Here is a 56,183-nt window from a genome sequence, read left to right as displayed (position 1 = left end):
GCCCGGCAGGCCGTCGTCGCCCTCACGATCCTCGAATAGTCGACTTCTCAAGCCCTTCCTCCTGCGTGGAGTCGTTCGCCAGCGCGACGCCGGCAATGAGCCCGGCAGCCACGAACGCCGCTCTAACCCGGAGCATTGTATCAGGCATACTGAACTCCGAAATGCTCGAAGGCGATGTGCGCGTCGGCTATGGCGAAGGCCGACGCCGCATTGTCAGCGCCACCTTCACGGCATCGAGCATGGCCCTGGGCACCGGCAACTGAGCCTCGAGGCTTCGCGAAGGCTGCACCGCCGGGGCCAACGTGCCCTGGCTTCCGAAGGAGGTCCTCCCTCTCTTCCCCTCGCGGTGAGGTTGACGTCCACCCGAGAGAAATTCAGCATCAGCACTGCATCATTTCGCTATATACAGTACTACATAACGAAATGCTTTACTGATATCCTCCGGCCGTGGACCACCTGCCCTCCCGCTCTGAAGCGAGAGCAATCAGGTCGGTCGGCAATTCACCAAGCGGTTCAACTGGCTGTCATCCAATCAAGGAATTCCGCCATGAAAAAGACACTCGTCCTTCTATCGATGGCGTGCTCGATACCCGTCTCAGCACTCGCCGATGAACTGCGCGTTGCCGTCGCCGCCAACTTTCTGGGCAGCATGGAGCAGTTGGCCGCCGAGTTCGAAGAACGAACCGGTGCCAACGTCGTCATCAGCTCGGGGGCCTCCGGCGCCTTCTATGCCCAGATCGTCAACGGTGCGCCTTTCGACGTCTTCTTCTCGGCTGACAGCCAGCGTCCGGAAAGGCTCGTCGAAGAGGATCTGGCGCTAGCCGAATCGCGCTTCACCTACGCCATCGGCGTCCCCGTACTGTGGTCGGCGGACGAAGGGCTAGTGGACGATCAGGGCGAGGTGCTATCCTCCGGCAGCTACCGTTACCTGTCCGTGGCCGATCCGCAGAATGCCCCCTACGGCCTGGCGGCACAGCAGGTACTGACCGAGATGGGGCTATGGAGTGAGCTGGCGGAGGAGCAGCGTATCGTCCAGGGTCAGACCATTGGTCAGGCGCACAGCCAGGTGGCATCGGGGGCGGCAGAGCTGGGCTTCGTCGCCCTGGCGCAAGTCATCGGGGAGGATGGCGACATCAACGGCTCCTACTGGATTCCCCCCGCCGAGTATCATGACCCCATCGTACAGCAGGCCGTCATCCTGAATACCGTTCAGGATGTGGAGCTGGCCGAGGCCTTCATGGAGTGGATCAAGAGCCCACGCTCCATTGAAGTCATCGAGGCGGCGGGCTACAGCGTACCCGAGTAAGTGCAACGAAGATTACTGAGCGCATGTTCGAACTCAGCGACGCCGCGCTGACGGCGCTATGGATCACCCTGAAGCTCGCGACTGTCAGCACGCTGGCCCTGTTGGTGCTCGCCACCCCCCTGGCCTGGTGGCTGGCGCACACACGCTGGAGGGGTAAGGTGGTGATCGAGGCGCTCGTCGCCTTGCCCCTGGTGATGCCCCCCACCGTCATCGGCTTCTATCTGTTGGTGCTGCTTGGCCCCAGGGGCTGGGTCGGCGGCTTTCTCGAATCCATCGGCGTGGGGCACCTGGCATTCAGCTTCACCGGCATCGTGATCGGCTCCATGCTGTTCTCGGTGCCGTTCGTGGTGCAGCCGTTGCAGAATGCCTTTGCCGGAGCCAGTGGTCGGGTACTGGAAGTGGCCGCCACCTTGCGGGCATCTCCACTGGATCGCTTCTTCAGCGTGACCCTGCCTTTGTCACGGCGCGGCTTTCTGACCGCAGGTGTACTGTCGTTCGCCCACAGCCTCGGCGAATTCGGCATGATCCTGATGATCGGTGGCAATATCCCTGGGCGCACCCAGGTCGCTTCCATTTCCATCTACAACTACGTGGAAACCATGAACTACAGCGCCGCTCACTCCCTGTCACTGGTGCTGGTGCTGTCTTCTTTCACGCTATTGATGATGGTATTCGCCCTCAACCGGCGCTTCAAGGTGGTCGGCGTGGCTTGAAGACAGCTAGTCTTGAAGGAAATTAAGGCATGACCCTGCAGCTTGATTTCAACGTCGACCGCGGCAGCTTTGGCCTGGAGGCGCGATTGAGCCTGCCCAGTTCCGGAGTGACCGCCCTGTTCGGTCGCTCCGGTTCGGGCAAGACCACGCTGTTGCGCTGTATCGCGGGCCTGGAACGCCATCCCGGGCATCTGAGCTTTCAGGGAGAGGAGTGGCAGAGTTCCCGACATTGCGTACCCACCCATCGGCGCCCGCTGGGCTATGTGTTCCAGGAGGCCAGCCTGTTTCCCCACTTGAGAGTGGCGCAGAATCTGGCATACGGCTTCAAGCGCATCCCACATCAGCAGCGCAGGATCGAGTGGGATGAAGTCGTCCAACTGCTGGGGCTCGAGCATCTGCTGGCACGCTATCCGGATGAGATTTCCGGCGGCCAGCGTCAGCGCGTCTCCCTCGGAAGGGCGCTATTGACCAGCCCTCACTTGTTGCTGATGGACGAGCCGCTGGCCTCATTGGATGCCACCAGCAAGGAGGAGATACTGCCGTTCCTGGAGCGCCTTCGCGACGAACTCGAGCTGCCCATCATCTATGTCAGCCACTCGATGGAGGAGGTCATACGCCTGGCCGACCACATGGTGCTGCTTGACGCAGGCAAGGTCGTTGCCCAGGGCAGCCTGCAGGCGCTGTTGACCGCCAGGGAGCTGCCCTTCGTACGGACCGAGACGTCGTCGACGGTACTCGATGCCCGAGTAACGAACCCGGAGGCGGAGGATGGTTTGACGGAGCTCGAGGTCGCGGGGCAGCCACTGCTGGTCACGCGCCACTCCGCGCCGAGAGGCCAGCAGGTCAGGGTCAGGATCATGGCGCGTGATGTGGGATTGGCGCTGTTTCCCCCCGAAGGCATCAGTTTTCTCAATTGCCTGAGAGTCACACTGTTGGATAGTCAACCCGGGGTCGTACCCAGCCAACTGTTGCTGAGGCTGGCGCTGGGCGAGCAGGTAATGCTGTCGAGGATCTCTCGACGGTCGGCCACCCACTTGCAGCTGCAGCCGGGGCAGACACTCTATGCCCTGATCAAGGGCGCCGCCTTGAACTAAGGAACCGCTTCTCAATCTACCGCGATGATGATGTGGGATGCCTTGATCAGAGCGGTGCACTCCTGCCCCGTGGCCAGCTGTAACTCCTCCACGCTGTCGTTGGTGACGATCGCGGTCAGCGTGCGATTGGCAGAAAGCTGGAGCTTGACCTGGCTGTTCACCGCGCCCGGCTTGATATCGCTGATCGTGCCAGAAAGGCGATTGCGCGCGCTTGTCCTTGCCACGGGACCGGGAGACAGCAGCACGAAGCTGGCCTTGATCAGGGCGATAGCCGTCCTGCCCGGCGCTAGCTGCAGCTCATCGACGCTGTCGTTGGTGATGTTGGCAACGACCTTCAGCCCCTCGTCCAGATCCAGCGTTACGTTGCTGTTGACGGCTCCTTTGTCGATAGCGATGACCTCTCCCCGTAGCTGATTGCGAGCACTGGTTTTCATTGCGATGGCCCTCAGCAAGTGATCGATTTCATCGAAATTGGGCGTGCCCCGGGCGATTTCGCCAAGAAAGCGCTCATACTCCGCCTGCATACGCCGCCACGTGTATACCATCTGGCGCCCGAACTCAGTCAGCCGGGTGCCGCCACCGTGCCGGCCTCCGGTTTCCCTGACGACCAGAGGTCGTTCCGACAGGTTGTTCATCGCCTCGATGGCATTCCAGGCGCCTTTGTAGCTCAGTTGAACGGCCTTGGCGGCCCGGTTGATCGACCCGGTGACCTCGATCTGTTCCAGCAGTTCGATACGCTTTCCTCCCAGATAAGCCTTTCCATCACGCTTGAACCAGAGCTGTCCATCGATTTCCAGCGGCGCTTTTGAGCAGTCGGTGGGATGAAAGTCGGTCATGTAGGCCATCCGTAAAGAAAGGCGTTCCCGTACTACGGGACATTGAGGCTTGGACGAGAGGTGGCCATAGGCATGGACACGACACCGAACGACCGGCGTCAGTCCTGATCGGTATCGAGCAGCAGCGAATCATCGACCTCGGAGATTTCCAGCGCCGTTTCGTCGTCCAGATCGATCGCCAGGTAACTGTGCTCGACCTGCAGGAAGCGCTGGAACAGCGCCCAGTCCAAGGCCTCGGGCCACTGGCGCTCGTCTTCTTCCCAGGCGCGCAGCTCGGTCTCGAGGATCTCGAGGTAGCGTTCGCGCACGAAGGCTTCCAGCGCCTCCGGGGTGTCCATCTCGGGAATCAGGTAGACGGTGCTTTCGCGTTCGACGTCGGCCAGGGTGAGGTCGTCCTCCCCCATGGTGGGTTCCAGGGCATTTATCCAGTCCACGAAGTGCCGGGTAGGCCTGACGCTCAGGGCGGAGCGGTTGAGCAGTTTCATCACGGTCTCCTCGACGTCGAAACGGAGATCATTATGGGCGCTACCGCCGCCGCTTACCAATACTTCCGCCGGCCGGTAGACGAAGTCCGGGCTTGATCCGTCATAAGAAGTAACGCGACAGGCGAATGCCGGAGAGGAGGTCCGGCGCCATGGATGGCGCCGGTAGCTCCCAGGGATGGGCTCGGTGCGCCTCCTCGAAGGCATGTCCCCCGTCGCTTCAGCGGCTTGCCGGGTCGAAGCGCAGCCCCTTCACTCCACTTCGGGGCGCATGGCCGGGAACAGCAACACATCCCGTATCGAGGCGCTGTCGGTGAACAGCATCACCAGGCGATCGATGCCGATGCCCTCACCGGCGGTGGGCGGCATGCCGTACTCCAGCGCGCGCACGTAGTCGGCATCGTAGTACATCGCCTCGAGGTCACCGGCCTCCTTCTCCGCCGCCTGGGCGCGGAAGCGCTCGGCCTGGTCCTCGGCGTCGTTGAGTTCCGAGAAGCCGTTGGCGATCTCGCGCCCACCGACGAAGAATTCGAAGCGCTCGGTGACGAACGGGTCGCTGTCCTTGCGCCGCGCCAGCGGGCTCACCTCGGTGGGATAATCGGTGATGAAGGTCGGGTCCTTCAGGCGGTGCTCGACGGTCTTCTCGAAGATCTCGATCTGGATCTTGCCCAGGCCCCAACCATCCTTGACGTCGATGTCCAGGCGCTCGGCGATCTGCCGCGCGGCGGTCTCGTCGGCCAACGCCTCGGCGTGAATGTCCGGGTTGAACTCGAGGATCGAGTCGAACACGCTGATGCGCTTGAGCGGCTTGCCGAAGTCGTACTCATAGGTCTCGAGCACTTCACCCTCGGCGCTGCGCACGGTGTTGACCACCGTGGTGGTACCCAGCACCTTGAGCGCGACGGTGCGCAGCATCTCCTCTGTGAGATCCATCAGGTCATGGTGGTTGGCATGGGCCTGGTAGAACTCGACCATGGTGAACTCGGGGTTGTGCCGGGTCGACAGGCCTTCGTTACGGAAGTTGCGGTTGATCTCGAAGACCTTCTCGAAGCCACCCACTACCAGGCGCTTGAGGTAGAGCTCCGGCGCAATGCGCAGGTACATGTCGATGTCCAGCGCATTGTGGTGGGTGATGAAGGGCCGCGCGGTGGCGCCACCAGGGATCGGCTGCAGCATGGGGGTCTCGACCTCCATGAAGCCGCGCTCCTCGAAGAAGCGGCGCATGGCGCTGATCACCCCTGCGCGGGTCTCGAATACCCGGCGCGAGTCGGGGTTCATGATCAGGTCGACGTAGCGCTGGCGGTAGCGCGCCTCCATATCGGTCAAGCCGTGGAACTTGTCCGGCAACGGGCGCAGGCTTTTGGTCAGCAGCCTGGCTTCCTCCATCATCACGTAGAGGTCACCCTTGCCCGACTTGTGCACCGGGCCGCGGGTGGCCACGATGTCGCCGATGTCCCAGCCCTTGATGTCCTCGAGCACGTCCTCCGCCAGCCCCTTCTTGTCGACGTAGAGCTGGATCGTACCGGAGGGGTCCTGAATCACCAGGAACGGGCCACGCTTGCGCATGATGCGCCCGGCCACTGCCGCAGGACGATTCAGCGACTCCAGCTCGCCCTTGTCCTTCTCACCCAGCTCGGCCACGAGGTCAGCCGCCAGGCTGTCGCGGCGAAAATCGTTGGGAAAGGCGCTGCCGCCGGTGGCATCGGCACGCTCGCGGCGCGCCGCCAGTTTGACCCGACGCTCGGCAATCAAGCGGTTCTCGTCGGTCTGGGGGCTTTCCGGGGAAGAGCTCTGGTTGGCCATGTCGTTACCTGTTAAGAATTCGCTACGGGCGGCGAGCCACGAGCCACGAGCGCAAGCGGATTGGCTACCGCTCGCGGCTCGTGGCCCGAGGCTACAAACCTTGCTTCAAGCTGGCTTCGATGAAGGCGTCCAGATCGCCGTCCAGCACCCGGTCGCAGTTGCTGGTCTGCACGCCGGTCCGCAGGTCCTTGATGCGCTGGTCGTCGAGCACATAGGAGCGGATCTGGCTACCCCAGCCGATATCGGCCTTGGAGTCTTCCGCCTCCTGCTTGGCGGCATTGCGCTTCTCCATCTCGTGTTCCCACAGTTTCGCCTTGAGCTGCTTCATGGCGAAGTCGCGGTTGGCGTGCTGGCTGCGCTGGCTCTGACAGGCTACCACAATGCCGGTGGGCTCGTGGGTGATACGCACTGCGGAATCGGTGGTGTTGACGTGCTGACCGCCCGCGCCGCTGGAGCGGTAGGTATCGACGCGCAGATCCGCCGGGTTGATATCGACCTCGAAGCTGTCGTCGATCTCCGGCGACAGGAATACCGAGGCGAATGACGTATGGCGACGGCCGCCGGAGTCGAACGGGCTCTTGCGCACCAGGCGGTGCACGCCGGTCTCGGTCCGCAGCCAGCCGAAGGCGTGGTCGCCCTGCACGTGAATCGTGGCCGACTTGATACCCGCCACTTCACCGGCGGAAAGCTCGGTGATCTCGGTCTTGAAGCCGTGGTGCTCACACCAGCGCAGGTACATGCGCAACAGCATGTTGGCCCAGTCCTGGGCCTCGGTGCCGCCGGAACCGGCCTGGATGTCGAGATAGGCGTTGTTGGCGTCCATCTCGCCCGAGAACATGCGCCGGAACTCGAGCTTTGCCAGGCTCTCCTGGAGCCCATCGAGTTCCTTCTTCACCTCGGCGACGGTGTCCTCGTCCTCTTCCATCTCGGCCAGCTCGAGCAGGTCGCGGCTGTCCGCCAGACCCTGGTCGAGTTCGTCGATGGTCTCGACGATGGCCTCGAGGGAGGCACGTTCCTTACCCAGCTTCTGGGCGTACTCGGGGTCGTTCCAGACGTTCGGGTCTTCCAGCTCGCGGGAGACTTCCTCTAGCCGATCCTTGCGTTCGGCATAGTCAAAGATACCCCCTCAGGACGTCTGTCCGTTCGGCCAGGTCCTTGATGAGGTTGTGAATGGGGTTGGTTTCCAGCATGGGCTCGCTCGCCTGATTCGCATGGAGGACGGCTGCCGGGGCAGGCCATGGACTCGCCCCGGCAGCGCCGAAAAGGCGACTATTGTAGCCAACTCGGCGATGGGACGCACCCTTGCCGAAGAGAGGGGGCGCCTATCTCGAGATGCCTGCCCAGCAGGACGGAAAAGCACCAAGCCCGGCATATGCCGGGCTTGGAACGAACGCTTGGTCTGTACCAAACGTATGATTGCCGATCAGAAGCGATAGGTCAGCTGGGCACCGAAGCCGTGGGCTTCGTTCTTGTAGTCGGCGGAGTATGAGGCCGGCAGCGGGCCAACATCACGCGACTGATTGACCTGTGTGCCACGCTCGGTGAGATAGGAATAGGCAAAGTCCAGGGTCAGATTGTCAATAGGCGTCCAGCCGGCACCGATGGAGAAGATACGACGATCGTCAGACGGAATCCGCACACTGCGGGTCAGGTCGTTGGTGGGTGTCTTGTCGATGGTCACACCCGCACGCAGCGCCAACTGGGGGGTCAGCTGATACTCACCACCTGTGGAAAACGCCCAGGCATTGGAGTAGTTCTGCTGCTCGTTGATGATCTCACTATCAATTGAACCCTCGACCAGAATCCGATCAAAGCGGCTCCAGCGCGCCCAGGAAGCACCGGCCATCAGCTTCAGGCGGTCGGTCATCTGCTGAGTAATGGAGAAGTTGACCGTTTCGGGGGTCGTCAGGTCCAGCTTGGCATCCTGGTTCTGACGAACCGCCTCGGCGCCCCCGGATGAGCGTGAGGTGCCCTCCAGGGTATAGTCCACCTTGGAGCGATAGGTCAGGCCCAGCGTGGTCTCGGGAATCGGGCGATAGATGATACCGATGTTGTAGCCCCAGGCCTCGTCATCACCCTCCACACGGACCTCGCCGTCTCCCTCTACCGACGGTGGCACATTAGCCCCCTGCATAAGGCCGCCCAATGTGCTAACAGGAACCTTTGACGCTAGCTCACCATCAACGCGGTTATAAGTAATACCGGCCCCAACAGACCACTGTTCATTAAACTTGAACGACAGCGTCGGCTGGGCGCTCATCACCGTTACCTCGGTGTAGTTACCCATGTAGCGTCCATCGAAGCTGCTTTCGTACTCGGTCTTTGCGCCGAAGGGGGCATAGACACCGAAGCCAAAGGCAAGACGCTCATTGATCGGGTGCGCATAGAAGGCAAAGGGTACGAAGGTACCCGGCACCATATCTCCCTCGGTGCTTCCATCGACCGGATACGGCCCAAGGGACGAGCCTCTCGACTCAATATCGGAATTAACGTTCAGGTACGTCCCGCCCGCTGTCACCTGCGCCCGGTCGAGGAACGACATACCCGCCGGGTTGCCGAATACGATGGTGGCATCGTTGACGTTGGAGCTCCGCCCGGCGTGGCCATAACCCTGGCCACTGACGCTCTGCTCGTTGATCTGGTAACCGCCAGCGTTGGCCTGGCTAGCGAAGGCGGCGGCAGCGATGGCCACGGCCAAGGTAATCTTGTTGAACTTGTTCTGCATGACTCGGCGTCCTCTTCCAGATGGGCTGGAGCTGGTTGTACGTTCCGCCCTCGCTCCGGGGCGGTGCCCTACCCGACCAGTTTTCGCCAAACACTCATTCGGATCAAGGCCAAACGTTCGTTTTAATGCAATAAATGCTAATACTTTAGTTGTGTTTTGGCAGAAGCCGTTGAACTTTTCCATAGACATGGCGCGCCAGGCGCATTCAATTGCGCCCAATCATCCGCTTGACCTTTGTGTAACCCAAAGGTTTTACACTGCCATGCATGGTGTCAAACAGTTGGGAGATTTTCCCATGAAGGTCAGCGAACTGGCCCGTCATGCCGGCGTCACTGCCGAGACGGTACGCCACTACACCCGGGAGGGGCTGCTCCACCCCGAGCGAAACCCTGACAATGGCTATCAGCTATACGATCAGGCCGACCTCGAGCGACTGCGCTTCATTCAGCGCGCACGCACGCTAGGTTTCAGCGTGGCCGAGATCGGCGACATTTTGGCCCATGCCGATCAAGGCGACTCGCCCTGTCCCATGGTGCGCGATCTGCTGGCCAGCCGGTTGCCCCAGATTCGCGCTCGCATCCGCGAACTCGAGGCCCTGGCATCCCGAATGGAACAGGCCCTCGACGCCTGGGCCGAGATGCCCGACGGGACTCCCGACGGCCACAGCCTATGCCGGCTGATCGAAAGCTTTCCCGAGGAGACGAAATGAGTATGCTCCATATTGTACGCAACGTGCCGGGAATGAGCTGCCAAGGCTGCGTCAAGTGCATGCGTGAGGCGATCCAGGCGCAGGATCCCGAGGCCGAGGTCACCGGCTCTCCCGCCGAAAAGCGTCTGGTCGTGTATTCCCGGCTGGACGACGATACCCTCGATCGTCTACTGGCACAGGCCGGCTATCCAACTGGACCGGCCGAGGCTGTCGAGGCCGAGTCAGACAACGACGCGACAGGACTCGCTGAAACTACGCTTGAGCAAGGTGCCACCGAGCCGCCTTCCGGCGCCGAGGGTGGAGTCACCCATCGCCTGTCGATCTCGGGCATGACCTGCGCCAGCTGCGTCAGGAGCGTGGAGCAGGTGCTTGCACACACGCCGGGCGTGGCCACGACATCGGTCAACTTCGGCACGCGGGTGGCCCAAGTACATGGCCAAGTCGATGCCGAAACTCTAGTGAAGGCGGTGGAAGCCGTCGGCTACGGCGCCGAGCCCATCGTAGACCTGCGCCAGGCCGAGGAAGCCCGTGCCGCCAAGGATACCGAGACCTACCGTCGCCGCTTGCATGGCAGCTTCTGGTCGCTGGCGCTGGCCATGCCGCTGATGGCCAGCATGTTCGTCTATCACCCGCACCCGGTCGGCTGGGGGCGGCTCTACTGGCTGGCGATCGGGCTGCTGACGCTGGCGGTACTGGTGGGTCCGGGCCGGCACTTCTTCGCCAATGCCTGGAAGAATTTCAAGCACCATCAGGCCAACATGGACACCCTGATCGCCATGGGCACCGGCACCGCCTGGCTCTACTCCATGGGAGTGGTGGCCTTCGCCCCTTGGCTGCCGGCGGTGGCCCATGGCATCTACTTCGAGGCCTCGGCGATGGTCATCGGCCTGGTGCTGCTGGGTAACGCCCTGGAGCTTCGCGCCCGGGGCCGCACCAGCGAAGCACTCAAACGCCTGCTCGACCTGCAGAGCCGCACGGCACGAGTGATACGGGGAAGCGACGAGCAGGAGTTGCCCATCGATGAAGTACGTGAAGGCGATCATATTCGCGTGCGCCCCGGCGAGCGCTTGCCGGTGGATGGCGTGGTACTCAGTGGCGTCAGCCATATCGACGAATCGATGCTCACCGGCGAGCCGCTTCCGGCTGCCAAGGGTGAAGGCGACGAAGTCAACGCAGGCACCGTGAACGGCCGAGGCGGCCTCGTTTATCGCGCGACACGCGTCGGTGCCGATACTCGTCTGGGCCAGATCACCGAGCAAGTGGCGCTGGCGCAGAACTCACGCCCCCCCATCGGCGAACTGGCCGACAAGGTATCGAGCATCTTTGTGCCTGCGGTCATGATCATTGCGGTGATCACGGCACTGTCCTGGTACAACTTCGGTGCTGAGCCTCGGCTGATCCACATGCTGGTAACCGCTACCACGGTGCTGATCATTGCCTGTCCCTGCGCCTTGGGGCTGGCCACTCCCATCTCGACCATGATCGGCGTAGGCAAGGCCGCCGAACATGGTGTGCTGGTGAGAAGCGGCGAGGCACTGCAAACGGCAAGCCGCCTTACCACCCTGGTGGTCGACAAGACCGGCACCCTGACCGAGGGCAAGCCACGCGTCACCGATGTACACTTCCTCGCCGACGACGAAGCGATGCTTCTCGGGCTGGTAACGGCGCTGGAGCGCGGTTCGGAGCATCCGCTGGCAGCCGCCCTGCTGGCTTACTCCCAGGAAAGCGGGCTGACCGGCACCGGGGCGGTGGAAGTTCACGACTTCGACAGCGTCACTGGCGGTGGCGTCAAGGCCACGGGACCGAACGGCGAGGCGCTCCTGTTGGGTAACGCCCGGTTGTTGAAGGAAGCCGGAGTCGATCTTTCCGAGGGTGCTGAGCTCGCTGCCGGGCTCGAGAGAAACGCCCGCACCGTCGTTCACCTCGCCGTTAACGGACGGCTGGCCGCTCTATTCGGCATCAGCGATCCGCTGCGTGCCGACACCCTCGAGGCGATCCAGCGTTTGCAGGCCGACGGGCTCAGGGTGGTGATGCTCACCGGCGACAACGAGCACACCGCGGCGGCCATCGCACGCGAAGTAGGCATCGACGACTTCCGCACGGAACTCCTGCCCGAGGACAAGCACGCTGAGATCGAGCGCCTGCAGCAGGCCGGCGAGGTGGTCGGCATGGTGGGCGACGGCATCAACGATGCACCGGCTCTGGCTCGCGCCAATGTCGGCTTCGCCATCGGCCAGGGCACCGACGTAGCCATCGAGAGCGCCGGTATCACGCTGATGCGCAGCTCCTTGCACGGCATTGCCGATGCCATCGAGATCAGCCGCATGACGCTACGCAACATCAAGCAGAATCTGGTGGGTGCGTTCGGCTATAACGTGCTATGCATCCCCATTGCCGCCGGGGTGCTCTACCCCTTCACCGGTATGCTGCTCTCGCCGATGATCGCCGGTGCCGCCATGTCGCTCTCCTCGATCACGGTGGTCAGCAATGCCAACCGGCTGCGGCTACTCAAGACCCGCGGCGATATCCACGCCGAGCGCCATGCGGCGCCGGCTGAATCCCAGGAGGCCCTGTCATGAGCTGGTTCGTCAATCTCGTCGGCATGGTTCTGATCCTAGCCATCGCCTGGTGGTTCTGGTGGCGCCGCTGAACCATGCCCAACAGGCAGGATAAAAGTACCTGCTAAGCTGAAGACATATGGCAGAAAGAGAGACAGCCATGCCCAGGCTCAACGGCGTTCTCGAGACCGCGCTCTACGTTGACGACATGGATCGGGCGCGGGTCTTTTTCGAAGGTGTGATGGGGCTCGAGCCCTTCAATGCCGACCACCGCTTCACCGCCTACGATGCCGGCGCCAATACGGTACTGTTGTTGTTCCACCAGGGCGAGACGCTGGAAACCGTAGTGCTGCCCAACGACATGGGTACCATCCCGCCCCACGATGGCAAGGGGCGGGTACACCTCGCCTTCGCCATCGACGCACGCGAGCTGACCGCCTGGGAGCGACAGCTCAGCGACCACGGCGTGGCCATCGAAGGGCGCACTCATTGGCCCCGCGGCGGTGAAAGCCTCTACTTCCGCGACCCCGACGGCCACCTCATCGAGCTGGCCACGCCGGGCGTCTGGCCCAACTACTGACAAGAGCCATGCCCACCGAAAAGTCGGCGAGCACAGCCACTTTTCAGGGAAACGCTGAACAAATCGACGAGCGAGATGAAGCGCAAGGCGCACGGAGCACAGGAACCGGAGCATATGGGGTATATGTGAGGATTCCGACCGGGCTGGCGCACCAGCACCGCGCAACGCAGTGATTCGCTCGCGCAGGCATTTGTGCAGTGTTTCCCTAGCTCACACCCATATAGCGGCCGGGCTTGTGATTGAGGGCAATGATCAAATTGAGCGCCACGGCGCCGAGCACCGAGAGCCCCACCCGCTCCGGCGGCAGCACGAGAAAGGCGGCGAGCATGATCAGTCCGTCGATGCCGAGCTGCACGTAGCCGGCACGCAGGCCATAGCGACCCTGCAGATAGAGTGCGAGGATATTGATGCCCCCGAGACTGGTGCGGTGACGAAACAGCACCAGCATGCCGATGCCGATCAGGCTGCCGCCCATCAGCGAGGCATAGAGCGGGGTCAATGTATCGAAGCTGATCCATTTGCCGGTCAGCTCGGAGAACAGCGATACCAGGGCGATGGCAACGAAGGTACGCAGGGTGAACGACCAGCCCATGCGCTTAACGGCCAGGTAGTAAAATGGCAGGTTGATCAGGAAGAACCACACCCCGAAGCGCCAGCCGCTGGCATATTGCAATAGGAAAGCCATGCCGGCGGTACTGCCGGTGAGCAATAGCGCCTGGGTATAGAAGGTGACGCCTAGGGCGACGAACAGCGTGCCCACCAGCATCGCCATCACGTCCTCGTAGGGGCGATGAGGATCGGTGGGAAGATCTTGTGGATCCATTCACGATTCCTTGGGATGGCGGGACGAGTCCCGAACGGCCCGGATTCTAGCGGGTCGAGCCAGGGAAATCATTGATCTCGCTTAGGTTGCGCGGTGCTTCGCTACCAGCGGCTCGGCATGTTCGATCATGAGCTGCAGCGACTCCTGCCCCCGCCAGCGGTTGCGACTGAGCCGATAGGCGCAGCGCAGCCTGTCACCCAAGCCAAAGGCCGGCAGTTCTCCCGGCGTCAGTGCACGAAACCAGATCGCCTTGAGGCTCGTCGCACCGGCCGACAGCGTCATCGACAGATGAGTGCCGTCGGCCCCCACCGAACGCAGCGACTCCACCAGGAACTCCCCTTCGAACAGCGGCGCATCGAATTCCCTCCCGTAGGGACCCAGCGCCTCCAGCTCGAGCAGCGTAGCCAGTTGGAACTGCCCGGAAGCCAGCGTCCCGTCGGTGAACACATGGGGAAACAGCTCGAGACCGCCCAGTTGCTCCTCCACCGCTTGCAGGAAAGCGGAGCGGAAAGCCTTGAGCCGCTCCATCGGCACGCCGACCCCGGCCGCACCGCGATGCCCGCCAAAGCGCGGCAGTGCCTCGGGCGCCAGCTCATGGACGCGCTGCAGAACGTCGCGCAGGTGCAGCGCTTCGATGGAGCGCCCCGAGCCGGTGAGCATGTTGGGCGCCGCAGCCGGTGTCAGCACCAGCGCAGGACGTCCAAAAGCCTGCACCAGGCGCGAGGCGACGATGCCCTGCACGCCGGGATGGCCGCTTTCGAGGTAGACCACCAAGGCAGGCAGGTCGGCCTCGAGCTGGGGCAAGGCCAGGGCGCGCGCCTCCTCGACCATCTCCGCCTCGATCGCCTTGCGTGACTGATTATCCTCGTCCAGCGTCTGCAAATGGCGTATCGCGGTGGCGTCGTCCCCCGCCAGCATGAAGTGCAATGCCGCGTAGGGGTCGTCAAGACGAGAACGGGCGTTGATGCGCGGCCCCATCTGGAAGGCCAGCGTCTCGGCGGAGAACGGTACGCTGTCCTCGCCCAGGCGCGTTGCCATGGCACGCCAGCAGGCGGCCTCCATGCGGTTGATCAGTGCCAGCCCGTGGCTGACCACGGCGCGATTGGCCGGGCTAGCACCCAGAGAGACACAGTCGGCCACGGTGCCCAGCGCCACGTAGGAGAGCCAGGCAGAGAGCTTGGGTGTCGCATCGGGCAGCACACCCCACTCGATCAACACACTGCGCGTGAGCGACATGACCAGCCAGGCGACCATGCAGCCGGCAATGGTACGGTCAGGATACTGGCAGTCGCTGCGTGTCGGGTTCACCACGGCATGGGCCGAGGGCGGAGGCCCTTCGATCGGCAAAGCATGGTGATCGCTCACTACCACGTCGATGCCCGCCGCCTTGAGCCGGGCGATACGCGGCTCGTCGGAGCTGCCGCAGTCGGCGGTGATCACCAGGCTCGGCCGCGGCGAGAGACCTAGCGTGCGCTCCACCAGCGGCAGGCTGATGCCATAGCCGTCGTGGATGCGATGCCCAATCAGGCTATGCAGGCGCGACTCCGGCACGCCGAAGACTTCCACCAGGGTGCGCCGGATCACTACGTGAGAGGTAATGCCATCGACGTCATAGTCGGTGAGGATACCGATGTGCTCGCCCTCGGTCACGGCGGTAGCGATGCGCTCGGCGGCACGACGACCGTCGGCCAGGCGCTCCGGGTGTTCGAGGTAGCGCAGGCTGGGCTGGGTCAGCGGTGCCAACTCGCCCTCGTAGTCGGCCAGGCGACCGGCCAGCACCCGGGCCTGCAGCTCGGTCAGCCCCTCGGCGCGGGCACGAGCATAGAGTACCTCGTTGCGTGGGCGCAGCAGCAGCCGTGTCTTGAGTCGGGCGTGCAGGTCGGGCGGCGCGGTCACGTCCAAGCGTGGCTCCTGTTTCATGACGGGTTTTGCGGCCGACTCATGGGCATCGCGGCGCGGTCTCTCGGGCTGTCCCCGCTGCGAGGGGCGCAGGGCCTATCTTCGCCGCCATTGACCACCGCTCGGGCTAGCCGGCGACAGGTCTACGAGGAGGCGCTGTAAACCCATCCCTGGGCGCTACTTTTGCCATCCATGGCAAAAGACCTCCTCTTCGACCTGTCCCCTATGCCCTCGCTACCTTGGCGAGGTGCCTTGCTGACCCTACCGCCGGTTCTCGGCCACGAACGCCTGCACCTTCGCCAGCTCCGCCGGCAGCACGGCATAGCGCTCCTCGCGCTCGAGCAAGTCGTCCATGTGCGGCGGCAGCGGCACACCGGGGAAGCCCGCCTTGACCACCGCCTCGGCGAACTTGGCCGGGTGGGCCGTGGCCAGGGTGATCATCGGCGTCTCGGCATCGGCCCGGACACGCTCGGCGGCACGGTAGCCGGTAGCGGTGTGCGGGTCGAGCACTTCCTTGGTACGGTGGTGCGCCTCGCGGATCACCTCGAGGATGGTGGCATCATCGACGCTATGGCTCGAGAACAGCTCACGCAGCCGGGCCAGGGGGGCGTCCGCCAGCGCCGTGGGCTCGTTCTGGAAGCGCTCGAGCAGCGCGGCCACGGCTTCGCCGTCACGCTCGTGGGCCTCGAACAGTAGCCGCTCGAAGTTGGACGACACCACGATATCCATGGAGGGCGCCAGGGTCGCCTTGAGCTCCTGCTTGGAGAAGTCGTTGTCGGCAATGGTGCGGTGCAGGATGTCGTTGGCGTTGGTGGCGATGATGAACTGCTTGACCGGCAGCCCCATGCGATAGGCCATGTAGCCGGCGAACACGTTGCCGAAGTTGGCCGAGGGCACGCAGAAGCTGACCTGACGGTGCGGCGCGCCCAACGCCACGCCGGCAGCCACGTAGTAGACGATCTGGGCCATGATGCGCGCCCAATTGATCGAGTTCACCGCCACCAGGCGCGTGCCATTCAGGAAAGCCTGGTCGGCAAAACTCGCCTTGACCATGGCCTGGGCCTCGTCGAAGTTGCCTTCGATGGCGATGTTGAACACGTTGTCGGCCAGCACCGAAGTCATCTGGCGACGCTGTACCTCGGAGACCCGGTTGTGCGGGTGGAGGATGAAGATGTCGAGGTTGTCGCAGTGGCGGCAGCCTTCGATCGCCGCCGAGCCGGTGTCGCCCGAGGTCGCCCCCATGATCACCGCGCGCTCGCCGCGCTTGGCCAGGAAGTGATCGAGGATGCGGCCCAGCAACTGCAGGGCGACGTCTTTGAACGCCAGCGTGGGGCCATGGAACAGCTCGAGCAGGAAGTGGTTGGCGTTGAGCTGGTTGAGCGGCACCACGGCGTCGTGGCTGAAGGTGGCGTAGGCCTCGCGCACGATACCGCGGAAGGTCTCGTCGTCGATTTCTCCGTTGACGTAGGGCTTCATCACACGGAAGGCGATCTCGGCGTAGGAGAGCCCGGCCATGCCGGCGAGCTCTTCACGAGAGAGCTGCGGGATGGTCTCCGGTACGTAGAGTCCGCCGTCGCTGGCCATGCCGGTCAGCACGACTTCTTCGAAAGAAAGCGTAGGCGCCTGCCCACGAGTACTGATGTAGCGCATGGTTTATTCCTGCTCGTCGAGGCTTTCAACGCGAATACGAGTGACGGGGCCCGCGATGTCGGCCATCGACTCGATCTGGCGGATCGCTTCGTTCATGTGCTTTTCGCGGCAGCTGTGGGTCAGCAGGATGATCGGTACCAATTCGCCCTCGGTGGCCTCTTTCTGCACCAGTGCCTCGATGGAGATGCCCTGCTCGGAGAGAATGGTCGCAACCCGCGCCAGCACACCGGGACGATCCACCGCCAACAGCCTCAGGTAATAAGCGGTGACGATGTCCTCCATGGGCAGAATCGGCAGGCCGCCATCGTCCTCGCCGATGCCACTGAAGGCCAGGTAAGGCACGCGGTAATGGTGGTCGGTGGCGATGTCGCGGGCGACGTCGAGCAGGTCGGCTACCACCGCCGAGGCGGTGGGCTCCGAGCCGGCACCGGCGCCGTAGTAGAGCGTCGGCCCCACGGCGTCGCCCATGATGGCGATGGCGTTCTTGACGCCGTGCACATTGGCCAGCAGTCGCTCCTTGGGGATCAGGGTCGGATGCACGCGCAACTCGAGCCCCGCATCGGTGCGCTTGGAGATGCCCAGGTGCTTGATGGTGTAACCCAAGTTGTCGGCCTGCTCGACGTCCTCGGCGGTGACCCGGGAAATGCCCTCGGTGTAGGCCTTCTCGAACTGCAGCGGCACGCCGTAGGCGATGGAGGCCAGGATGGTCAGCTTGTGGGCGGCATCGATGCCTTCGACATCGAAAGTGGGGTCGGCTTCGGCGTAGCCCAGCGCCTGGGCTTCAGCGAGCACGTCCTCGAAGGCGCGGCCTTCGCTGCGCATGTGGGTAAGGATGTAGTTGCCGGTGCCATTGATGATGCCGGCCACCCACTCGATGCGGTTGGCGCCAAGGCCCTCGCGCAGCGACTTGATCACCGGGATGCCACCGGCAACGGCGGCTTCGAAAGCCACGATCACGCCCTGTTCGTGGGCCGCCTGGAAGATCTCGTTGCCGTGCACGGCAATCAGCGCCTTGTTGGCGGTGACCACGTGCTTGCCGTTGGCGATGGCGGTGAGCACCAGCTCGCGGGCCAGGTCATAGCCACCGACCAGCTCGACCAGAACGTCGACATCAGGGTTGTGGGCCACCTCGAACACGTCGTTGGTGGTCTTGATACCGGTGAGATCGCACTCCGGGTTGGAGCTGCGCAGCGCCACCTGCTCGATCACGATAGGGCGGCCGGCCCGCCGCGCAATTTCGTCGGCATTGCGCGTCAGTACGTTGAAGGTACCGCCGCCGACGGTACCCAGACCACAGATTCCCACTCTCACCGGTTTCAATGTCCTGCTCCCCTGATGATGTCAATGTCCAGCGTTCTGATTGCGTCCGGCAGTGCTTGAGCTGCCGCCGCTTGTGACTCTGCCTGTTGCTCGTCCTGTCGCTTGGCCGGTTACTCTGCCAGGCCGAGCATGTCGACCAGGCGCTCGGCGGGCACGTAGCCCGGCACCAGCCGACCATCGGGCAGTACGATGGCCGGCGTCCCCTGTACGCCGACGGCCATGCCCAGATGATACTGATCCTCGACTGGATTGTCGCAGTCGCTGCTGCCCGACAGCGTCTCCTGCCGCTTGCCTGCGTTCATTGCCTCGCTGCGATTGTCGGCGCACCAGATCTGTTCGAGGATACGCGCCCCCTGGGAGTTCATGCCGGCCCGGGGAAACGCCAGATAGTGTACCTCGATCCCTCTCTCGTTGAGCGCCGACACCTCCTCGTGGAATTGGCGGCAGTAAGGACAGGTGGTATCGGTGAATACGACGATTTCGGCCCGGCTGTCACCGGTGCCACGGAAGACCACGCGCTCACTCTCCGGCACCTGGGCAAGCTGTTCGGTACGCTCGACGTTGCGCGCCTGCTCGGTTAGGTTGGTGAGTCCATCGTTGCCATTCTCGTAGAGATCGCCCACCAGAAAGTATTTACCTTCGGCGTCACTGTAAAAAGCCTCGCCGGTTTCCAGGCGCACCTGGTAGAAGCCAGGCAGCGGTGTCTCGTGAACGCTGGCCACGGGCATCGGCTGGCCGTTCACCTTCAGACGCTCAGCCAGCCGCTCGGCCGCGTCGGCCTGGGCGACATTGGGCAGCAACAGCGCTGTGACAGGCAGGGTCAGCGCAAACAAGGTGCTGGCGATACGATCGGATAACGCAGTCATGTGTCAGCCTCGAGGATGATGTTCGGCATGCAGGGCTTCGAGTCGCGCCTGCGCAACATGGGTATAGATCTGGGTGGTCGACAGGTCGCTGTGACCGAGCAGCAACTGTACGACACGCAGGTTGGCACCATGATTCAAAAGGTGTGTGGCGAAAGCATGCCGCAACGTATGCGGTGACAATGGTCGGGTGATACCGGCCGTACGTGCGTGCGCCTTGATTCGGTGCCAAAAAGTCTGACGGGTCATGGCATTGTCGCCGCGCCCGGGAAACAGGGCCGGCCGTGTCGCGTCGCTCATCAACGCGCCACGGGCGCTGCGCATGTAGCGTGTCAGCCAGTGTACGGCCTCTTCCCCCAGCGGGACCAGTCGATCCTTCTCGCCCTTGCCCCTGACTCGCACCACGCCCTGGCGCAAGTTGACAGCATCGACGCTAAGCCCGACCAGCTCCGAGACTCGCAGGCCGCAGCCGTAGAGTACCTCGAGCATGGCACGATCGCGCAGGCCGAGGTCGGTGCTGAGGTCCGGCGCGGCCAGCAGACGCGCCACCTCGTCCTCTTCCAGGGTATCCGGCAGGTTGGGGCGCACCCGCGGCAGGCGCACTTCGGCCAGCGGGTCGCGCCCAATACGCCCCTCGGCCAGCGCCCAGCGGTAGAAGCCACGCAGACTGGAGAGCAGTCGGGCGTTGCTGCGCAGTTGGTAGCCGGCGCAGCGCCGCTCATCGAGCCAGGCCGGCAGCAGCGTCTCATCCGGCGTGAGCAGGTCGCCACCTGCCTCCACCAGCCGGGCCGCCCAGGCTTCAAGGTCGCGTCGATAGGCCACAAGGGTGTGCTCGCTCGCCCCACGCTCGAGCCATAGGGCGTCGAGAAAGGTCTCGATCAGGACAAGGGACCGGTTGTCGTGTGTCATGTCATGCCCGAATACGACGAAGCCCCGCCCCGCGTGAGCGGTGGCAGGGCTTTAGCCTTAACAACGAAACTACGAGCGGGATGAAGCGCAAGGCGCACGGAGCACAGCAACCGGAGCGTATGACAATACGTGAGGATTGCGAGCATCCGGGCAACACAGCGATTCGCCCGCGCAGTATTTCGTTATGACAGCTTTTCCTTGATACGCGCCGACTTGCCACTGCGCTCGCGCAGGTAGTACAGCTTGGCCTGGCGTACGTCGCCGCGACGCTTGACCTCGATGGAGTCGACCAGTGGGCTGTAGGTCTGGAAGGTACGCTCGACGCCGACGCCGTGGGAAATCTTGCGCACGGTGAAAGCGGAGTTCAGGCCGCGGTTACGCTTGCCAATCACCACGCCTTCGAAAGCCTGGAGACGCTCACGGTTGCCTTCCTTGACCTTGACCTGCACGACGACGGTGTCGCCCGGAGCGAATTCCGGCACCTGCTTGCTCATCTGCTCGGCTTCGAGCGCCTGGATCACCTTGTTCTTGCTGCTCATGACAATGACTCCTCGTATTCGGCGCCGCCGCTCCTTACAAGGTCAACGGCGGCACGTGATCCCGGCGCCCGAGCCTGGCTCGAGAGCGCGGGAAATGATGGGTGACGCAGGTCCGCAGCGCGGGGAGCCCCCAGGGGCATGGCCTCAGCGCCTCGCGTCCTGCACCTCCGTCCTGTCACCTGACAGGGCGTATTCTTCGATGAACTCCTCGAGCAGCTTCTGCTGCTCGGCGCTCAACGACCTGCCTTCCAGCAAATCGGGGCGCCTCAGCCAGGTCCGCCCCAGCGACTGCTTGAGCCGCCAGCGTCGAATCTCGCCGTGATGTCCGCTGAGCAGGACATCCGGCACCCGCCGCCCGTCGATCTCCTCGGGGCGCGTATAGTGCGGGCAGTCCAGCAGCCCCTCGTTGAAGGAGTCCTCGACCGCGGAATCTTGATGTCCCAGCACGCCGGGAACCAATCTTGCCGCGGCGTCGATCAACACCATGGCCGGCAGCTCACCGCCGCTGAGCACATAGTCGCCGATCGACCACTCTTCATCGATGTCGCTCTCCACGATACGCTCATCGATGCCTTCGTAGCGCCCGGCCACCACCACTAGCGGGGGACCGGAAGCCAGTTCGCTCACGCCCTGCTGGTCGAGCCGCCGCCCTTGGGGCGAAAGGTAGACCACTCGCGGGCTCCGCCCGGTGGCCTCGCTCGCTCGCTCACGGGCAGCGTGGATGGCAGCGCGCAGTGTGTCGACCTTCATCAACATTCCCGGGCCGCCGCCATAAGGTCGGTCGTCCACGGTGCGATGGCGGTCGCTGGCGTAATCGCGCGGGTTCCAGAACTCCAGCGCAATCCGCCCCTGGCTGACCGCCCGCCCGGTGACGCCGTGCCGGGTAATGGCATCGAACATCTCGGGAAACAGCGACACGACGCCGACCCACATGTCGGGCGTTGCGTTTGTTTCGGCCCCAGCCTCGAGGCTCAAAAGTCCGGATCCCAGTCGACGGTCATGGTGCCGCCCGCCAGATCCACCTCGACGATCACCTCGTCGGGCAGGAAAGGCAGCAGACGCTCACGATCGTCGATTGCCGACGGCTCCCCTTGCGGGTCGCCCTTAACCACAAGCACGTCGTTGGCGCCGGTTTCGAATAGATAAGCGACACACCCCAGCACCGTGCCCTCGCGAGTCACGACCGTGAGCCCTTCGAGCTGGTGCCAGTAATATTCGTCGCCTTCGAGCTGGGGCAGATCCGTCTTGGGCAGTAGGATCTCGGCACCGGCCATGCGCTCGGCGGCCTCACGCGAATCGACACCTTCCAGCAGGGCCACCAGGCCCTTGCCGTGACGCCGCCCCTGTAGCAGACGATGGCGACTCAGGGTATCACCTTGGCGCAGCACCCATTCGGAATACTCGAGGATGCCGTCCATCGGGCCGGTATGAGAGTAAACCTTGAGCCAGCCCTTGACACCGTAGGGGCTGGTCAATTTGCCCAGCACCACATGGTCGTCGCGTTCGCTGCGTGCGGCCTGCTCGCTCATGACGTCACCGAACTGCACAGACTCAGGCCTGCTTGCGGGCTTCCTTGACCAGCTCGGCCACGCGGTCGGACATTTGTGCACCCTGGTCCTGCCAGTGAGCAACGCGGTCCAGATCGACGCGCAGACGCTCTTCCTGACCGCGAGCGATCGGGTTGAAGAAGCCCAGACGCTCGATGAAACGACCGTCGCGGGAGTTGCGTGAATCGGTCACGGTCAGGTGGTAGAAGGGACGCTTCTTGGCGCCACCACGTGCCAGACGAATGGTAACCATGGCGTTGACTATCCTTCGGTTGAGGTTACGTTTAAATACCGATGCGCCGGCCCCGGCGAGCGGCCAGGGTGCTCGGCTTCTGCCAGGAAAGCGGGTCCGTGGACCCGCTTTCGCGTCATTCGGTCACTGTCTTTGCAAGTGCTTTTTACAAGCGTGCAGCCGGGCATTGCCACGGTCCTGCCATGAAGACGCAGCATTCTACGGAAATCAGCCCCGCTTTGAAACCCTTTTTCGAGTCTCGCGGACGCAGCCCATAGCATCGGCCCTCTGCACGGCCAGCCTGCGACTCAGCGCCACGGGAAGCCGCCAGGACCGCCCATGCCGCCCATCCCACCAGGGCCTCCCGGGCCTCCGCCGCCCATCATGCCGGACATGCCGCGCATCATCTTCTGCATGCCGCCCTTCTTGCCCGCCTTCTTCATCATCTTCTGCATCTGCTTGTGCTGCTTGAGCAGACGGTTGAGATCGGGCACCTGGAGGCCGGCGCCGGCGGCGATACGACGCTTGCGCGAGCCATTGATGATCTCTGGCTTGCGCCGTTCCTGAGGAGTCATCGAGTTGATCAGCGCCTCGAGCTTGCCCAGTTCCTTCTCGGGGCCGGGGCCTTGAGCCAGCTCGGCCATCTGCCCCATGCCCGGCAGCTTGCCGAGCAGGCCGCCCATGCCGCCCATCTTCTTGAGCTGCTGAAGCTGGTCGCGGAAATCCTCGAGGTCGAAGCCCTCGCCCTTCTTGACCTTCTTGGCCAGTTGCTCGGCCTTCTTCTTGTCGACGGTGCGTTCGGCCTCCTCGATCAGCGACAGCACGTCGCCCATGCCGAGAATGCGCGAGGCCACCCGGTCCGGGTGGAAGGGTTCCAGGGCGTCGACCTTTTCGCCTACCCCCATGAACTTGATCGGCTTGCCGGTGATGTGACGTACCGACAGCGCGGCACCGCCGCGGGCGTCGCCGTCGGCCTTGGTCAGAATCACGCCGGTCAGCGGCAGCGCCTCGTGGAACGCCTTGGCCGTGTTGGCGGCATCCTGGCCGGTCATGGCATCGACCACGAACAGGGTTTCCTGCGGCTGGCAGGCGCGGTGCAGCTCGGCGATCTCGGCCATCATGGCCTCATCGATGGCCAGGCGACCGGCGGTATCGACGAGGACCACGTCGTGGAACTGGATCTTGGCGTGCCTGATCGCCGCCTCGGCGATGGCCACCGGCTTCTGGTCGCTTTGCGAAGGGAAGAAGTCGACACCCACCTCACCGGCCAACGTCTCGAGCTGGTCGATGGCCGCCGGGCGATAGACGTCGGCGGAAACCACCAGCACTTTCTTCTTCTCACGCTCTTTCAGGTAACGCGCCAACTTGGCCACGGAGGTGGTCTTGCCCGCGCCCTGCAGGCCGGCCATCAGCACTACTGCGGGCGAGCCCTTGAGCGAGAGGCCCTCGTTGGCCTCGCCCATGGTCGCCTCGAGTTCCTGCTGGACGATCTTGACGAACTGCTGGCCGGGCGAGAGGCTCTTCGATACCTCCTGCCCCACGGCGCGCTCGCGCACCCGCTCGATGAAGTCCTTGACCACCGGTAGGGCGACGTCGGCCTCGAGCAGCGCGCGGCGCACTTCGCGCAGCGTGTCCTTGATGTTGTCCTCGGTCAGGCGCGCCTGGCCCTTGATGGACTTGAGCGTCTGGGAGAGCCGCTCACTGAGGTTCTGGAACATAAGCCACTCCGGCTGACAGGCTTTCGGGTTACCGCATCGAGCAAGGCCGCGACGAAGCGCCACACTCATCGCGAGGCGAGGAACAGCCTGGATAAAGCGGTTGAAGAATCTGAGCGCCATTATACGCCCTGTGGCGAGCAGTCTCCATGTATGCGACGGCTGTGCGGCGCAGCGAGGATTGGGTATAGTGGCCTCGGCAGACTCTATCCACCCGAGATGCACTAGCGCCGGCCACGGCGCAGGACGGACGACAACAGATGCAGGCGCTTCCTCTGGCCATCATGGCCTTTCTCCTCTATCTGGGCGCTGCCTCATGGCAGGGGCTCACGCTGCTTCGTCGCGTACCGCAGCGTCCCGCCCTGGTTCGCGCATTGGGCCTGGTGGGGTTGCTGTTCCATCTTCCCGTCGCCATCAAGCTGATCGACCAGAGCCCTGGCCTGATGCCCGGCCTCTCGACCAGTGCCGTGGTACTGACCGCCGTCATGGTGATCCTGCTGCTCGTCGTCAGCCTGGCCAAGCCGGTACTGAGCGTGGCCGTGGCGCTTTTTCCCGTATCGGGCCTCGCTCTGCTGCTGGCGGTGGGCCTGCCGAGCCCCGAGCGCACCGGCGGCATGACGCCGGGCATCGCCCTGCACGCCATGAGCTCGGCGCTGGCCTTCGGCATCTTGTTCATCGCCGCCTGCCAAGCGGTGCTGCTCGGCCTGCAGAATCAGGCCCTGCGCCATCATCATACCCGCGGCATGGTACAGGTGCTGCCGCCACTGACCACCATGGAGCGGGTACTGTTCGAGCTGATCTGGGCAGGTATGGCGCTACTTACTCTGTCGATCGTCAGCGGCTTCATCTTCGTCGAGAGCATGTTTGCCCAGCATTTGGCCCATAAGACCATTCTGTCACTGGCCGCCTGGGTGATCTTCGCCATCCTGCTGATTAGCCATCACAGGCTGGGCTGGCGCGGCATGCGCGCCGTGCGCTGGACGCTAGGCGGCTGCGCCGTGCTGCTACTGGCCTATTTCGGCAGCAAATTCGTGCTTGAGATCATTCTTAACCGCACCTGAACCGGAAGTCGCCTTGACACTGCCGAGCCGAATACCTACAAACGGGGCTGACATGCCAGCGAGGATCCAACGACCTTGAGCGACGACTTCCCATTGGGATTGCTGTTCGGCCTGCTTTTTCTGCTCATCTGCCTTTCTGCATTCTTCTCGAGCTCCGAGACCGGCATGATGTCGATCAACCGCTACCGGCTGAACCACGAGGCCGGCAGCGGCGACAGCCGGGCTCGTCGGGTTCTGCGGCTGCTGGCACGTCCGGACCGCCTGATCGGCGTGATCCTGATCGGCAACAACCTGGTCAACAACCTGGCGGCCGCCATCGCCACCGTGCTCGCGATTCATTTCTTCGGTGAGGTCACCGGTCCTGCGGTCGCCCCGCTGTTCCTGACCATCGTGATTCTCATCTTCGCCGAGGTCAGCCCCAAGACCTACGCGGCGATCAAGCCCGAGCGCATCGCCTATCCCTCCTCGCTGGTGCTGGAGCCGCTGCTCAAGGTGCTCTACCCGTTGGTGTGGCTGGTCAATGCACTCTCCAACGGCCTGCTCCGGTTAATCGGAATCAAGAGCATAGAAGGGGGAGGCAACAGCCTGACCAGGGACGAACTGCGCACCGTGGTGCATGAGGCGGGCACACTGATCCCCCATCGTCACCAGGCCATGCTACTGTCGATCCTCGATCTGGAGAACGTCACGGTCAACGACATCATGGTGCCGCGCCACGAGGTGGTAGGAATCGACCTCGACGACGAGCTGGATGCCATCCTGACCCAGATCCGCACCAGCCAGCACACCCGCCTGCCAGTCTTCAAGGGCGACATCAACAACATCATCGGCATGCTGCATCTACGCAACGCGGCACGCTTCCTGGCGCGCGACGAAGTCACCAAGGCTTCCATCGTGCAGGAAGCGCGCGAGCCTTACTTCATCCCCGAATCGACACCGCTGCACACCCAACTGCTCAATTTCCAGAAGCAGAAGCGGCGCATCGGCATCGTGGTGGACGAGTATGGCGACGTGGAGGGGCTGGTCACGCTGGAGGACATCCTTGAGGAGATCGTCGGCGAGTTCACCACCGACGTGGCGGACCAGGACCAGGAGATCCATCGCCAGGATGACGGCAGCCACGTGATCGACGGCACCGCCAACATCCGCGACATCAATCGGGCCCTGGGCTGGAAACTGCCCACCGACGGTCCCAAGACCCTCAACGGCTTGATCCTGGAGCATCTGGAAGCCTTTCCCGATGGTCCCGCATGCCTGCAGATCGGCAGCGTTCGTATGGAAGTCCTCGAAGTCCGTGACAACCTGATCACCTCGGCCCGCTGCTGGCAGGCCGGTCGGGCCGGGCGCCAGCGTCAAACGTGATCAGCGGGGCGCCGCGATATCGTGCGGACAGGCCCAGCCGTCGGCCTCGGCCTTGAGTGCCCTCACCCGTGTCTCGAGGCGATCGCGCCGCGCCAGCCTTGGAGGAATCGGCTCGCCGAAGTAGAGTGCAACCCGGGCGCGGAAACGGCGTGGCCGCTTGGTCAGGGCTTGCCCTCCTCGGTGCGAGGTCCACGACCCCCACAGCCCGGCCAAGCCGGCAGGGATCACCGGTACTGGATCCCGTGCCAGGATCGTCTCGAGCCCACGGCGAAAGGTATGCACCTCGCCATCCGGAGTCAGTCTTCCTTCGGGAAAAAGCATCACCACCTCACCGCTGCGCAGTGCCCGGCTGACCTCCTCCAGGGCACGCCGTACGCTGCCCGGATCGCGCCGATCGGACTCCACGGGAATCGCACCCACCAGGCGAAACAGCCAATTGAGCCAAGGCGACTCGTAGATTGGCCGATCCATCAGAAAGCGCAACGGGCGTGGACTGGCGCCGCCCATGACCAAGGCATCCATGAAGCTGACGTGATTGCACACCACCACTGCAGGCCCCTTGGCCGGAATATGGTGACGACCGCGCAACCGCAGCCGGTAACAGCAGTGCACTAGCAGAAAGATGAAAAAACGAATCAACGGGCGCGGCTTGCGAGCCACGCGCCAACTCCCCGCCAGGAAAAGGGAGCCGAGCAATCCGTAGAGAACGAACGTCACGCGATATCGGGCCTGTGCCTGAGGCCGGCAAGAATGGTGGAAAGCAGTTGGTCGAGCAGCTCGGGCACTTCGAGCTGCTGACCCTGCCAATAGCCTAGACGCTCGTTGAGCCCCAGTTGCACCAGACCATGCACGCTGCCCCACAAGGTGCGGCCAAGACGTCTGGCCTCGAGGTCGCCAAGCGCCGGCTGGTACTCCTTGAGGCTCGTCTCGACGCGCAGGAACAGTGCCTCGATCATGTCCGACTGGCGCTGATCGAGCTCACCCTCCTGGGCCAATGGATAGTCGAACAGCAGCTGCCAGCGGAACGGCTCGCGCTGAGCAAACTGCCAGTAGGCCAGCGCCAGGGCGCGCAGCTGACGCTCGGGCAAGGTGCCTTCGGTCAACGGCTCGATGACCATGCGCAAGCGTGCCAAGGTCTCGATATTCACATGCTGGAGCAGATTGCCGAAACTGCCATAGAGCTTGAGCAGAGTGCTCGGCGCACAGCCTACCTCGCGCGCCAATGAACGCAGCGAAAGCGCATGGACGGGGTTGCCCTGAAGCCAGTCATCGCATGCGGCCATGACTTGGGCATGGAGCGCTTCGGGCGCATGCTGTCGGGGACGAGCCATCGGGATCCTCGCAGGAGGTTGCACATCTCGGGGCGGCGATGCTTCGCCCGGTAGCTTAGAATAGCGCACATCGAACACTGTTTTCGACCACTGTGCGTCAACCCTTTTCAGTTTTCTTCGACTTGGCTACCCTGACGCCACCTCGCCACCCGGAGACTTCATGGCCGGCCGCCTGTACATCCCGCCACTCGACATGGCTCGACTGTTGCCCGAATTACGCCATGAGGCCCCTCCGCTGACCGCGGCCAACCTTGCCCCCAGGCACCCGGTTTCGCATGTCAGGCTGGAGGCGGGCGTGGCCTGCCTGACCCGGGTGTTCTGGGGATTGACGCCTTCCTGGCTGAAGGTGCTCGACCATGCGCCTCACTGCGCCCGGGCCGAATCCCTCGATGCTCGCCCGATGTTTCGTGATGCCTTCAGCTCTCGCCGCAGCCTGGTGCCGGTTGGAGGCGTCTATGTGTGGAAATCGCAACCACGCTTCAAGCAGCCATTTCTGGTGACTCGCGTCGATCGCGGCCCCATGCTGCTGGCGGGGATCTGGTGTCGCTACCACACCGACCTGACAGAGTATGCCGACTCGATGGCGCTGGTCACGGTGCCAACCAACGATTTCCTGGCCCCGCTCAGCGACAGGCTGCCGGCGCTGATCGACGCCGGCGATGCCATGCGCTGGCTCGATCCGGAAACTCCCCATGAGACCGCCCAGGCACTGTTGCATCCCGCCCCACGGGAACTGTTGGGCGCCTTTCCGGTATCAAGAAGGGTGAACGACCCCGCCAATCAGGATCCCGCCTGCGCCCACCCTACGGGCCCCATGTTGCGCTGGAACGAACAGGAGAAATGATGTCCAAGCCCCGCCTTCCCTTGCACTGTCTGCCCGGTCGGCACCCATTGCCCTTGCTGGCGAGCCTGCTGCTCGGCTTCCTGTTGCCGGCTCTCGCCCTGGCACAGTCGCCGAATGACCCCGACAGCTCCACCGAAGAGGCGGTCGAGGAAGTCGTGCACCCGCGCGTCAGCCCACACGACAGCCGCGATTATCGTGTGCTGCGGCTCGACAATGGCCTCACTGCACTGCTGGTCAGCGACCCCGCGGCCGACCAGGCAGCGGCCTCGATGAACGTCGGCGTGGGCAGCGCCCAGGACCCCGAGGATCTGGCCGGGCTGGCACATTTCCTCGAGCACATGCTGTTCCTCGGTACCGAGCCGTTCCCCGAGGCTGACGCCTACCAAGGCTATCTGCGCCGCCACGGCGGCAACCACAACGCCTTCACTGCGCCTCAGGACACCAACTATTTCTTCGATGTCGAGCCCGAGGCACTGCCGGGCGCCCTGGATCGCTTCAGCCAGTTCTTCCTCTCCCCGCTGTTCAACCCCGATCAGTTGGAAAGCGAGCGCAACATCGTGCACTCGGAATACATGGCACGGATACGCGACGACGGCCGGCGCGAGAACGACGTGCTCAATCAGGTGCTCAATTTCGACAATCCCACCACCGGTTTCTCGGTGGGCAGTCGCGAGACGCTGGCAGACCGCCCTGAGGACGAGCCCTCGCTGCGCGAGCGCGTGATCGAGTTCTACCAACGCTACTACGACGCCAACGTGATGCACCTGGCCCTGGTGGCACCGCAGCCGTTGGACGAGTTGGAAGAGATGGTGGCCGAACGCTTCGCCGATATCGCCGACCGCGGCCTGGAACGCCCCGTCATCGAGCAACCGCTGGTGATGGAGGGCAGCCTGCCGCGCTATGTGGAACTGCAATCGATGCGCGACAGCCGCCAGGTAAGATTCATGTTCCCGGTGCCAGATCCCATCCAGCACTATCGACACAAGCCCGCCGACCTGCTTGCTCATCTGTTGGGACACGAGGGCGAAGGCAGCCTGTTCGCGGTACTGCGCGAGGCCGGGCTTGCCGACGGACTCGCCGCCGGCGTGGGACGCGGCGATGAGCGACACGCACTGTTCACGGTCAGCGTCAGCCTGACGCCGGCCGGCGCCGAGCGTATCGACGAGATAGAGGCCACGCTGTTCGCCGCCATCGAGCAGATCCGCGAGCAGGGCCTGGAGGCGTGGCGCTACGAGGAGCAGGCTCGGCTTGCCGAACAGGAATTCCGCTTCCAGCAGCACGGCTCGACGCTGCAGAGTGCCATGCGCCTGGCCATGAACCTGGCCCGCTTCCCGATGGAGGACGTGCAATACGCCCCCTATCGCATGGATGGCTTCGAACCCGAGCTGACCGAAACCTATCTCGATGCGCTACGCCCCGAGAGGCTGCTGCGCGTCTACAGCGGCCCTGAAGTGGAAGGCGAACGCACCTCGCCCTGGTTCGACACTCCCTGGCGCGAGACCACGCCTCCGGCTAGCGATACCCAGCCCCTGGCGGGGCTTGCCCTGCCGGCTCCCAACCCCTTCATCGCCGAGGACGTAGCCCTGCTCGAGGAGCAGCACGAGCGCCCATCGCAGTTGCTGGAAGCGCCCGGCTTCGAGCTGTGGCACATGGCGGATGCCAGCTTCAACACGCCCAAGGTGGAGTGGCGCTTCAGCCTTCAGAACCCCGACGCCAGCAGCGATCCGCGCCATGCCGTACTGGCCAACCTGTTGGCCGGATGGCTCGAAGACAGCCTCAACGAGGAATTCTATGCGGCCCGCCTGGCCGGGCACGATGCCGAGGCCTATGCCCATGCCCGCGGCATCACGCTGGCCTTCTCGGGCTGGCGAGACCGCCAGGACCGGGTCATGCGGCGTACTCTCGAGCAGCTTCTCGAGGGCGACATCAATGAAGCGAGCTTCGAGCGCGTGCGCTATCGGCTGCAGCGCGAATGGCGCAACGCCCCTCAGGCAGCGCTGTTCCGCCAGGGGCACCGCACCCTGGCCGAAGCCCTGATGCGCCCTCATTGGTCGACTCAGAGCCTGCTGGACACCAGTCGCGAGCTGACGGTGGACGACCTGCGTGACTTTCGTGAGCGCTTTCTCGGCGAACTCCGCCTGCAGGCACTGGCCGTCGGCAACCTCAATGCCGAGCTGGCCCGGCACGAAGGCAGGCTCGTAGCCGAGATGCTCGCTCCCACGCTGTCGCGTGAGGCCATTCCCGACCTGACCCCACTGCGCGCCGACGACGAGCTGCCTACCCTGCATCCCCTGACTACCCGTGAGGAATCGCTGGTGCTGCGCTACCTGCAGGGCAACGACCGGTCACTCGAGACCCAGGCACGCCTCGCGGTGCTGGGACAGGTGATCGACACGCCTTTCTATCAGCGCCTGCGCACCGAGGAGCAGCTGGGCTACGTTGTCAGCGCCGGCTATTCCCCCCTTCTCGACGCGCCGGGCCTGAGCCTGCTGGTGCAGTCGCCCGATGCCACCAGCGGCGAGATCCAGGCGCACATCGACGCCTTCCTGGCTGACTTCGGCCAGCGCCTGGCAGCGATGGACGATGCCGACCTGGCCCCCTACCGTCAGGCCGTGCACGACGGTCTGCTACAGCGGGACACCAGTCTCTCGGGACTCACCAACCGGCTGTGGCGTGCGCTGTCATTCGGCGATACCGGGTTCGACCGCCGCGAGCGCCTGGCCCAGCGCGTGCTGGCGGTAACCGCCGACAACCTGCGCCAGACTTGGCCGGGGCTGCTCGAGACAGCCATCGCCACGGTAGCCTACGATCCTGGCGACGAGCCCAGCGACGTCACCGCCCTGGCCCGATATCTGGAGCCGTTGCCCGAAGCCGACGACTAGGCTGCGGCGAGCCACTCAAGCACAGCGCCCGACCAATGGCCGGGCGCTGTCACGTCAGCCCGGAAGCGGAAGCGCTGCAGGAGTAACCGGGCGATGCCTTCCTCAGCCGAAGGCCTGGGCTGGCATCATCGCTTCCACATGCATGACGAGCTCCTCGAGGATCAGCCTGTCGCGGTCGTTCAGGGCGACCTGATTGAGCCGCTCGATCTCGCGGGCAAAATCCTTCAACGTGAAACCGGCCACGGCCGCATCGTTCATGCGCTCCCAGCGGTAAGCTTCCCAGCGCGCCTGCTCCTCGCTGCTCAGCGTGTCGGGGTAGCTGCGTGCCCGATAGCGAAACAACATCTCCTCCAGGCGAGGATCTTGGAAAGCAAACCTGGCATCCACCAGGTCCCACGGTGCCGCCTCGCGCACTCGCAGCATCTGCTGACGGTCGGCTGGCGAGAAGAAGCCGCCGCTGTAGAGCATCAGGTCAGGATCGTGCGGACCGCCGGGCGGCGCCTGGGCGAACACCTCGCTCACCTTGCGCGCCACCTCGGGGTCCGTCGCGAGACGCTTCCAATTGGCACGACACGCCGCCAGGTCGAGCCCCAGGCGTTCGACAATCTCACCATATTCGCCCTTGCGCGGCCCTTCCACGTCCTTGAGCGCAGCGGCCGGTAGCACCACAGGGCTGCGATTGACGTGGATGACCTTGAGCGGGATGCGCGTCTCGCCTTCGGCCAGGTCGTCGCTGCTGACGAAGACACGCTGGCGAATCTGCTCGGCGTCCAGCTCGAGCAGGGCGCCAGGGTCCACGGAAAGATCGTAGACGATCACCCCGTTGGAATTGGTAGGATGCTCGGCCAGCGGCATCACCAGTGCGCTACATGCCCGGCTGGCCGGGTATCGGCGCGACACGTGGAGCACCGGCTTGCGCCCCGGAACATCGAGGTACTTGGCCACTTCGCGCTTGTTGCGCAGCTGCAGCAGATGGTCGAAGAGACGCGCATTGCGCTGCCTGAGCAGCCGCGCCAGCGCAATGGTGGCGCGCACGTCGGCCACCGCGTCGTGGGCGCCTTCATGGGCGATGCCATTAGCGGCAGTCAGGTCCTCGAGGCGAAAGCTGGGCGAGCCGTCCTCGCGCTTCGGCCATTCGATGCCGGCGGGACGCAGAGCGTGAAAGGCGCGCACCGCATCGATCAGGTCCCAGCGCGAATTGCCGTTCTGCCACTCCCGCGAATAGGGATCGAGAAGGTTGCGGTAGAACAGGCAGCGGCTCACTTCATCGTCGAAGCGCAGCGAGTTGTAGCCCAGCGCGCAGGTGCCGGGCTCGCTCATGAGAGCGTGGATGCGCCCAGCGAACTCGGCTTCTGGCAGCCCTCGGCGGCGCGCCTGCTGCGGCGTGATGCCGGTAATCAGGCACGCCTGGGGATGCGGCAGATAATCGTCAGCCGGCTTGCAGAAGAGTTCGATCGGCTCGCCGATCTCGTTGAAGCCGCTATCGGTGCGTATCGCAGCGAACTGCGCCGGCCGATCACGACGGGGATCGGCACCGAAGGTTTCATAGTCGTGCCACAGGAAAGTCATCGGGGCGGCATCTGGCTTCGCCATGGGCACGGGATCTCCTGGCTGCGTCGCGAAAAGGCACAGACTAACACAGCCTCGCGGATGGCTCAGCCGAGGAAGCACCGCAAGCGACCGTGCCTATTTCTAGGTGCGCGGCAAGGTCACGTTTAGCTCCAGCACCGAGCAGTTGTCCTCGCTGTCCAGGCTGATGTTGATGGCATCGTCATCCACCTGGACGTAGCGCCTAATCACCTCCAGCAGCTCCTTCTCCAGCATCGGCATGTAGTCGGGCTGGCCACGCTGGCTTCGCTGGTGCGCCACGATGATCTGCAGCCGCTCCTTGGCCACCGAGGCGGACTTCTTGCGTTCACGCTTCAGGAATTCCAGCAACTTCACCGGCGACCTCCTCCGAACATACGGCTCAACAGGCTCTTTTTCTGGAGTTCGTGGAAGCGCAGCGGCACTTCCTCTCCGAGCAGACGCGAAACGGTATCCATGTAGGCCTGCCCCGCATCGCTGTCGTCGTCATGGGTCACGGGCACGCCCTGGTTGGAGGCACGTAGCACCGCTTCGGATTCGGGGATGAGACCGATCAGATCAATGGCCAGTATCTCGCGAATATCCTCAAGGTTGAGCATATCGCCGTGATCGACACGCGACGCATTGTAGCGGGTGATCAGCAGATGCTCCTTGACCGGATCCTCGCCACGCTCGGCACGTCGCGTCTTCGAGGCAAGCAGCCCCAGGATGCGATCAGAGTCGCGAACGGAGGAGACCTCGGGATTGGTCACCACGATCGCCTCGTCGGCGTAGTACATGGCCAACTGCGCGCCACGCTCGATACCGGCGGGCGAGTCGCAGAGGATGTAATCGAAATCCTTGCCTAGTGTATCGAGGATCTTCTCGACGCCCTCGGACGTGAGGGCATCCTTGTCACGGGTCTGCGAGGCCGGCAGGATGTGCAGATTGTCGACCCGCTTGTCGCGAATCAATGCCTGGTTGAGACCGGCCTCGCCCTGGATCACATTGACCAGGTCGTACACCACGCGACGCTCGCAGCCCATGATCAGATCCAGGTTGCGCAGCCCCACGTCAAAGTCGATGACTACGGTCTTGTTGCCTCGCAGCGCCAGCCCGGTGGCGATGGCCGCTGCACTGGTCGTCTTGCCGACTCCCCCCTTGCCTGAGGTCACTACGATGATTTTGGCCAAGTTGCACGTTCCTTTGGATAGACGAAAAAAGACGAAGTAGAGTGTATACGGTTGTCTAGTCCAGGGTGGTAATCCCCAGTTGGGCATCGCGCAGGGCGACCTGGACCGAAGAGCCCAGCAGGTGCGGATCGATGTCCTCGAGACGCTTGTAATTGCCCGCTACCGAGAGCAGTTCGGCCCGTAGTTCGCGGCAGAAGATGCCGGCGTCGGTATCGCCATGGATCCCGGCCAGAGCACGCCCGCGCAGCGCGCCATATACGTGGATGCTCCCCGCCGCCAGTACCTCCGCCCCGGCATTGACCGCCCCGATGACCACCAAGTCTCCGTCGGGAGCACTCACCTGCTGCCCCGAGCGTACCGTGCCCCGATAGATGCGTCCGCCACTCGCCACCGAGGCTGCCGCCTCGGGCGCGCTGGTCGCTGGGACTTCAACGGGGGGAACCTCCTCGAGCGAGCGGGTACGTGCCCCGTCGGAGGGCGGAAACCAGCCCAGGCCCAGCGCCCAGGCCGACTGTTTCACGGGATCAGCGCCACCGCGCACCGCCACCGGCAACAGCTTATGGGTGCGACACACGGCACAGATCCGCTCCAGGGCCAGATGAGGCTCATCGAGCTTTTCGACGCTGAGAACCACGGGAGTATGCTGAAAGAAGGCAGGAGATTGGCTAAGCTTGCCCGAGAGCTGCTCACGGATCTGCTCCGGATCAGCGCTCGCCAACTCCATGACCGTCATGGGCAGCATGCCCCCCTTGAAGGTGAATGCCATGCCTGCCCTGTCTACTTTGAGGCTCATTGCCGGACTCCACTCGGGTGTTGTCGGGTCGTGGGACTAAAGCTAAGCGACTCCCATCCCCCCTGCAACTGATGATACGGCCAGCCAAGCCTCGGCTGCCATTGTCGCCACTCGCCTACACGCTCCTGTTCCGACAGGCTTTTCCACAATCGCAGCGCGTGCTTAGATAACATACCTTAGACGAAAGACGCCGACTCGACACAACAATGCGACTTGCGCAGCAACGCTGATTTGCGCCTCTTACTTCAGGATGTCTCATGCTCGGATTCCTCCGCCGCTTTCTTGCCCCGCGCTGGCAGCACCCGGATGCCCAGGTTCGACGCCTGGCCGCCAGCCGGCTTGATCCCGCGCACCCCGAACAGCACCAAGCCCTGGAAGCACTGTGCCTCGATGCGAATGCTGGCGTTCGCCAGGTAGCCCTGGAGAGAATCGATGCAATCGAGATATTGCTCACGTTGCACGGCCGTCACCCCGAGCAGGCCGAGATTCTCCAGCGCCTGGTCATCCTGCTCTCTGGCCAGAGTGGTGGCCTCGACCTGGCTCAGCGCCTGCGCATCGTCGAGGGTCTCGACGATAGAGAATTGTTGGCCCGCGTGGCACTAGAGGGCGACAACCAGCAACTGCGCCTGGCAGCCGTAGCGCGCCTGAAAGAGGAAGAAGACCTCATCGCGCAAGCCTGCGACAACGGCATCGCCGCCGTGCGACATGCTGCAGCGGTTCGGGTGACCAGCGAAGCCGGCCTGCAGCGCCTGGTCCAGCAGGCGCGCCGCGACCGCCAAGTCATGCGCCAGGCACGCGAGCGTCTGAGCCGCCTGCGCAACGACGCTGCCTCCCTGGCCGCGGCACGGGCACAGCGCGAAGAGCTGTTGGTAAAGTTGGAAACCCATGCCAGGGCCCCCTGGGAGCCGCTCTATGCCGGCCGATTCCGCCATTTAGTACGTGAGTGGGACACGCTTGCGGATCTGCCCGAGGAGGATCAGGAGCGCCGCTATCAGGATGCCTGCCTGCACTGCCGCAAGGCCATTTCCGATCATGAGGCTCGGGAGCATGCCATTGCCGAGACGGACCGACGCCGCGAACAGGCAGCCGAAGCCCGTGAGGCGCTGCTCGTGGCATTGGAAGAGAGCCTCGCCAGCCTGCCTCGCGGCGACCGGCTGACCGGGCAGGACATTGCCAGTCTACGCTCGCAGAAAGTGCTGTTGGCCAACCGCTGGCAGGCGCTCTCCGATCTCCATGTGACCGACCAGGCGCTGCGCGAACGCTACGATGCCGTGCTGGCGGATTATGATCGTGTACTGGACGCCTGGGAGCGCCTCGAGACGCATACTGACGAAATCAAGCAGGCACTTAAGGAAAAGGATCTTGAGCGGTTGCAAGCCGCTGTCGCGGCCTGTCGCTGGCCTGACACACTGCCACCGACGCCGCTCCTCGCCCGCGCATGGCAAATTCAGGTAGGGCGAGGTCAGGCGCGGGAAGAAGACATTGAGGTCCGTCTCGAGCGTTTCGCCGAGGATCTCGCCCAACTGGAGACGTTGCTCGATCGAGGCGCCTTCAAGGGCGCCAGCCGACTCCACCAGAGTCTCAAGCACCGGTCCGACTCACTGCCGACGGCCAGCCTGCGCCGCCATCAGGCCACACTCAAGCGTCTTGGCGCCCGGCTGGCGGAGCTGCGCGACTGGCGAGGTTTCGTCGCCGGCCCCAAGCGCGAGCAGTTGTGTCGGGCCATTGAGGAACTCGCCAGCGATACGGACATTACCGATGCCGAGCTCGATCGGCGCCATCGTCAGTTGGTGCGCGACTGGAAGGGGCTCGGCGATGCCGCCGCCAGTCGTGAACTCTCCGAGCAGTTTCGCAGTGCCTCTGACCGCATACATGAACGACTAGCCTCTTGGCGCGAACGTCAAGCCAGCGAGCGCACCCGCAACCTCGAGGCACGCACCGTCCTTTGCGACCAGCTCGATGCGCTGCTCGAAGCGCCTTCCAGCGAGGCCGATCCGGATGCGCTTCGACGGATCCGTGATCAGGCACGCGAAGAGTGGCGTCACCACTCTCCGGTGCCACGCGACCAAGCCCAGGCCATAGGGCGGCGCTTCGGGCGCATTCTCTCCGCCCTACAGAGCCTCATCGACCAACGTGCCCAGGAAGTCGCCGACGCCAAGCGCCAGCTCATCGACGAGGCCCAGGCCCTGCTCGAAAAATCGCTGCCCCCCGATGCACGGGCGGAACACGCCAAGACCCTGCAACAGCGCTGGCGCGAACTGGGGCGCGCCCCGCGTGGAGAAGAGCAGACCCTGTGGCGCGAGTTCCGTGCTGTCTGCGACCAGATCTTCGCCATGCGCGAGGCTCAGCGCGACGACCGTGCCCAACGGGCACGCCAGCGCCTCGAGGAGATGCAGGCTCTGATCGATCGACTGGACGCCTGGCAACCGGCTCACCACACCGACGCCCAGATGCTGGAACAAGCCATCGACCAGGCGGCAGCCCTCGAGCCGCTGCCCTCGGGGCGGCGCACGGAAGGCATGCGTCGTCGCTGGAGCGGCATCGTGCGTACCCGTCGCGAACGTCTGGCACGCTTGGCAGTAGTAGAGGAGGTGCAACGCTGGCAGGCTTGTCGTCTGCTGCTCGACTCTCACCTGGCTGCGGATGCCAGATGCCTTGAGGAGAACGTTTGCGAGGAAGTTACCCTCGACCGCGAACTCGACCTGCCCGAGGACATGCGCAGTGCCCATGAACAGCGTAACGCCGCACGACAGAACCCGCCCACGCAAGAGGAAGTCGGGGAGCGATTGGCCCGCCTGCGCGTGCACCTGTCGCTGCTCGCCATGGGCCGAGTCAGCCAGCACGATGAGCCCCTGCGGCTTGCCATCCAGGTCGAGCGGCTCAATGAGGGCCTTGGCCGCGAGCTAAGCCGTGCCGAAGAGGTTCGCATCGTACTGCGCAACCTGCTGGCCACGGGACCGGTTTCACCCGGTCAGTGGCAACGGGAAGTCGGCGAATTCGATGCGCTTCTCACCCGCCTGACCCGCCTGCCACCGCCTTGATGTCGCCCCAAACGAGAAGCGGGAGGCATGCGCCCCCACCGATCAGGTGATGCAACGAATCACCCCATGAACTGCCCGCCGTTGATATCGACATTGGCCCCGGTGATGAAGCCGGACTCCTTGTCGGCCAGGAATACCACTAGCCGCGCGATCTCTTCCGGCGTGCCATAGCGCTTTACCGGAATGGTCTCACGGATCGCCTCGCGCACGTTCTCGGGAATTTTCATGATCATGTCAGTGGCAATATAGCCAGGTGATACGGTATTGACGGTGATGCCCTTGGTAGCGGTCTCCTGGGCCAACGCCATGGTCAGGCCGTGCATGCCGGCCTTGGCGGCCGAATAGTTGACCTGACCGAACTGGCCCTTGCGTCCGTTGATCGAGGAAATGTTGATGATGCGCCCATGCTTCTGCTCGAGCATGCTCTCGATGACGCTGCGGCAGGTGTTGAAAACCGTGTTGAGGTTGGTGTCAATGACTTCGTGCCACTGCTCGGGTGTCATCTTCTTCATCGTACCGTCGCGGGTGATCCCGGCACAGTTAACCAGTACGCCGATTGGCCCGTGAGCCGCTTCGATTTCCTTCACACCAGCTTCGCATGCCTGATAGTCGGTCAGGTCGATACCTGACAGGGAGATATTGTCGAATCCCTCGGCCTTCTGAGTCTCGAGCCAGGTCTTGGCCTTTTCCGGGTTATGGTAACCCGCTATCACGTGGTAACCCGCACCGGCGAGCGCACGACAGATAGCCGAGCCGATCCCTCCGGTTCCTCCGGTTACCCATGCAACGGATGCTGTTTGGGTCATAGTCCACCTCCCTGATCATGGCACTTGCTAGTCGCATTGCTCGACCTGGCACTACAGGCCTGCTGTAACAGGATGCTGACTGAAGGGCTTGCCTTCAAGCTTCCCCTCCTGATTATGGACACAAGCGCAGCACTTGCACTAACAACGTCTCCCACCTTGACACAGCGCAGAAAAAGCGTAGAATTCGCCTCACGTTGATGCGGGGTGGAGCAGTCTGGTAGCTCGTCGGGCTCATAACCCGAAGGTCGTCGGTTCAAATCCGGCCCCCGCTACCAAATATGAAGACCGAGGCCATGAAGCCTCGGTTTTTTTGTTGTTCAAGGTCAGCGGTCCCCACTGCCCAATGCGCGAATCGAGGCCTATGCCTCGGTTTTTTATTGCCCGCTATAAAAGCTCATACGACCTGATGCTTCAGGGCAGATCACGCGCTGCCAACGCTATGCTGCGGTCGTCGCCGCTGGTGCCGCGGCAGAAGCTCTCGCTGTAGAAGCGACGAACCAGTTCGCGCTGGCGCAGCCGCCCGCGGCGCAGGTCATCAAGCCAGTGGCTGAGCTGCCCCGAAACCTGCACGCCATCGAACGAAACCAGCTTCTCGGCGGCGCCGTCGCTCATCAGGGCGATGCCGGTCAAAGCCGTCGTCGTCTCGATGCCGTACTGCACCTGCTCGAAGGCCAGGCGTTCATCGACGAACAGCGTCTGGTTGGCAAACTCCCTCTTGCCGCGCTCGCCCAACGTGCAGAGGCTCGGCATCAGCTCGGGCTCCTCCACCACAGCGTCCGGCGTCTCTTGCGCAGCGCTCACCGGCACCGCGCGCTCCAGCACGAGTTCGCCATCGCCCACCTTGAGCCACAGCAGTCTCTCGCGGCCTACCAGCGCCAGCAGCAGCGTGCAGCGCAGGTCGCGCACCGGCCGGCACTGCTCGGCCGCCCGATCGTGCAGCGTGCCCTTGGCATGGCGCACCAGCAGCCCGGCCAGCTGCTCCACGGCATCGGCCGTGGGTGCTTCGCAGCCATCGAGCAGCCAGGCCAGTTGGGCCTCCAGGGTATCGGCCAGCCGCAGCATGGCACTGACCAGGGTGCGCGCACCGAGATCCGAGGCCGGCGAGCTGCCGGCGCCATCGGCCAACACCAGCGCCGGCCGCGGCGCCGTCACGCCGCCCGCTGCGTCCTGGCAGGGCATGGGCGGTGTTCTCTCCACATGGCTCAGTCCGGCCGTGGCCACGGCCAGAGTCGACCAGCACGATGTGCTCTCATTCGGGAAGGCGAGTAACTCAGCGGGCATGCAGTACCTGCGAACGCTGAGGCCGGCCCGGCGTGGCAAGCTGCACGGCGTACTCGCCGGCCGCCATCGCCTCGCGATATTCACTCAGCGCAACATGCCATTGAGACAGCGTGGCACGCTGGACGGGCGCATCGGCCCCGGCCGTGAAAGTGGTCACGAACATGTCGCGAATGGTCTCGGGCAGCTCGCGCCAAAGTTCATACCATACGCCCTGGGGCACGTCGCGCTGACCGCGACCGTAGGCGAAATTACCACGGCGAAGATTGCGCACCGGGTCGTCGCCACCAACGATATCGTAGGGATGTCGCCCCAACATCAGGCACTTGAACAGTACGATGGCCAACGAAAAGGCTTCGCTTCGCGGCGTGCGTACGACATGGCGGAAGGAGACGCCTTGATGCTCCTTGGGCGTCATGTCCGGGCTGCCCACGGGGCAGGGATAGAAGGTGCCGCCGACCCTCAACTGGTAGCTGTCGCAATCGATCAGTGTCACCTGGTCGGACGACGGCACGCAGAAGACGTTGTTGAGGTTGTAGTCGCCGATGCAGACCCCGGCATCGTGCAGTTGCTGGACGATCTCGACGAAGCGAATCAGGTAGCCGACGACCCGGCGCCGGTCGAGACCGGGAAAATATCGTTGATAGAGTAGGGCGTGGGCCAGGAAACTCATCTTCACCCCGCGAGCCCGGTACATGGCGAAGCCGATCCAGTGCTGCTGCTGGTCAAAGACCCGGATCAACGGCCAACACACGTCGCGAGTCATGTGTGCGTCACGCAGGGCGCGCATGGCTTCTACCTTGCGATGCAGCTCCTCGCCACGCTTATCGAGCACCTCGGGGTAGTACCACTTGACGATGACATCGGGACGGTCGCGCAGCGCGTAGATCTCTCCCTCGCCCCCGCGTTCCAGGCGCTTGCCGAGCTGGCGCTCCTTGCCCTGCGAATCCATGACTACCCGTCCGCGTGTTACCACTCGACCTCCTCCAATGCCACTCCTCGCACCCATTATCATATCTCGTGCCGCAGGCTGACATCGCGTACCGCATGCGTCTGGAGCCGTCATGGTGACGCCGCCCGCTTAGATGCTGTCCCAACTATCCGTCGGCGGCAGTTTGACTTGGTCGGTAGTCGACGAGGATGCCGAGACGCGGCTCATGCTGGCCGAGAGCCAGAGGAAAAATTCCCGGAATTTCAGCCCGTCGAGACGCTTGGCCTGCCGGGTGGAAAAAGCACTCAGGGCCTCGAGATCCGCCTCCTCGACGCCCACCGGCATCACCACCAGCTTGCGCTGCTGAGCCAGGGTTCGCGCCCTCACCGAAACCGCCTGCCACTGGTCGGTCGGCACGCCATCACTGATGACCACGAGCCACGGCTGGTAATAGGCGACCCCCGCCTTGCGATAGGCCGCGGTGCGCTCCTCAAGGCGATCCAGCGCCAGCTCCATGGCGCTGCCCAGCGGGGTCAGGCCAGAGGCAGTGAACTGGCGGCACTGAGATATGTTCATGGCCGTGGTGAAGGGCAGCTGTTCAGTCACCTTGCCACCGGCGGTGATCACGCCCAGCTCGACCGAGCAGGCGGCCATATCGTCCTCCTGAATCGCCGAAATGAAAGCCTGCACGCCAGCGTTCAATTCACGGATCGGCTGCCCGAACATCGAGGCGGACGTGTCCAGCACCAGCATGCAGGCGCATCTCGGTGAAGGGTTATCGATCAGGTCGCTGTCGCGATTCAGTCGGTACGTTGCCATCCCACGGTCCTCATATCTGGACGCCCGGCCCCGTCGGGGCGAACGAACACGAGACTACCACAGCCCCCGCCCGGTTGCCGCGTTCACTGCCCCACTCCAGCCAACGCGACGCGCGGCAAGCCCCTTGCCCCTTGAATCCCGCCACCTTTACCCGCATCTTTCAAACAAACTCATCTCTTTTCCCAAGGCCTTACCCATGTCCATCGTCGACCCTCGCAGCGGTGCCCCGCTAACGGCACCCCAGGAACCCTCTTCCCCTTCACGAGACACGGCACCCAGCGACGAGCAGCTCATCGTCGACGTCGATCGCAACAACATCCAGCAGTTGTTGGAACTCTCCATGCAGGTGCCGGTGCTGCTCGACTGCTGGGCTCCTTGGTGCCAGCCATGCAAGGCACTGATGCCAATCTTGGAGAAGCTGGCGCGCGAATATCGCGGTACCTTCATCCTGGCCAAGCTCAACATCGAGGATAACCAGGAGATCGCCGCCCAGCTCGGCGTACGCTCGGTGCCAGACGTCAAGCTGATCAGCCAAGGCGGCCTGGTGGATCACTTCCAGGGGGCACTGCCGGAGAAGGAGGTTCGCGAATGGCTAGGGCGTTATTTCCCCGCCCCTGGGGATGCCCCGGCAAGTCCCGAAGAGCAGGCCGCCGAAGCCTTGGCCCAGGGTGACGCCGCTACGGCACGCGCCCTCTACGAGCAGCTCGTGCAGCAAAATCCCGATCATGCTCCCTACCAGGTAGAGCTGGCCCGGGCTCTGGTGGCGGAGAGCCGCAGCGAGGAGGCCCTGGCGCTGCTCGACAATCTGCCGCCGGAGGAGCGCGATGCCGCCCCGGCACGCGGCGTGCGCGCCAGCATCGAATTCCGCAAGGAGGCGCCTGGCAACGACGAGCTGGCTGCACTGGCCGGTCGCGATGACAGCGAGGCGCGCTACAAGCGCGCCCTGCGCCAAGTGGCTGACGGCGACTATGAGGGCGGGCTTGAAGGGCTGCTCGAGGTCATGCGCCGTGACCGCGGCTATGGCGACGATGCGGCGCGCAAGACCTTGCTGCGGGTCTTCGACGCCCTGGGCGCCGACCATCCCCTGACTGTCACCTATCGTCGCCGGCTGTTCACCCTGCTCTATTGATCCGCCTTGCCGAAGCGGCAGGTGGCCCGGCGGGACACCTGCCGCTTCGGCCTATGTCCTCAACACCGTATCCAGGCGCAGCAAGGCTTCGTCCAGCTGCGCTGCCGTGGTGCCGAAGTTGAGCCGTACGAAGCCCGGCCAGCCAAAATCGGCACCATCAGAGAGCGCGACTCCCGCCTCCTGCATCAGAATACGCTGCGGCGAGCCCTGGCGACCTGCCAGCCCCTCGGCATGGCGCAGGTCGAGCCAGGCCAGATAGGTCGATTGCGGTACGCTCATGCTCGCGCCCGGCCACGTGGCGACGCGCTCGCTGAGCGTCTGGCGGTGACCGCGGAGCGTCTCAAGCAGGGCCTGGCGCCATGTACTGCATTGGCCGTAGGCGACCTCGGCAGCCACCAATCCCAATACGTTGACATCCGGCAGCAATCCTCGCATGGCGGCGGCAAAACGCTGACGCAGCGAGGCATCGGAAATCACCGCGCAGGCCGTGGTGAGACCGGCAAGATTGAAGGTCTTGGATGGCGCCCACAGCGTGATGATACGTGCCGCCAGGGACGGAAAAGCAGCGGCCAGAGGGCGGTGCACGGCACCATTATCTAGCAGTAGGTCGCAGTGCAGCTCGTCGGATACCACCAGCAGGTCGTGCCGTTCGATCAAGGCCGCCAGTCCGGCCAGCTCCTCATGCCGCCAGACCCGGCCGGTGGGATTATGGGGATGGCACCACAGCAGCAGTCGCGTCTCGGGTGTTATCGCCGCCTCCAGCGCTTCCAGGTCGAGCCGCCACGGCTCACCGGGAGCCGCTGGCTCGCCCAGTGGAGCCTGCTGGGCCAGGCGTCCGGTACGCTCGGCCACCTTCAGGAACGGTGGGTAGATCGGTGTGCTGGTCAGCACCCCCTCGCCTGGCGAGGTCAAGGCCAGGCTGGCCAGGTGCAGGGCCGGCACCACGCCGGGCAGCCACAGCTGCCACTCCGGCTCGATCGGCCAGTCGTACTCCCGGGCACTCCACTCACAGAGGGTGCGCTCGAGGCTATCGGGCACCACGCCATAGCCGAAGACACCGTGATCGACCCGTGCCCGCAGCGCTTCGATCATCTGCGGGGGGGAGAGAAAATCCATGTCGGCCACCCATAGCGGCAGGATGCTGGCATCATAGCGGTGCCACTTCTGCGACGGCCACTCGCCCCCGGCGGGGTGGCGACGCTCGACGGGCGTGGCAAAATCGAACTCCATGTTCTCTCCTCGGGAAGCAGCAGTATGAGCAAAACCATGCCGCAAAGCGGCTTCTATGCCAAGGTACGGCGAGGCATGTCGGCGCTGATCGGCCAGTGGCGTGAGCTCGGCCAGGGCGATTCGGACCGCCTCGCGCTGATCCTTGCCGAGACGGCCCGGGTGGCCCGCCTGGGCGAACCCGAGGCCACTCCCGACGGCGCGAAGCTCGAGGCCTGGAGCCAGCCAGGATCGGAAGACGACATTCCACTGTGGGCGGCACGTACCGCCGCCTTCCTCCTAATCCAGATGCCGGCACGCCCGGTGCCGAAGAGCGACGACGAGGCCTGTGCCTGGGCCTACTGCTGGCTACGCAATCGCGATTTCGCCAGCGTCGACGCAGCGCGCACCGCGCTGCCTGCTCATCTGCAGGAGAAACTGACCCACGCGGTGGGAGCCGCCTGGGCCGACCGTCAGGGTCTGCGACTCATCTAACCGCGGCCCCATTGCACCACTGCAAGGAAAATTCATCATGGAAGTCCCCCTGAGCTGGCAGTTGGCCAAGCTCGCGGTATCGATCGGTATCGTGCTCGGTCTGTCGATCGTGGCCGAGCGTGTCAGCACCCGAGTGGCCGGCCTGCTTTCCGGCTACCCGCTGGGTACGGCCATCGCGCTGTTTTTCATCGGTCTGGAGATTTCACCCGGCTTCGCCGCCGAGAGCGCCGTGTTCAGCCTGGCTGGCTTCACCGCCACCATGGCGCTGGGCGGCGGCTACCTGCTGTGCGGTCGCCAGGACGGGCTTCGCGGTGTGCTGAGTGGCACCGCTGGCGGCCTCGCCGCCTGGTGGCTGACCAGCCTGGTGCTGACACGCTTCGATTTCGATCGCTTGAGCGGCACCCTGGTGACGCTGGCTGCTATCTTCGCCTTCACTTGGCTCTATCGGCACGTGCCGGAGACCCGGGTCAGGGTGCGTCATGACAGCTCACGCTGGAGACCGCTTGTGCTTCGCGCCGGGCTTGCCACCGCCATTGTCTTCCTGGTCACCGGCCTGGCCCACGTGCTGCCGGCTTCCTGGGCCGGCATGCTGGCGGCGTTTCCGATTTCGATGTATCCGCTATTGGTGATCCTGCACCTCACCCACGGCGCGGCGCCGGCCGCCACGGTGATCAAGCACTATCCGGCCGGCCTGGGTGCACTGCTCTGCTACGCCCTTTGCATCTCGCTCAGCTATGCCACGTTGGGCCTGCTGTGGGGCACTCTGGCGGGCTTCGCGGTCGCTACCCTGTGGCTACTGGGCTGGATGCGGCTGCAAGCATGGCATGGCGAGAGGCAGTCCGCCGGCACTTGACCTAGCGTTTGCTCGGGGCAATGCTGTTCAACTGTTACCGGCATGCCACAAGACCGCAAACAACATAGGGATTCTCACATGTTCATGCGTACCATCGAACCCGCCTTCTACGACACCGATGCCCTCGGCCATGTCAACAATACCCGGCTGCCCGCCTGGTTCGAGCTGGCACGCAACGACTTGTTCCGTCTGTTCACGCCGGACCTGGACCCACGCAAATGGCGGCTGATCATGGCGCGCATGGAGATCGACTATCGTGCCGAGTTGCACTACGGCAGCGACATCGAGATCCGCACCTACGTTTCGCGGCTGGGTAACAGCTCCTTCACCGTCACTCAGGAAGCGTGGCAGAAGGGCGAGCTGACCAACCTGGGGCATACCGTGATGGTGCATTTCGACCACGACCTGAAACGTGCCGTACCCCTCGCGGGTGAGCTACGCACCGCACTCGAGGCCCACCTGCAACCGCTCGAGGAGACAAGCGACGCATGACCCCGGCCGTCAAGGCGCTGGAGCGCGACGGCGCCACCTTCGAGCTGCTCAGCTACGAACACGATCCCCGCTCGCCAGCCTACGGCGAGGAGGCAGCACGCGCCCTGGGCCTCGATCCCAACTGCGTGTTCAAGACTCTGGTCACCCGCCTCGACGATGGGCGCCTGACGGTAGGCATCGTGCCGGTAACCGGCCAGCTCGACCTCAAGGCGCTGGCCAAGGCAGCCGGTGCCCGGCGTGCGAGCATGGCCGAGGCGGCCGAAGCCGAACGCGCCACCGGCTACGTGCTGGGCGGCATCAGTCCGCTGGGCCAGAAGAAGCGGCTGCCCACTTTTCTAGATGCCAGCGCCGAGGGCCTCGAGCGGATGCACGTCAGCGGCGGACGGCGCGGCCTCGAGATCGCCCTGGCCCCCGCCGACCTGATTCGCCTGTGCCAGGCTCGCCTGACATGCCTGGCCCGAACCTGAATCTGCATGAGCCAATCCCGGCATCATGTGGTCAAAGCTCCATGACCCGCAGCAATGCGGGCCATTCATCGCCGCCAGGAGTCCATCATGGCCATCCGCTACAACCTCTGGCTCGACCCCGACAACGTTGCCCAACACCGTGCCGTCGAAGCCGACCTGGAGCGCTATTTCATGGAGCGTTTTGCCGATTACCCCCATATCCGCTTGTTCGGAGCCGATCCCTACGATTATGATGCGCCGTTCAATCGCCTCTACGACGTGCTGATGGCACGGGCCAACGAGTATTGCGAACGCCAGTGGCGCGGCTACGTGCCCACGCCCGAGCAGCTCAACCGAACCTTCTTTCGCGCCGTGGGCCGCTCCAACAAGTTCGTACGGGACCGCAACGATGGTGATTCAGACCGACCAGACGCCTGACGCCCGCCAGCTGACCATCATCACCGAGCAGTTGGGGCGAGCCCCGCGCGGCATCGAAGCGGTCGCCGCCACCGATGGCGAAGGCACTCCCCTGGTGCTGCGCATGGCCCCCATCGTCGACGGCAAGCCCTTTCCCACGCTCTATTGGCTCTGCTCCGAGCGGCTCAAGATCGACATCTCCCGCATCGAAGCCAGCGGGGTGATCAAGCAGCTCGAAGCAAGGCTGCGTAACGATGCCGATTTTCTCGCCGCCTACCATGCCAGCCATCGCGATTATGTCGAGACCCGCTGGCGCTACATGAGCGCAGTGCAGCGTAGCGAAGTCGAGCGTCTCGGCTACGAGGCGGTGTTGCGCGAGCGCGGCATCGGCGGCATCGCCAACTGGGACCAGGTGCGCTGCTTGCATACCCAGTACGCCCACCATCTCTGCGGCTCCAATGTCATCGGTCAGTGGCTCGACGCCGAATTCGCCGTGGCCGACACGCTGCCCTAAGACCACAACCAGCCTTTCGAAGCCTCTCCCGGCCGGCTAGGATAAGGGCTTGCCAAGGAGATACGCATGTCAAGATTCTGTGTTTACCTGGGCTCCCGCGACGGTCGGGATCCCGCCTTTCTGGAAGCGACCCAGGCCCTGGGACGTGAACTGGCCGCACGTGGCCACTGCCTGGTCTATGGCGGCGCCCGCATCGGTCTGATGGGTGCGTTGGCCAACGCCGTGCTGGAAGGCGGCGGTGACGTCATCGGGGTGATGCCCGATCATCTGGTGGAGCGGGAGCAGGCGCACCAAGGGCTTCCCACGCTGATTCGCGTGAACAACATGCACGAGCGCAAGGCCAGCATGGCGGCTCACGCCGATGCATTCATCGCCTTGCCCGGTGGCATCGGTACCCTGGAAGAGCTGTTCGAGGCCTGGACCTGGCAGTACCTGGGGCTGCACGACAAGCCTATCGGCGTACTCGATACCGCCGGCTTCTATTCACCGCTGCTGACTTTCCTCGACAGCACCGTGGAGCACGGCTTCCTCAACGCCCGTACCCGATCCTGTCTGATCGATGCCGAGGAGCCCGCCACCCTGCTGGATGCCCTGGAAGCCCGCCTCGCCGAGACCGCAACCTAGGAGGCCGCCCATGCATGCCATTGCCGTCGATGAAGATCGCCTGCTCCGGCGCGAGCATGTGCAGCGGGACGCCAACATCGGCAAGGTACTGCTCGCGGTAAGCGGCGAGGACTGAAGAGGGCTATCAGTCGGCCTGCTCGAGCGTTCGCTGATAAGTGAGCTGCAGCAACCGCGCATCCTCACCGGCACGGTGCCGGCGTATCCCCAGCTCCCTGACCAGCGCTTCCCGGGTACGGTGCCACAGGGCCAGTTGATGTTCGTTGAGCAGAATACGCAGCGCTTCGAGGCGAAAGGCAGGCAGCATGCCAGCATGATGGAACAGCAACGACAGCCAGGTATTGTCATAGCCCCAGCTATCGCTGTAGGCCATGCCGATCACGCTCAGCTCATCATTGAGCCAGCGAGCCACCTGGGCCACGGGCAGCCCTTCGCGCAGCAGCCGCGTCCGGGAGATACCATGCAGCAGCTCGGCCTTGGGGTCCCAATGGGTCCACTCATCCAGGGGTTGGATGAGAAAGGCACAGCAGCTTCCATCGGCCCGTGCCAGGCCGATCTCGATAGGGTAGCTACCGCGCCCGAATCCGGACGCCTCGATATCCAGCAATGTCGGGAGCGTCACGAATGGGCGTGTCCTCGAGAGTAGGGCCGGCTGGCGGAAGCCGTTAAGGGAAAGGTTAGTGTCGGGCCTGGATGTCGTCGCTGTCCAGCTCGCCACCTTCCAGGCCCGCATGACGGTCGGAAAGAGCCTGCCAGCGAGCGGCCTGGACGCCATCCACCGGCAGCCCGAGCTCGCCCAGCCGGTAGGCCTTGGCCAGGCGTGCGGCAGCAAGTGGATGCCCGGCCTCGCCGGCACGGGCATACCAGGTCACGGCACGCTCCTCACGGCGAGGGTACTGGGCGCAGCCGTGCTCGAGAATCCTTCCGGCCTGGTATTGAGCCTTGAGGTTGCCGGCCTGCGCCGCCTCGAGAACGTAACGGGCGCCGCGCGCCTTGTCCTGGGGACTGATGCCACGATGAAAGAGCATATGCCCATAGAGCGAGAGCGCGCCAGGGTGACCGGCGTCGGCGCAACGCTCGAAGAGATGCATGGTCAAGCGCTGAGTTCGCGGCGAGCGCGGCAACCAGCTCGTATGGAACAGCTGTTCTGCAAGACGGTATTCGAGTCGGGTGAACAGTGATGATGCCTGCGTCATGTGCAAACAACCTTGCGTTCGTCTTGAAGACGCATGACGGATCCACACCACCCTGTGGTCTGCGTCATGGCCAGTCTTGGGGCTACCACGGGACTCCGCCGGGGCCGCTGAGGGTCGCCAGCATACGCTCGCCTCGGCGGTGACTCAACCCCTATGATTTGCTGCCTTGTCAGGCCTCGGCTAGCATGGCGTTGGATGCGCAATGAGAACACTACCGATCCCATCTTCTACAGGAGCGACGATGCAGACGCGACCGCTTGGTGACACGGGCATCGAGGTCAGCCGCCTGTGCCTGGGCACCATGACTTTCGGCGAGCAGAACAGCGAAGCCGAAGCACACGAGCAACTCGACCGCGCCGTAGCCTTCGGCATCAACTTCATCGATGCGGCCGAAATGTATCCAGTACCTCCCCGCGCCGAGACACAGGGACGTACCGAAGCCTATATCGGCAGTTGGCTCAAGCGGCGCGACAGCCGCGATGACGTCATCATCGCCACCAAGGTGACCGGCCCCGGCCTCGAGCATATCCGCGGTGGTCCACGCCTCGATCGCCAGCACATCCACCAGGCCATCGATGCCAGCCTTGCCCGGCTGCAGACCGATTATGTCGACCTCTACCAGTTGCACTGGCCCGAACGCTCGACCAACTATTTCGGCCGCCTGGGCTATGAGCACGACGAAGAGGAAGAAGCCATCCCGCTGGAAGAAACCCTGGGAGTACTCAAGGAACTGGTCGATGCCGGCAAGGTTCGCGCCATCGGCCTTTCCAACGAAACGCCATGGGGTGTGATGAAGGCCCTGCAATTGGCCGAACGACTCGACCTGCCGCGGGTGGCCTCGATCCAGAATCCTTACAACCTGCTCAACCGGTCTTTCGAAGTCGGCCTGGCCGAGGTCGCTCATCGCGAGAACGTGGGTCTGTTGGCCTATTCGCCGCTCGGCTTCGGCGTACTGTCCGGCAAGTATCTGAATGGTGCGCGCCCCGAAAACGCTCGCCTGTCGCTGTTCGAGCGCTTCAAACGCTATACCTCACCGCTCGCCGAGCAGGCTACCCGCGCCTATGTCGATATCGCCCGGGAAAACGAACTGGATCCGGCCCAGATGGCGCTGGCCTTCGTCAACTCGCGCAGTTTCCTCACCAGCAACATCATTGGCGCCACTACGATGGAACAGCTCGAGAGCAACCTGGCCAGTGAGGCGCTCAAGCTCGAACAGAGCGTGCTCGACGCCATTGATGAGGTACACCGGCAGATTCCGAACCCTTGCCCTTGAAGGCGCCTTCTTCGCCAACTTTCTCATGCTCCAGGGCTATCGCTACGATAGCCCCGTGATCACCTCGTGGCTGATATACTCGGACCATTCCCGATTCGCCACATCCAGGTACAGGAGTGCCCCATGCTGAGCGTGATCTCGCCGGCAAAGACGCTGGATTTCGAGACCCCTGCCACGACGGCCACCCACTCGCAGCCGGACTTTCTCGACCATAGCCAGCGACTCGTTTCCATCCTCCGTGACTACTCGCCACAGCAGTTGAGCGAGCTGATGGGCATCAGCGACAAGCTGGCCGGGCTCAACGCCGCCCGTTTCGCCGAATGGCAGCCCCGTTTCACGCCCGAAAACGCCAAGCCGGCAGCCCAAGCCTTTCAGGGCGACGTTTACGTGGGCCTCGAGGCGAGCACATTCAGCGACGACGATAACGAATTCGCCCAGCGACACCTGCGTATCCTCTCAGGACTGTACGGCCTGCTGCGCCCGCTCGATCTGATCCAGCCCTACCGCCTCGAGATGGGGACTCGGCTACCCAACCCGGCCGGCAAGGATCTTTACGCGTACTGGCAAGACACCCTGACCGGAGCGCTCAACGAAGCCATTGCCGCAAGCGGCTCGAAGGTGCTGGTAAACCTGGCCTCCAACGAGTACTTCAAGGCCGTCGATACCAAGCGGCTGGATGCTCGTGTGATTACACCAGTGTTCAAGGACGAGAAGAACGGCAAGTTCAAGATCATCAGCTTCTATGCCAAGAAAGCGCGAGGTCTCATGGCTGCCTGGATGATTCGTCAGCGTCTGAATGCCCCTGAGGATCTCAAGGCGTTCGATGTGGCGGGTTATGCCTTCAGCCCCGCCATGTCGGAAGGCGACACCCTGGTCTTCACTCGCCGCGAGGACCAGAGTTGAGCGGATCAGAAGAAACGTAGCGGCCGCGCCGAACGTGGCTTGAGATAACGCCTGTGGATTTGGCGGAAAGACTCCTCGTCACAGCGCTCGAGCCACTCGTAGGCCACCATGTCGGCACTCACCGGGGTCGCGCCCGCACGTATCATGCGCTCGCGGGCGAGCCTTGCCTCCTCCGCGCGCCGGCTGACCGTCGCCTCGCTGAGCCAGTACACCTCGTAGCCCGCTTCCAGCAGCCCCAGGCCAGTCTGCAACACGCAAATATGCGCTTCGCTGCCGCACAACACGATCTGTCGCTTGCCGCTCGCCTCGAGCGCAGCGGCAAAATCCGGCTCGGCATGGGCATTGAAGTGCACCTTATGCCACAATCGATGGCCGGGTAGCGCTTCCAGCAGCCGCGGCTCACTGCCACCCAGGCCTTGGGGGTACTGTTCCGTGAGCCAGACCGGTACGTCCAGGATGCTGGCGATTCCTCCCAACCACGCCGCCTCAGCCACGGCCTGATCAGCACCATCGATGACCGGCAGCAGGCCGGCCTGAAGGTCCACGATCAGCAGCAGACTCTGTTTGCTTGTCACGCGCATGATTTCTTCCCATTTTTTGTCATCATGGCCTCAGCATACCCGTTAGAATGAGACTCCCAAATTCGACTTTACCTCCACTCCTTGCAGAGAGAACCCTTCGATGCGTCACTTTCTCGCCATGCTGATGGTCGCTGTGCTGGGCTTTGGCCTGGCCGTCGAACATGCCGAAGCCCGTCGCATGGGCGGCGGCAGTAATGTTGGTAGCTTCTCGCGCTCGGCCGACCGGCCAGCTGCAGCTCCCAGCCAGGCCGCTCCGGCACGCCAGGCACAACCGAACCAGGCCACCGGCTCACGCATGCCCGGCATGCTGGGGGGCATGCTCGCCGGCGGGCTGCTGGCGGCGCTGTTCTTCGGTGGCGCCTTCGACGAACTTCGGCTGATGGACATCCTACTGATCGCCGGCCTTGGTTTCCTGCTGTTCCGACTGTTGGCGCGCCGCCGCACCGTTGCTGCCGCCGGCCCCCAGCAAACGGCCGAGCACCAGTCGCCGATCGAGCCCCAGACCTTCCAATCGATGCCCGGCGCTCCGGTGGACGGTACCACCTTCGGCAGCCTGCCAGCCTGGTTCGACCGCGAACGCTTTCTTTCCGGCGCCAAGGAGCATTTCATGACCCTGCAGCGCGCCTGGGACAATAACGATTTCGCGGGTATCCAAGAGTACGTCACGCCCGAACTCTACAACTTGCTGCGTGAAGAGCGCAGCAAGCAACCGACCAACAATCGCACAGAGGTCGTTCGTTTGTTCGCAGAACTCGGCGATGTACACGAGACCGGCGGCAGGGCCGAGGCCACAGTGATCTTTCACGGTATTCTCGACGAGAACGGTGAGCAGACCGAGTTCAACGAGACCTGGCACTTGGTCCGCGAGGTGCGCGATGGAGAACCCTGGTATTTGCAGGGTATAGAGCAAAACGCTGGATAGACCTTGGCATGTTGCGAGGCAGGCCGGCGCATGCCGGCCAGATCCAACACGACTTCAAGACTCTTCGGCTGCATCCTCCTCTATCTCATCTCCCACCCCTTCCAGCCGCTCTCCCAAATCCTTCATGGCACGGTCGATGTTCCGATCCACTTTCTCTCCTGAGCTGGAATCATCACAGCCGGCAAGGCCACCCAGTGAGACAACTATCAGCAAGGCGGACAGCATGGCTCTCATTGGCGCATCATCCTTGGCTATGTCGCAGCGGATATGGCCGCGACTCATCCTAGCGACTCCTGATAATCACCAACGTTCCCACGCTCTACGAGAAAGAACCCAAATACGTCATGCGATTACCTCCAATCAACTGAGGTAAAGCGAGACATGGCGGATTGGCGCCGAATGCAATGGTTCAGCGGCAGGCTACGCCGATAGAGCTGCCATTTCCCGATAGAGATCCGCCTTACCCTCGAAGCCGATTCCCGGCAGATCAGGCAGCGTCACGAAGCCGTTCTCGACCCTCACGCCATCGGGAAAACCACCGTATGGCTGGAAGAGATCGGGGTAAGATTCGTTACCTCCCAGGCCCAGGCCGGCCGCGATATTCAAGGACATCTGGTGACCGCCATGTGGAATACAGCGGCTGGCCGACCAGCCATGCTCCGTGAGCATGTTAAGCGTGCGGAGATACTCGACCAGGCCATAGCTCAATGCGCAATCGAACTGGAGCCAGTCGCGATCGGGGCGCATCCCGCCGTAGCGAATCAGGTTACGCGCGTCCTGCATCGAAAAGAGGTTTTCCCCGGTCGCCATGGGGTTCGTGTAAAAGCTGCGCAATACGGCCTGCAGTTCGAAATCCAACGGATCGCCCGGCTCTTCGTACCAGAACAGATCGTACTGCGACAGTGCCTTTGCATAGGCGATCGCGGTCTCCAGGTCGAAGCGACCATTGGCGTCCACACAGAGTTTCTGGCCGTCCTGCAGTACTTCCATGATGGCGTCGATGCGACGCAGGTCCTCTTCCAGCGAAGCCCCTCCGACCTTCTTCTTGACCACCGTATAGCCACGATCGATATAGCTGCGCATCTCATCCTGCAGCTTCTTGTAGTCCTGGCCCGGATAGTAGTAACCACCAGCGGCGTACACGAAGACCTTGCGGTTCGGCCTGCCATTTCCATAGCGTTCTGCCAGTAACTGGAACAGCGACTTGCCTTCGATCTTGGCAACTGCGTCCCATATGGCCATGTCGATGGTTCCAATGGCTACCGAACGCTCACCATGGCCGCCAGGCTTCTCATTGGTGAGCATAGTGTCCCAGACCTTGTGCGGATCGAGGTTACTTCCGGTCTCGTCGACCAACGAGTCGGGCTCGGCCTCCAGCAAACGCGGAATAAAGCGTTCGCGCATGAGCGTACCTTGGCCATAGCGGCCATTTGAGTTGAAGCCGTAACCCACGACGGGCTTGCCGTCACGGATCACATCGGTGATGACCGCCACCAGGCTCAAGGTCATTTTGCTGAAATCGATATACGCATTACGTATGGAAGAGCTGATGGGCACGGTCTTTTCGCGGATCTCGACGATCTTCATACTTGGCTCCAAACAGTGTCATGGAGTCGTTATGATCGATATCCTCGAGCCTTTCAGCCAATGTTCAATTTCTCTCGCCTCATGCACTGGACGAACCGGCCGTGAATTTCATCTGGCTTGAAGACTTCCTTGCCCTGGCAGATACGGGCAACTTTTCGCGGGCTGCAGAGCAGAGGCACAGCTCGCAGCCTGCCTTCAGCCGCCGTATCCGCGCCTTGGAAGAGTGGATCGGGGTGGATTTGCTCGACAGAAGCACCCAGCCGGCCAGACTGACAGAGACGGGAGAGTGGTTCCGCGGAGTGGCGCAGGAAATGCTGGCACGAGTTTCACGGATACCTGGCGATGCCAAACGGGTGACAGAAGCCAGCGCGATGACACTGCGGCTAGCCTCCACTCACGCCCTATCCTTCACATTCCTGCCGCGCTGGCTACGCAGCCTGGAGTCGGGCACGGCACTCGGTCCATTGCAGCTGATGTCAGACGTCCTGCAACGCTGCGAAGGGCTCATGCAGCAAGGAAAAGTACAGTTCGTCGTAAGCCATGCACACCCTCAAGCTCGAGGCCTCCTGGACTCGGATAGCTATCTTTCTGCCCGAGTTGGCAATGACAGGCTGATTCCTGTCTCCATTCCGGATGCCAAGGGCGGGCCACGCTTCGCTCTAGTGGCGACAAATAGCGAGGTGCCGATGCTTCGATACAGCGAGGAGTCGGGGCTTGAGCGCATCATTCGTGCGGTGTTTGGCCACCTCCTGGAGACATCCACCTTGCAACCGGCCTTTACCGCACACCTCGCCTCGGTACTTCGCACCATGGCGCTTGATGGCCGAGGTCTCGCTTGGCTACCTCAATCCTTGGTGGAGGACGATCTGAACGAGGGCCTGCTGGTCGCAGCAGCAGGAGAAGAGTGGTGCATACCTCTCTCCATCAAGCTCTACAGAGAGCGCGAATTCGCGGGAAAGGCAGCAGAAGAGTTCTGGCGCTTCGTCGTCGAGTCGTCGCCATCGTAACCACGACAGCTGGCCATTCACTTCGGCCACCCCATGCCCATGAAAAAACCCCGCGCACTGTCGTACTCGGGGTTTTGGGAGTGATGCCTGCCGCCCCGGGCAACGCTCCGCTACTTTCCATGGGAGGCCCCTAAACGACGAAACCCAGCCTCTCTCGAAGCTGGGTTTCTGAAAAAATGCCTGACGATGACCTACTCTCGCATGGGGAGACCCCACACTACCATCGGCGCTGAGCGGTTTCACTGCTGAGTTCGGCATGGGATCAGGTGGTTCCCACTCGCTATGGTCGTCAGGCGTAAACGGTTGGAATCATGCTGAGCGATACGTCTCG

At 63.5% G+C, this 56,183-nt stretch carries 56 protein-coding genes, 1 tRNA gene and 1 rRNA gene (1 of these 58 running past the window's edge); 24 read left to right on the top strand and 34 right to left on the bottom strand.

Annotated elements, in window-relative coordinates:
- Positions 1-51, bottom strand: partial view of an MFS transporter gene (locus tag HOP51_RS11555; protein WP_234274057.1) — the beginning only. 1,383 nt of this gene lie to the left of the window's left edge; only the first 51 of its 1,434 coding nucleotides appear in the window; its start codon is at positions 49-51; its stop codon lies off the left edge, out of view.
- Between the two features lie 496 nt (positions 52-547).
- On the opposite strand from HOP51_RS11555, the gene modA reads away from it, so the two are divergent.
- Genes modA through modC form a run of 3 tightly spaced genes read left to right on the top strand, consistent with a single transcriptional unit; the run spans position 548 to position 3,113 of the window.
- Positions 548-1,306, top strand: coding sequence for a molybdate ABC transporter substrate-binding protein (gene modA / locus HOP51_RS11550; protein WP_234274056.1), 759 nt, complete (start codon positions 548-550; stop codon positions 1,304-1,306).
- Between the two features lie 23 nt (positions 1,307-1,329).
- Positions 1,330-2,019: a molybdate ABC transporter permease subunit gene (modB, locus tag HOP51_RS11545; RefSeq protein ID WP_234274055.1), complete on the top strand. Its 690-nt coding sequence runs from the start codon at positions 1,330-1,332 to the stop codon at positions 2,017-2,019.
- Between the two features lie 29 nt (positions 2,020-2,048).
- Positions 2,049-3,113: a molybdenum ABC transporter ATP-binding protein gene (gene modC, locus HOP51_RS11540; RefSeq protein ID WP_234274054.1), complete on the top strand. Its 1,065-nt coding sequence runs from the start codon at positions 2,049-2,051 to the stop codon at positions 3,111-3,113.
- A gap of 11 nt (positions 3,114-3,124) precedes the next feature.
- Here modC and HOP51_RS11535 read toward each other — a convergent pair whose 3' ends face one another.
- From HOP51_RS11535 to HOP51_RS11515, 5 genes are all read right to left on the bottom strand, one after another.
- On the bottom strand, positions 3,125-3,949 hold the full coding sequence (locus HOP51_RS11535; RefSeq protein ID WP_234274053.1) for a TOBE domain-containing protein: 825 nt from the start codon (positions 3,947-3,949) through the stop codon (positions 3,125-3,127).
- Positions 3,950-4,047: 98 nt separating this feature from the next.
- Positions 4,048-4,434 carry a hypothetical protein gene (locus HOP51_RS11530; RefSeq protein WP_234274052.1) on the bottom strand — a complete coding sequence of 129 codons (387 nt, stop codon included), beginning with the start codon at positions 4,432-4,434 and terminating at the stop codon, positions 4,048-4,050.
- Between the two features lie 249 nt (positions 4,435-4,683).
- A complete protein-coding gene (gene lysS, locus HOP51_RS11525) occupies positions 4,684-6,234 on the bottom strand; it encodes a lysine--tRNA ligase (protein ID WP_234274051.1) in 1,551 nt (516 codons plus the stop codon).
- A gap of 91 nt (positions 6,235-6,325) precedes the next feature.
- Positions 6,326-7,424, bottom strand: a protein-coding gene (gene prfB / locus HOP51_RS11520; RefSeq protein ID WP_338073045.1) for a peptide chain release factor 2 whose coding sequence is annotated in 2 segments (ribosomal slippage) — positions 6,326-7,348 and positions 7,350-7,424 — 1,098 coding nt in all. Because the reading frame shifts where the segments join, the coding sequence is not laid out codon by codon here.
- 233 nt (positions 7,425-7,657) lie between these two features.
- Positions 7,658-8,959 (bottom strand): OmpP1/FadL family transporter, encoded by a 1,302-nt coding sequence (locus tag HOP51_RS11515; protein WP_234274050.1) that lies wholly within the window; start codon positions 8,957-8,959, stop codon positions 7,658-7,660.
- Between the two features lie 295 nt (positions 8,960-9,254).
- Here HOP51_RS11515 and HOP51_RS11510 point away from each other — a divergent pair, with 295 nt between their 5' ends.
- From HOP51_RS11510 to HOP51_RS11500, 3 genes are all read left to right on the top strand, one after another.
- Positions 9,255-9,668 (top strand): MerR family transcriptional regulator, encoded by a 414-nt coding sequence (locus HOP51_RS11510; RefSeq protein ID WP_234274049.1) that lies wholly within the window; start codon positions 9,255-9,257, stop codon positions 9,666-9,668.
- Positions 9,665-12,247, top strand: coding sequence for a heavy metal translocating P-type ATPase (locus HOP51_RS11505; protein ID WP_234274048.1), 2,583 nt, complete (start codon positions 9,665-9,667; stop codon positions 12,245-12,247). The genes HOP51_RS11510 and HOP51_RS11505 overlap by 4 nt, the downstream gene beginning before the upstream one ends.
- Before the next feature lie 139 nt (positions 12,248-12,386).
- Complete coding sequence (locus HOP51_RS11500; protein ID WP_234274047.1) at positions 12,387-12,806, top strand: VOC family protein; 420 nt, start codon at positions 12,387-12,389, stop codon at positions 12,804-12,806.
- 205 nt (positions 12,807-13,011) lie between these two features.
- On the opposite strand, the gene HOP51_RS11495 is transcribed toward HOP51_RS11500, so the two are convergent.
- From HOP51_RS11495 to ffh, 11 genes are all read right to left on the bottom strand, one after another.
- Positions 13,012-13,629 (bottom strand): YitT family protein, encoded by a 618-nt coding sequence (locus HOP51_RS11495; RefSeq protein ID WP_234274046.1) that lies wholly within the window; start codon positions 13,627-13,629, stop codon positions 13,012-13,014.
- Positions 13,630-13,710: 81 nt separating this feature from the next.
- A complete protein-coding gene (locus HOP51_RS11490; RefSeq protein WP_234274199.1) occupies positions 13,711-15,525 on the bottom strand; it encodes a single-stranded-DNA-specific exonuclease RecJ in 1,815 nt (604 codons plus the stop codon).
- Positions 15,526-15,789: 264 nt separating this feature from the next.
- Positions 15,790-17,178 (bottom strand): threonine synthase, encoded by a 1,389-nt coding sequence (gene thrC, locus HOP51_RS11485; protein WP_234274045.1) that lies wholly within the window; start codon positions 17,176-17,178, stop codon positions 15,790-15,792.
- Between the two features lie 3 nt (positions 17,179-17,181).
- On the bottom strand, positions 17,182-18,498 hold the full coding sequence (locus tag HOP51_RS11480; protein WP_234274044.1) for a homoserine dehydrogenase: 1,317 nt from the start codon (positions 18,496-18,498) through the stop codon (positions 17,182-17,184).
- 110 nt (positions 18,499-18,608) lie between these two features.
- Positions 18,609-19,364 (bottom strand): DsbC family protein, encoded by a 756-nt coding sequence (locus HOP51_RS11475; protein WP_234274043.1) that lies wholly within the window; start codon positions 19,362-19,364, stop codon positions 18,609-18,611.
- Between the two features lie 3 nt (positions 19,365-19,367).
- On the bottom strand, positions 19,368-20,270 hold the full coding sequence (gene xerD, locus HOP51_RS11470; protein ID WP_234274042.1) for a site-specific tyrosine recombinase XerD: 903 nt from the start codon (positions 20,268-20,270) through the stop codon (positions 19,368-19,370).
- Positions 20,271-20,452: 182 nt separating this feature from the next.
- Positions 20,453-20,809 (bottom strand): 50S ribosomal protein L19, encoded by a 357-nt coding sequence (gene rplS / locus HOP51_RS11465; protein WP_111412830.1) that lies wholly within the window; start codon positions 20,807-20,809, stop codon positions 20,453-20,455.
- A gap of 144 nt (positions 20,810-20,953) precedes the next feature.
- Positions 20,954-21,742: a tRNA (guanosine(37)-N1)-methyltransferase TrmD gene (gene trmD, locus HOP51_RS11460; RefSeq protein ID WP_234274041.1), complete on the bottom strand. Its 789-nt coding sequence runs from the start codon at positions 21,740-21,742 to the stop codon at positions 20,954-20,956.
- A gap of 38 nt (positions 21,743-21,780) precedes the next feature.
- Positions 21,781-22,338, bottom strand: coding sequence for a ribosome maturation factor RimM (rimM, locus tag HOP51_RS11455; RefSeq protein ID WP_234274040.1), 558 nt, complete (start codon positions 22,336-22,338; stop codon positions 21,781-21,783).
- A gap of 22 nt (positions 22,339-22,360) precedes the next feature.
- Positions 22,361-22,609: a 30S ribosomal protein S16 gene (rpsP, locus tag HOP51_RS11450; RefSeq protein ID WP_010630215.1), complete on the bottom strand. Its 249-nt coding sequence runs from the start codon at positions 22,607-22,609 to the stop codon at positions 22,361-22,363.
- A gap of 287 nt (positions 22,610-22,896) precedes the next feature.
- Positions 22,897-24,306: a signal recognition particle protein gene (ffh, locus tag HOP51_RS11445; protein WP_234274039.1), complete on the bottom strand. Its 1,410-nt coding sequence runs from the start codon at positions 24,304-24,306 to the stop codon at positions 22,897-22,899.
- A 257-nt stretch (positions 24,307-24,563) separates the two neighbouring features.
- Here ffh and HOP51_RS11440 point away from each other — a divergent pair, with 257 nt between their 5' ends.
- Positions 24,564-25,364: a cytochrome C assembly family protein gene (locus tag HOP51_RS11440; RefSeq protein WP_234274038.1), complete on the top strand. Its 801-nt coding sequence runs from the start codon at positions 24,564-24,566 to the stop codon at positions 25,362-25,364.
- 75 nt (positions 25,365-25,439) lie between these two features.
- A complete protein-coding gene (locus HOP51_RS11435) occupies positions 25,440-26,726 on the top strand; it encodes an HlyC/CorC family transporter (RefSeq protein WP_234274037.1) in 1,287 nt (428 codons plus the stop codon).
- Here HOP51_RS11435 and HOP51_RS11430 read toward each other — a convergent pair whose 3' ends face one another.
- Positions 26,727-27,386 (bottom strand): 1-acyl-sn-glycerol-3-phosphate acyltransferase, encoded by a 660-nt coding sequence (locus HOP51_RS11430; RefSeq protein WP_234274036.1) that lies wholly within the window; start codon positions 27,384-27,386, stop codon positions 26,727-26,729.
- A gap of 53 nt (positions 27,387-27,439) precedes the next feature.
- On the bottom strand, positions 27,440-28,057 hold the full coding sequence (locus HOP51_RS11425; RefSeq protein WP_234274035.1) for a TetR/AcrR family transcriptional regulator: 618 nt from the start codon (positions 28,055-28,057) through the stop codon (positions 27,440-27,442).
- Between the two features lie 160 nt (positions 28,058-28,217).
- Here HOP51_RS11425 and HOP51_RS11420 point away from each other — a divergent pair, with 160 nt between their 5' ends.
- Together HOP51_RS11420 and HOP51_RS11415 are read left to right on the top strand one after the other, a co-directional pair.
- On the top strand, positions 28,218-28,901 hold the full coding sequence (locus tag HOP51_RS11420) for an SOS response-associated peptidase (protein ID WP_234274034.1): 684 nt from the start codon (positions 28,218-28,220) through the stop codon (positions 28,899-28,901).
- Positions 28,901-31,783, top strand: coding sequence for an insulinase family protein (locus tag HOP51_RS11415; RefSeq protein ID WP_234274033.1), 2,883 nt, complete (start codon positions 28,901-28,903; stop codon positions 31,781-31,783). Before HOP51_RS11420 ends, HOP51_RS11415 begins: the two co-directional genes overlap by 1 nt.
- A gap of 102 nt (positions 31,784-31,885) precedes the next feature.
- On the opposite strand, the gene sbcB is transcribed toward HOP51_RS11415, so the two are convergent.
- From sbcB to minC, 4 genes are all read right to left on the bottom strand, one after another.
- Positions 31,886-33,376: an exodeoxyribonuclease I gene (sbcB, locus tag HOP51_RS11410; RefSeq protein ID WP_234274032.1), complete on the bottom strand. Its 1,491-nt coding sequence runs from the start codon at positions 33,374-33,376 to the stop codon at positions 31,886-31,888.
- 99 nt (positions 33,377-33,475) lie between these two features.
- On the bottom strand, positions 33,476-33,727 hold the full coding sequence (gene minE, locus HOP51_RS11405) for a cell division topological specificity factor MinE (protein ID WP_159548771.1): 252 nt from the start codon (positions 33,725-33,727) through the stop codon (positions 33,476-33,478).
- Positions 33,724-34,542 (bottom strand): septum site-determining protein MinD, encoded by an 819-nt coding sequence (gene minD / locus HOP51_RS11400; RefSeq protein ID WP_159548768.1) that lies wholly within the window; start codon positions 34,540-34,542, stop codon positions 33,724-33,726. Before minD ends, minE begins: the two co-directional genes overlap by 4 nt.
- A gap of 55 nt (positions 34,543-34,597) precedes the next feature.
- Positions 34,598-35,335 (bottom strand): septum site-determining protein MinC, encoded by a 738-nt coding sequence (gene minC / locus HOP51_RS11395; RefSeq protein ID WP_234274031.1) that lies wholly within the window; start codon positions 35,333-35,335, stop codon positions 34,598-34,600.
- Positions 35,336-35,592: 257 nt separating this feature from the next.
- Here minC and HOP51_RS11390 point away from each other — a divergent pair, with 257 nt between their 5' ends.
- Positions 35,593-38,376, top strand: coding sequence for a DUF349 domain-containing protein (locus HOP51_RS11390; RefSeq protein ID WP_234274030.1), 2,784 nt, complete (start codon positions 35,593-35,595; stop codon positions 38,374-38,376).
- Positions 38,377-38,435: 59 nt separating this feature from the next.
- On the opposite strand, the gene phbB is transcribed toward HOP51_RS11390, so the two are convergent.
- On the bottom strand, positions 38,436-39,182 hold the full coding sequence (gene phbB, locus HOP51_RS11385; RefSeq protein ID WP_234274029.1) for an acetoacetyl-CoA reductase: 747 nt from the start codon (positions 39,180-39,182) through the stop codon (positions 38,436-38,438).
- Positions 39,183-39,380: 198 nt separating this feature from the next.
- Between phbB and HOP51_RS11380 the strand changes: the two genes are divergently transcribed.
- Positions 39,381-39,457: transfer RNA gene (locus HOP51_RS11380), tRNA-Met, on the top strand.
- A gap of 136 nt (positions 39,458-39,593) precedes the next feature.
- On the opposite strand, the gene HOP51_RS11375 is transcribed toward HOP51_RS11380, so the two are convergent.
- From HOP51_RS11375 to HOP51_RS11365, 3 genes are all read right to left on the bottom strand, one after another.
- Complete coding sequence (locus HOP51_RS11375) at positions 39,594-40,361, bottom strand: protein phosphatase 2C domain-containing protein (RefSeq protein ID WP_234274028.1); 768 nt, start codon at positions 40,359-40,361, stop codon at positions 39,594-39,596.
- Between the two features lie 91 nt (positions 40,362-40,452).
- Positions 40,453-41,436 (bottom strand): kinase, encoded by a 984-nt coding sequence (locus HOP51_RS11370; RefSeq protein ID WP_234274027.1) that lies wholly within the window; start codon positions 41,434-41,436, stop codon positions 40,453-40,455.
- 105 nt (positions 41,437-41,541) lie between these two features.
- Entirely contained in the window at positions 41,542-42,210 is a 669-nt protein-coding gene (locus HOP51_RS11365) for a vWA domain-containing protein (protein WP_234274026.1), read from the bottom strand.
- Positions 42,211-42,406: 196 nt separating this feature from the next.
- On the opposite strand from HOP51_RS11365, the gene HOP51_RS11360 reads away from it, so the two are divergent.
- Entirely contained in the window at positions 42,407-43,339 is a 933-nt protein-coding gene (locus tag HOP51_RS11360) for a tetratricopeptide repeat protein (protein WP_234274025.1), read from the top strand.
- A 51-nt stretch (positions 43,340-43,390) separates the two neighbouring features.
- On the opposite strand, the gene HOP51_RS11355 is transcribed toward HOP51_RS11360, so the two are convergent.
- Positions 43,391-44,569, bottom strand: a complete 1,179-nt coding sequence (locus tag HOP51_RS11355) for a MalY/PatB family protein (protein WP_234274024.1) — start codon at positions 44,567-44,569, stop codon at positions 43,391-43,393.
- Between the two features lie 36 nt (positions 44,570-44,605).
- Here HOP51_RS11355 and HOP51_RS11350 point away from each other — a divergent pair, with 36 nt between their 5' ends.
- From HOP51_RS11350 to HOP51_RS11320, 7 genes are all read left to right on the top strand, one after another.
- On the top strand, positions 44,606-45,040 hold the full coding sequence (locus HOP51_RS11350) for a hypothetical protein (protein WP_234274198.1): 435 nt from the start codon (positions 44,606-44,608) through the stop codon (positions 45,038-45,040).
- A gap of 37 nt (positions 45,041-45,077) precedes the next feature.
- Positions 45,078-45,893, top strand: coding sequence for a hypothetical protein (locus HOP51_RS11345; RefSeq protein ID WP_234274023.1), 816 nt, complete (start codon positions 45,078-45,080; stop codon positions 45,891-45,893).
- 78 nt (positions 45,894-45,971) lie between these two features.
- A complete protein-coding gene (locus HOP51_RS11340) occupies positions 45,972-46,385 on the top strand; it encodes an acyl-CoA thioesterase (RefSeq protein ID WP_234274022.1) in 414 nt (137 codons plus the stop codon).
- Complete coding sequence (gene ybaK, locus HOP51_RS11335) at positions 46,382-46,852, top strand: Cys-tRNA(Pro) deacylase (protein WP_234274021.1); 471 nt, start codon at positions 46,382-46,384, stop codon at positions 46,850-46,852. The genes HOP51_RS11340 and ybaK overlap by 4 nt, the downstream gene beginning before the upstream one ends.
- A gap of 87 nt (positions 46,853-46,939) precedes the next feature.
- On the top strand, positions 46,940-47,269 hold the full coding sequence (locus tag HOP51_RS11330) for a hypothetical protein (RefSeq protein WP_234274020.1): 330 nt from the start codon (positions 46,940-46,942) through the stop codon (positions 47,267-47,269).
- Positions 47,241-47,762: a DUF501 domain-containing protein gene (locus HOP51_RS11325; protein ID WP_234274019.1), complete on the top strand. Its 522-nt coding sequence runs from the start codon at positions 47,241-47,243 to the stop codon at positions 47,760-47,762. The genes HOP51_RS11330 and HOP51_RS11325 overlap by 29 nt, the downstream gene beginning before the upstream one ends.
- A 66-nt stretch (positions 47,763-47,828) precedes the next feature.
- Positions 47,829-48,386, top strand: coding sequence for an LOG family protein (locus HOP51_RS11320; protein WP_234274018.1), 558 nt, complete (start codon positions 47,829-47,831; stop codon positions 48,384-48,386).
- 124 nt (positions 48,387-48,510) lie between these two features.
- Here the strand turns inward: HOP51_RS11320 and HOP51_RS11315 are convergent, their stop codons facing one another.
- Both HOP51_RS11315 and HOP51_RS11310 read right to left on the bottom strand, forming a co-directional pair.
- Complete coding sequence (locus HOP51_RS11315) at positions 48,511-49,005, bottom strand: hypothetical protein (protein ID WP_234274017.1); 495 nt, start codon at positions 49,003-49,005, stop codon at positions 48,511-48,513.
- Positions 49,006-49,060: 55 nt separating this feature from the next.
- On the bottom strand, positions 49,061-49,579 hold the full coding sequence (locus HOP51_RS11310) for a tetratricopeptide repeat protein (protein WP_234274016.1): 519 nt from the start codon (positions 49,577-49,579) through the stop codon (positions 49,061-49,063).
- A 241-nt stretch (positions 49,580-49,820) separates the two neighbouring features.
- Between HOP51_RS11310 and HOP51_RS11305 the strand changes: the two genes are divergently transcribed.
- Together HOP51_RS11305 and yaaA are read left to right on the top strand one after the other, a co-directional pair.
- Complete coding sequence (locus tag HOP51_RS11305; RefSeq protein ID WP_234274015.1) at positions 49,821-50,852, top strand: NADP(H)-dependent aldo-keto reductase; 1,032 nt, start codon at positions 49,821-49,823, stop codon at positions 50,850-50,852.
- A gap of 123 nt (positions 50,853-50,975) precedes the next feature.
- Positions 50,976-51,755, top strand: a complete 780-nt coding sequence (gene yaaA / locus HOP51_RS11300; RefSeq protein ID WP_234274014.1) for a peroxide stress protein YaaA — start codon at positions 50,976-50,978, stop codon at positions 51,753-51,755.
- 5 nt (positions 51,756-51,760) lie between these two features.
- Here yaaA and HOP51_RS11295 read toward each other — a convergent pair whose 3' ends face one another.
- Entirely contained in the window at positions 51,761-52,336 is a 576-nt protein-coding gene (locus HOP51_RS11295; RefSeq protein WP_234274013.1) for an isochorismatase family protein, read from the bottom strand.
- A gap of 100 nt (positions 52,337-52,436) precedes the next feature.
- Between HOP51_RS11295 and HOP51_RS11290 the strand changes: the two genes are divergently transcribed.
- Positions 52,437-53,258, top strand: a complete 822-nt coding sequence (locus HOP51_RS11290) for a Tim44 domain-containing protein (RefSeq protein ID WP_234274012.1) — start codon at positions 52,437-52,439, stop codon at positions 53,256-53,258.
- 54 nt (positions 53,259-53,312) lie between these two features.
- Here the strand turns inward: HOP51_RS11290 and HOP51_RS11285 are convergent, their stop codons facing one another.
- Positions 53,313-53,540 (bottom strand): hypothetical protein, encoded by a 228-nt coding sequence (locus HOP51_RS11285; protein ID WP_234274011.1) that lies wholly within the window; start codon positions 53,538-53,540, stop codon positions 53,313-53,315.
- 138 nt (positions 53,541-53,678) lie between these two features.
- Complete coding sequence (locus HOP51_RS11280) at positions 53,679-54,845, bottom strand: mandelate racemase/muconate lactonizing enzyme family protein (protein WP_234274010.1); 1,167 nt, start codon at positions 54,843-54,845, stop codon at positions 53,679-53,681.
- 101 nt (positions 54,846-54,946) lie between these two features.
- On the opposite strand from HOP51_RS11280, the gene HOP51_RS11275 reads away from it, so the two are divergent.
- On the top strand, positions 54,947-55,852 hold the full coding sequence (locus HOP51_RS11275; protein WP_234274009.1) for a LysR family transcriptional regulator: 906 nt from the start codon (positions 54,947-54,949) through the stop codon (positions 55,850-55,852).
- A gap of 178 nt (positions 55,853-56,030) precedes the next feature.
- Here the strand turns inward: HOP51_RS11275 and rrf are convergent.
- A 5S ribosomal RNA gene (gene rrf / locus HOP51_RS11270) occupies positions 56,031-56,146 on the bottom strand.
- Positions 56,147-56,183 lie beyond the last annotated feature (37 nt).

The sequence above is a fragment of the Billgrantia zhangzhouensis genome (assembly GCF_021404465.1).
Taxonomy (GTDB): Bacteria; Pseudomonadota; Gammaproteobacteria; order Pseudomonadales; family Halomonadaceae; genus Halomonas; species Halomonas zhangzhouensis.
Note: the sequence above shows the minus strand (reverse complement) of the source record. Positions and strands in the feature narration are given on the sequence as shown.

Excerpts from the sequence above, each read along its gene's own strand:
- modA (WP_234274056.1), top strand. The coding sequence starts at position 548 with ATGAAAAAGACACTCGTCCTTCTATCGATGGCGTGCTCGATACCCGTC.
- modB (WP_234274055.1), top strand. The coding sequence starts at position 1,330 with ATGTTCGAACTCAGCGACGCCGCGCTGACGGCGCTATGGATCACCCTG.
- modC (WP_234274054.1), top strand. The coding sequence starts at position 2,049 with ATGACCCTGCAGCTTGATTTCAACGTCGACCGCGGCAGCTTTGGCCTG.
- HOP51_RS11535 (WP_234274053.1), bottom strand. The coding sequence starts at position 3,949 with ATGACCGACTTTCATCCCACCGACTGCTCAAAAGCGCCGCTGGAAATC.
- HOP51_RS11530 (WP_234274052.1), bottom strand. The coding sequence starts at position 4,434 with ATGAAACTGCTCAACCGCTCCGCCCTGAGCGTCAGGCCTACCCGGCAC.
- lysS (WP_234274051.1), bottom strand. The coding sequence starts at position 6,234 with ATGGCCAACCAGAGCTCTTCCCCGGAAAGCCCCCAGACCGACGAGAAC.
- HOP51_RS11515 (WP_234274050.1), bottom strand. The coding sequence starts at position 8,959 with ATGCAGAACAAGTTCAACAAGATTACCTTGGCCGTGGCCATCGCTGCC.
- HOP51_RS11510 (WP_234274049.1), top strand. The coding sequence starts at position 9,255 with ATGAAGGTCAGCGAACTGGCCCGTCATGCCGGCGTCACTGCCGAGACG.
- HOP51_RS11505 (WP_234274048.1), top strand. The coding sequence starts at position 9,665 with ATGAGTATGCTCCATATTGTACGCAACGTGCCGGGAATGAGCTGCCAA.
- HOP51_RS11500 (WP_234274047.1), top strand. The coding sequence starts at position 12,387 with ATGCCCAGGCTCAACGGCGTTCTCGAGACCGCGCTCTACGTTGACGAC.
- HOP51_RS11495 (WP_234274046.1), bottom strand. The coding sequence starts at position 13,629 with ATGGATCCACAAGATCTTCCCACCGATCCTCATCGCCCCTACGAGGAC.
- thrC (WP_234274045.1), bottom strand. The coding sequence starts at position 17,178 with ATGCGCTACATCAGTACTCGTGGGCAGGCGCCTACGCTTTCTTTCGAA.
- HOP51_RS11475 (WP_234274043.1), bottom strand. The coding sequence starts at position 19,364 with ATGACTGCGTTATCCGATCGTATCGCCAGCACCTTGTTTGCGCTGACC.
- xerD (WP_234274042.1), bottom strand. The coding sequence starts at position 20,270 with ATGACACACGACAACCGGTCCCTTGTCCTGATCGAGACCTTTCTCGAC.
- rplS (WP_111412830.1), bottom strand. The coding sequence starts at position 20,809 with ATGAGCAGCAAGAACAAGGTGATCCAGGCGCTCGAAGCCGAGCAGATG.
- trmD (WP_234274041.1), bottom strand. The coding sequence starts at position 21,742 with ATGTGGGTCGGCGTCGTGTCGCTGTTTCCCGAGATGTTCGATGCCATT.
- rimM (WP_234274040.1), bottom strand. The coding sequence starts at position 22,338 with ATGAGCGAGCAGGCCGCACGCAGCGAACGCGACGACCATGTGGTGCTG.
- rpsP (WP_010630215.1), bottom strand. The coding sequence starts at position 22,609 with ATGGTTACCATTCGTCTGGCACGTGGTGGCGCCAAGAAGCGTCCCTTC.
- ffh (WP_234274039.1), bottom strand. The coding sequence starts at position 24,306 with ATGTTCCAGAACCTCAGTGAGCGGCTCTCCCAGACGCTCAAGTCCATC.
- HOP51_RS11440 (WP_234274038.1), top strand. The coding sequence starts at position 24,564 with ATGCAGGCGCTTCCTCTGGCCATCATGGCCTTTCTCCTCTATCTGGGC.
- HOP51_RS11425 (WP_234274035.1), bottom strand. The coding sequence starts at position 28,057 with ATGGCTCGTCCCCGACAGCATGCGCCCGAAGCGCTCCATGCCCAAGTC.
- HOP51_RS11420 (WP_234274034.1), top strand. The coding sequence starts at position 28,218 with ATGGCCGGCCGCCTGTACATCCCGCCACTCGACATGGCTCGACTGTTG.
- HOP51_RS11415 (WP_234274033.1), top strand. The coding sequence starts at position 28,901 with ATGTCCAAGCCCCGCCTTCCCTTGCACTGTCTGCCCGGTCGGCACCCA.
- sbcB (WP_234274032.1), bottom strand. The coding sequence starts at position 33,376 with ATGGCGAAGCCAGATGCCGCCCCGATGACTTTCCTGTGGCACGACTAT.
- minC (WP_234274031.1), bottom strand. The coding sequence starts at position 35,335 with ATGAGCCTCAAAGTAGACAGGGCAGGCATGGCATTCACCTTCAAGGGG.
- HOP51_RS11390 (WP_234274030.1), top strand. The coding sequence starts at position 35,593 with ATGCTCGGATTCCTCCGCCGCTTTCTTGCCCCGCGCTGGCAGCACCCG.
- phbB (WP_234274029.1), bottom strand. The coding sequence starts at position 39,182 with ATGACCCAAACAGCATCCGTTGCATGGGTAACCGGAGGAACCGGAGGG.
- HOP51_RS11375 (WP_234274028.1), bottom strand. The coding sequence starts at position 40,361 with ATGCCCTGCCAGGACGCAGCGGGCGGCGTGACGGCGCCGCGGCCGGCG.
- HOP51_RS11365 (WP_234274026.1), bottom strand. The coding sequence starts at position 42,210 with ATGGCAACGTACCGACTGAATCGCGACAGCGACCTGATCGATAACCCT.
- HOP51_RS11360 (WP_234274025.1), top strand. The coding sequence starts at position 42,407 with ATGTCCATCGTCGACCCTCGCAGCGGTGCCCCGCTAACGGCACCCCAG.
- HOP51_RS11355 (WP_234274024.1), bottom strand. The coding sequence starts at position 44,569 with ATGGAGTTCGATTTTGCCACGCCCGTCGAGCGTCGCCACCCCGCCGGG.
- HOP51_RS11350 (WP_234274198.1), top strand. The coding sequence starts at position 44,606 with ATGCCGCAAAGCGGCTTCTATGCCAAGGTACGGCGAGGCATGTCGGCG.
- HOP51_RS11345 (WP_234274023.1), top strand. The coding sequence starts at position 45,078 with ATGGAAGTCCCCCTGAGCTGGCAGTTGGCCAAGCTCGCGGTATCGATC.
- HOP51_RS11340 (WP_234274022.1), top strand. The coding sequence starts at position 45,972 with ATGTTCATGCGTACCATCGAACCCGCCTTCTACGACACCGATGCCCTC.
- ybaK (WP_234274021.1), top strand. The coding sequence starts at position 46,382 with ATGACCCCGGCCGTCAAGGCGCTGGAGCGCGACGGCGCCACCTTCGAG.
- HOP51_RS11330 (WP_234274020.1), top strand. The coding sequence starts at position 46,940 with ATGGCCATCCGCTACAACCTCTGGCTCGACCCCGACAACGTTGCCCAA.
- HOP51_RS11325 (WP_234274019.1), top strand. The coding sequence starts at position 47,241 with ATGGTGATTCAGACCGACCAGACGCCTGACGCCCGCCAGCTGACCATC.
- HOP51_RS11320 (WP_234274018.1), top strand. The coding sequence starts at position 47,829 with ATGTCAAGATTCTGTGTTTACCTGGGCTCCCGCGACGGTCGGGATCCC.
- HOP51_RS11310 (WP_234274016.1), bottom strand. The coding sequence starts at position 49,579 with ATGACGCAGGCATCATCACTGTTCACCCGACTCGAATACCGTCTTGCA.
- HOP51_RS11305 (WP_234274015.1), top strand. The coding sequence starts at position 49,821 with ATGCAGACGCGACCGCTTGGTGACACGGGCATCGAGGTCAGCCGCCTG.
- yaaA (WP_234274014.1), top strand. The coding sequence starts at position 50,976 with ATGCTGAGCGTGATCTCGCCGGCAAAGACGCTGGATTTCGAGACCCCT.
- HOP51_RS11295 (WP_234274013.1), bottom strand. The coding sequence starts at position 52,336 with ATGCGCGTGACAAGCAAACAGAGTCTGCTGCTGATCGTGGACCTTCAG.
- HOP51_RS11290 (WP_234274012.1), top strand. The coding sequence starts at position 52,437 with ATGCGTCACTTTCTCGCCATGCTGATGGTCGCTGTGCTGGGCTTTGGC.
- HOP51_RS11285 (WP_234274011.1), bottom strand. The coding sequence starts at position 53,540 with ATGAGTCGCGGCCATATCCGCTGCGACATAGCCAAGGATGATGCGCCA.
- HOP51_RS11280 (WP_234274010.1), bottom strand. The coding sequence starts at position 54,845 with ATGAAGATCGTCGAGATCCGCGAAAAGACCGTGCCCATCAGCTCTTCC.